Source organism: Polaromonas sp. P3_A5 (assembly GCF_056403055.1).
The window spans coordinates 556422-612268 of the sequence record NZ_JBFUGF010000001.1; the positions used below are offsets into that span (position 1 = coordinate 556422).

Sequence of the window (55847 nt, forward strand, 5' to 3'; positions counted from 1 at the left end):
ACACGAGCGTTTCTTCCTCGGTAGCCAGTGGCTCTACCAGGTGTCGACCGCCGCCGGCCAGCTTGCGGTGGTCTGCCCCAACGACGGCACGGCGCCTGCCGAAGAGGGCTCCAACGTCGGCCTGGACTGGACCGCCCAGCAGGTGCGCTTGCTGCCCGGCACGCAAGGGGTGCCGGCATGAGCAGCACGGCCGTGGCCGCACCGATGACGTCAGTTCGGGCGAGTGTATCGCGCACGCCCTGGCTGCTGTCGGCGCCGGCCTTCACGCTGTTTGCCTGTCTGTTGCTGGTGCCGCTGGCACTCACGGCGGTGCTGTCTTTCCAGGTGTTTGACCACGCCACCGGCGTGAAGAACAGCTTCACGCTGGCGCACTACGCCGCCGTGCTGACGGACGACTACTACCATGGCATCTTCTGGCGCACCCTGTGGATATCAGCGCTCACCACGCTGATCTGCATCGTTGTCGGTGCACCTGAAGCCTATGTGCTCAGCCGCATGCGCAGCCCCTGGCGTTCTATTTTGTTGCTGGTGGTGCTGGCGCCGCTGCTGGTGTCGGTGGTGGTGCGGGCGTTTGGGTGGAGCATGCTGCTCGGCCCCGAGGGTGTGGTCAACCAAGCCATGCGCGCTGTGGGGTTGCCGTCCATGCGCATCCTCTACACCGAAGCGGCCGTGGTCATTGCGCTGGTGCACGTCATGCTGCCCTTCATGGTGATCCCGGTCTGGACCTCGCTGCAAAAGCTGGACCCGGGCGTGGAAGACGCAGCGCTGTCGCTGCAGGCTTCGCACTTCACCACCTTGCGCCGCATCATCTTTCCGCAGGTGCTGCCGGGCATTCTCTCGGGCAGCCTGATCGTGTTCGGCCTCTCCGCCAGCGCCTTCGCCATCCCGGGCCTGCTGGGCGGGCGGCGTTTGAAGATGGTGGCGACGGTGGTGTATGACGAGTACCTGCACGAGCTCAACTGGCCGCTGGGTGCGGCCATCGCGCTCACGCTGCTGCTGGCCAACCTGGCCATCATGCTGAGCTACAACCGCGTCCTTGAGCGCTCTTATAAAAAGTCTTTGGGGTAATTTCATGCCTACTTCAGCCCGATACGTCGTTGCCCCGCCTTGCCGTGCTACAGCACTGTCTGCGGCGGTGCGCCTAGTCTCGAACTGAATTAGACATGGAATAGAAAGTCAAGCATGTCCAAAAACGGTCCCCTCGCGCTGCTCTTCAACGCGCTCGTCATCACCTTCATGCTGGCGCCGCTGGTCATTGTGTGCGTGGTGGCCTTCACGCCCGGCAACACGCTGGCCATTCCGACCACGGAGTTTTCATTGCGCTGGTTCCGCGCGGTGTTTGCGCACTCCGATTTTGTGCAGTCCTTCAAGAACAGCCTCTGGCTGGCGTCGATATCTGCGACGCTGGCTACGCTGCTGGCTGTACCGGCCGGGCTGGCGATTGCCCGCCATACCTTCCCAGGCCGTGATTTTCTCAATGGCCTGTTTCTTTCGCCGCTGATCATTCCACATCTGGTGTTGGGTGTGGCCTTGCTGCGCACCTTCTCGCTGATCGGCGCGACCGGCAGCTTTTTCTGGCTGGCGCTGGCGCACGTGGTCATCATCACGCCCTATGTGCTGCGGCTGGTGCTGGCTTCGGTTGAAGGCAGCGACCGCAGCGCTGAGCAGGCGGCCCTCTCGCTGGGTGCGAGCCAGGCGACGGTGTTTGTTCGCGTGACGCTGCCGATGATCCTGCCTGGCGTTACCGGCGGCTGGCTGCTCGCTTTTATCAACAGCTTTGATGAGGTGACCATGTCGATCTTTGTCACTGCGCCCTCCACCGTGACCTTGCCGGTGCGGATGTACATGTATGCGACCGAGTCGATAGACCCCTTGATGGCGGCCGTCTCGGCCCTCATGGTGGCGCTCACGGCTGTGGCCATGCTGGTGCTGGACCGCATCTACGGCCTCGACAAGATCCTGGTCGGACACAAATGAAATCAACCATTGAAATTGCCGGGGTGAGCCACAAGCCTGCAGCCCTGCTTCACCGCCTGGCCGAAGGCAACCGCAAACCGGTGAACTTTGTGCTCAATGGGCAAGCCCTGAAGGCCCTGGCCGGCGACACCGTGCTGACGGCGGTGCTGACGCACAGCGCGCAGTTGCGCTTCAGCGAATTCAGCGGCGAGCCGCGCGCCGGCTTTTGCCTGATGGGCGCCTGCCAGGACTGCTGGGTCGCGACCGAATCGGGCCGGCGCCTGCGTGCCTGCAGCACCTTCATCGAAGAAGGCATGCGGCTGGTGACTGGCGCGGAGGGACCGGTATGAGCACGCAGGCGGTGATTGTGGGCGCCGGCCCGGCAGGCGTGCGCGCTGCCGAGGCGCTGGTGGCGCACGGCCTGCGTCCCGTGGTGGTGGACGAAGCGCCGCGCTGGGGCGGGCAGATCTACCGCCAGCCGCCCGCGGGTTTCTCGCGGCCCAAAGAGGCTCTTTATGGTTTTGAAGCCGGGCGCGCCGACGCGGTACATGAGGCCATGGCCGGCATCCTGGACAAGGTCGATTACCGCCCCGACACCCTGGTCTGGAGCGCTGAAGGCGGCAAGCTCGACTTGCTTCATCACGGGCTGATGAGCACGCTGCGCTACAGCCACCTCATTGTTGCCACCGGCGCGGCGGACCGTGTCCTGCCTTTTCCCGGCTGGACTTTGCCCGGCGTCTACACGCTGGGCGCCGCGCAGGTGGCCCTGAAATTCCAGGGTTGCGCGATCGGTTCGCGCGTGGTGTTTGCAGGCACGGGGCCGCTGCTGTATTTGATTGCTTACCAGTACGCCAGGGCCGGCGCCAAAGTTGCGGCGGTACTTGATACGGCCAGTTTTGCAGGCAAGGCTGCCGCCGTGCCCGCCATGCTGCGCCAGCCGGCGCTGTTGGCCAAGGGCCTTTATTACCTGGGCTGGTTGCGCATGCATGGTATCGCGGTGCACCAGGGCGTGGAACTGGTGCGCGCCACAGGCGACGAACGCGTGCAGGCGATGCACTGGCGCAAGGGCGGCCGCGCGCACGAGATCGCCTGCGACGGCGTGGGTTTTGGCTACGCGCTGCGGCCCGAAACGCAACTGGCCGATTTGCTGGGCTGCCGTTTTCGCTATGACCGCCTGCAGCGCGGCGCATTGCCCGAGCGCGACGCCATGGGCCGCTCCGGCGTGGCAGGTGTTTACCTGGCCGGCGATGGTGCCGGCATCATGGGCGCTGATGCCGCGGAATGGGCTGGCGAGCGTGCCGCGCTGGCGCTACTGGCGGACACCGGGCACAGGATCGATGTGGCGCGCGCGGCCTCGCTCGAAAACCAGCTTTCGCGTACGGCGGCCTTCCGGGAAGGACTGGAGCGGGCCTTTCCATTTCCCGCTGGTTGGGCTGCAGCCGCCCCTGATGAACTGGTGGTCTGCCGCTGTGAAGAAATCACCGCGGGCGAGTTGCGCCAGTGCGTGGCCGACACCGGCGCACGCGAGATGAACCGCCTCAAGGCGCTGACGCGGGTGGGCATGGGGCGCTGCCAGGGGCGTACCTGCGGCGTGGCCGCGGCGGAAATCCTCGCGCAGGCCTGCGCTGCGCAGCCTGATGCCGTGGGCCGGCTGCGCGGACAGGCGCCCATCAAGCCGCTGCCGTTTTCAGCCATGGCCGCCCAGGCGATGAAGCAGGAGGGCGTGTAATGGAACGCGTCACGGCCGACGTTGCCATTGTGGGCGGCGGCATCATGGGCTCGTCGGCGGCGCTGTTTCTGCGTCGCATGGGCATTTCGGTCGTGCTGCTGGAGCGCGACCTCTGCGGCTCCCGTTCCAGCGGCGTGAACTACGGCGGCGTGCGCCGCCAGGGTCGGCCGATCAGTCAGCTGCCGCTTTCGCAGCGCGCGCAGGGCTTGTGGGCGCAATTGCCGGAACTGATCGGCATCGACGGCGAATACCTCCCTTCGGGTCACCTCAAGATCGCGCGCAGCGAAGCCGACATGGTCTCGCTCGAAAGCTACCGCGAGCGCACGTTGGGCTTCGGCATGGATTTGCAGATGCTCTCCATGCGTGCCCTGCGCGAACGCTGCCCGTGGCTGGGAAGAGCTGCCATAGGTGCGTCGCTGTGCCCTGGTGACGGGCAGGCCAACCCGCGCCTCGTGTCGCCGGCTTTTGCAATGGCCGCGCGCAAGCTCGGCGCCGACGTACGCGAACAGACCCGCGTGGACGAAGTGGCGCGCGACGGAGCGATGTTTGTACTGCGCTCGGGCGATGCGCTGGAGGTTCGCGCCAGACACCTGCTCAATTGCGCAGGCGCCTGGGCAGGCGCCCTCGCGGCGCAGTTCGGTGAGCCCGTGCCCATGGAGGCAGGCCATCCCGAGATGTCGGTGACCGAACCGCTGCCCGCATTCATGAACCTCAGCCTTGGCGTGGAGGGCGGCGGTGTCTATGCCCGCCAGGTGGCGCGCGGCAACTGCGTCATCGGCGGCGGCCGGGGCTACGCGCTGGACGACCAGCGTGCCCGCGCACAGCGCAGCGGCCTGGCCGGCCTGATGCAGCAAACCGTCGAGCTGCTGCCGGCGCTGAAACACGCGCACATCATTCGCACCTGGAGCGGCACCGAAGGCTACCTGCCCGACCGCCAGCCGGTAATAGGCCCAAGTGCGACCACACCAGGCCTGATTCATGCATTCGGATTCGCCGGCGGCGGCTTCCAGCTGGGCCCGGGCGTGGGTGCGGTGCTGGCCGACCTGGTGCAAAGCGGCGAGAGTGCCACGCCTATCGACGCTTTTTCGATTGAACGCTTTTCCGCAAACCCGCGTGCGACAACCGCCGGGCCCGTTTCTTCCTCCGTTGTCTAGTCCTCTTTCACAGTCCTCCTCGATTTCACTGCCTTCACTTCACCAACGCCACCAGGAGCTTTCCATGAACATCTCCCTACGATTCCTGACCGCCCGCGCTACAGCGGTGTCGCTTGCTGTTGCTGCCGCCGGCCTGGCCGGCGGAAACGCCATGGCCCAGACCAAGACGCTGTACATCGGCATGAACGGCGGCACCATGGAAAAAACCTACACCGAGAACGTCTTCGGCGCGTTCGAGAAGGCCAACAACGTCAAGGTCGTGGTCGTGCCCGGCACCTCGTCAGATATCCTGGCCAAGGCGCAGGCCAACAAGGACAACCCGCAGATGCACGTGATGTTCCTGGACGACGGCATCATGTACCGCGCTATCGGCATGGGCCTGTGCGAGAAGATGCAGGCCACCCCTGCGTTGAATGACCTGTTTCCCACGGCGCGCTTCAAGGGCGACATGGCCGCCGGCGTCAACATCGGCATGACCGGCATTGCCTACAACAAGAAGATGTTCGCCGAAAAAGGCTGGACACCGCCCACCTCGTGGATGGACATGGCCAACCCGAAGTACAAGGGCAAGGTGGTGTTCCAGTCGCTGTCGTCGTCGACCTTCGGCCTGCACGGCTTCCTGCTGTTCAACCGTATCCAGGGCGGCAATGACAAGAACGTGGAGCCCGGCTTCAAGGCCTGGCCCACCACCATAGGACCCAATGTGCTCGAGTACATCCCGAGCTCGGCCAAGCTGGCTGAAATGGTGCAGACCGGCGAGGCCGCGATGTTCCCCCTCACGCCCACCGCCGTCGGCGTGCTCAAGGAAAAAGGCCTGCCGGTGGAATATGTGCAGCCCAAGGAAGGCTCGGCCGTGCTGACGGTCGGTGAATGCGTGATTGCGAAGAACAGTGAACCCGCGCTGGCCCACAAGCTTGCCCAGTACCTGCTGTCGCCTGAGGCGCAGGCTGCGGCGCTGGAGTTTGGCGACCAGATCCCGTCCAACCCCAAAACCAAGGCCAGTGGCAAGGCTGCCGCGCTTGTGACCCAGATGAACACCTACATGAAGACGGCGACTACGGTGGATTGGGATGCCATCAACGAGAACCGCCCAGCCTGGAATGCGCGCTGGAACAAGACAGTCGAGCGCTGATCATCCATTGCCAGCGCCTTTCGCAGGCGCATGCAAAAACCCGAAGCAGGCTTCCTGAGTCACTTCGGGTTTTGTACTTTTAGGTCCTCGGGTCAATAGGGATGTGCGCGAGAAGCTACTAAATCTATAGCAATTTAATTGTGCCGGCCGCGCAGCAAACGCAAGCCATTGCCCACCACCAGCAGGCTGGCGCCCATGTCGGCAAACACCGCCATCCACATCGTCGCCGTGCCGAAAACGGCCAGGAGCAGGAAGATGCCTTTGATGCCCAGTGCCAGGCTGATGTTCTGCCACAGGATGGCGTGCGTGCGTTTTGACAGCCGCACCGTTTCGGCCACCCGCTCCAGGTTGTCGTTCATGATCACCACGTCGGCCGCTTCCATGGCTGTGTCGGCGCCGGCGCCGCCCATGGCGAAGCCGATGTCGGCCTGCGCCAGCGCCGGTGCGTCGTTGATGCCATCGCCCGTCATGCCGGTGGCGCCGTAGTGCCGCTGCATTTCGCGAATGGCGTCGAGCTTGGCCTCGGGCAGCAGGTCGCCGCGGGCGTCGTCGATGCCGGCCTGGCTTGCGATGGCGCGCGCCGTGGCGGCGTTGTCACCGGTCAGCATCACGGGCGTGACGCCCAGCGCCTTCAGGTCGGCAATCGCCTGCCGGGACGTTGGCTTGATGGTGTCGGCCACTGCGAACAGGGCCAGCACGCGCGTGCCGTCGGCCAGCAGTGTCACCGTGCGGCCTTGCTGTTCATGCCGGGCGAGTTCAGTTTCCAGCTCCACGCCGCACAAGCCCAGCTCATGGATAAGGCGGTGATTGCCCAACACGAGGCGCTGGCCCTGGGCCGTTCCCTCAACGCCCCGGCCCGGCAGGGCCTTGAAGGCTTGCACGTCGGCGGCTTCGGTGTTCAGGCCCGCTGCAATCGCTTTGGAAACCGGATGATCAGATCGTGAGGCCATGCCGGCGGCCAGCTGTGCGGCCACCGCTGCGTCTGCATTGCCCCAGGTACGCCAATCCACCAACTGGGGCTTGCCCTCCGTGATGGTGCCGGTCTTGTCGAGCGCAATGGCTTTGAGCAGGCGCGCCTGCTCGAGGTAGGTGCCGCCCTTGATCAGGATGCCCCGGCGCGCGGCGGCCGAGAGCCCGCTCACCACCGTGACGGGCGTGGAAATCACCAGGGCGCAGGGGCAGGCGATTACCAGCAGCACCAGCGCCTTGTAGATCGACTCCTGCCAGCTCAGGCCCGCCAGCAGCGGCATCAACACGGCGACCGCAACGGCGATGGCGAACACGGCCGGCGTGTAGACGGCGGCAAAGCGGTCGACAAAACGTTGCGTGGGCGCACGGCTGCCCTGGGCTTGCTCGACAGCGTGGATGATGCGTGCCAGCGTGGTGTTGCCGGCCGCCGCCGTGACGCGGATCTCGATCTCACCGGTTTCGTTGACGGTGCCCGCAAAGACGCTGTCGCCGGGCTCCTTGTCGACCGGAATGCTTTCGCCGGTGATGGGCGCCTGGTTGACCGCGCTGCTGCCCTGGGTCACCAGGCCGTCCAGCGGTATGCGCTCGCCGGGGCGTATGCGCACCAGGGCCTGCAGCGGCACGGCGGCCACCGGCGTGTTGGCCCACGCGCCGTCTTCGCCCTGCATCAAGGCCTGTTCTGGCGCCATGTCCAGCAGGCCCTTGATGGCATTGCGCGCGCGGTCCACGGCTTTGGCTTCGATCAGCTCGGCAATGGCATAGAGCGCCATCACCATCGCGGCTTCCGGCCACTGCCCGATCAGGAAAGCGCCGGTGACGGCGACCGACATCAGCGCGTTGATGTTGAGCCTGCCGCGCAGCAGGGCGGCCATGCCCTTTTTATAGGTGTCCAGGCCGGCCAGGCCAATAGCCAGCGCCGCCACCGCCATGCCGGCGATTTTCCAGGCCAGCAGCTCGGGCGCGAAAAATGACACAGCCTCGGCGCCCACGGCCAGCAGCAGCGCCGCGGCCAGGCGGGTGGCGCCGCTGCCAAAGCCGCCGTCATGGCTGTGGTCGTGCGCATGCCCCTCATGGTCATGGCCGCCTGTATGCGTGCTGGCACCCTGGGCAGGCTGAGGGTCAAACCCGGCCTTGCGGATCGCGTCCAGGGCAGTCGCACAGGCTTCTTCGCTGGCGTCTATTCGCAGCGTGCGTGCGCCCAGCTGGAAGCCCAGCGACCGGATACCGGCGATCGGCTCCAGCGCGCGCCGGATGTCAGACTCTTCGGCGCTGCAGTCCATGGTGGCGATGCGGAAAATCCGCCCCGCGGCACCCGTGGCATTGGATACAGGTGCGTGTGTGGCGTGGGCGCCGCCACAGCAGTCGCCGGTAGGGGCATCGAGGCCGGAAACAAGGTTTTTTTCAGATTTCATGGCCTAATTGGAAACCCTGTAGCGGCCTTAGAGTCAAGCTGGCTGCTGAAGTGACCCTACAGCGATGTTGGGACGATGTTCAAGGAGTCGCCATGAAAATCGGAGAACTGGCCAAAACCGCGCAGACCCAGACGGAAACCATTCGTTACTACGAACGTGAGGGTCTGTTGCCCGAAGCGGCGCGCACCGACGCCAATTACCGCATCTATGACGAAAGCCATGTGCAGCGCCTGGCCTTCATACGCCACTGCCGGTCGCTGGACATGACGCTGGCGGAAATTCGCGCGCTGCTGAACTTCAAGGACGCGCCGGCCGGCAGCTGCGACGACGTCAACAGCCTGCTGGACGAGCACATCAGCCACGTCGCCACACGCATCCGCGAACTCAAGGCGCTGGAAAAAGACCTCAAGATTTTGCGTGAGCAGTGCGCCAGCGGCCAGGCCGCGGGCGACTGCGGCATCCTCAGCGGCCTGGAAAAAGCTGCACTGCGGCAAAGCCAGAACCGTACCCCCGCCGGGCGCGGCCATGCGCATATCCACGGCGCGCACCCGCAGGTCGGTGTGCCCGCCAAAGAAGAGGGCCGCCAAAAGCCCGCTACCGGCAAGGCGGCTGCCGAGCGCAAGTGACGAAACGCGGCCCGGTATTTTTACAAAGCACTTGCTTGCTAAAAATACAGGGTTTTGCTAAGGTCCGTCCTTATGGACAAACCTGCCGCGCGTTCGCGACCTGCCGCACGCGCTCATACCTCTTCGAAAACCGCAACCGACAGTGCTGAAAAGCGTCCGCGCGGCCGGCCGCGCAAAACCCTGGACGAACGCGACGACGGCAACCGGCGGGTCGAACTCGTCAATGCGGCCGCCAGGTTGTTCCGGAAAAAAGGCTTTGACGCCACCAGCACGCGCGACATCGCGGCGGCCGTCGGCATGCACAGCGGCTCGCCCTTCTATCACTTCAAAAGCAAGGGCGCGCTGCTCCATGCCGTGATGGAAGAGGGCATGCGCTCGGCGATTCAACGCCAGGCTGCGGCCCTGCAGGCGGCGGGGCTCTCTACCGCTGAGGCGCCAGCGCTGCTGCGCGTGCTGATCCGCAACCACTTTGACGTGCTGCTGGGCCCCGGCAGCGACTTCATCCCTGTGATGCTTTACGAGTCGCGTTCCATCACAGCCCGGCAGCGCAACCTGCTGGCAAAGCTGCAGGGCGACTACGAAGCCGTGTGGGAGCCGGTGCTGGAGGCGCTAGCCACCGCAGGGCAACTCAAGGGGCCGGTGAAGCTGTCGCGCCTTTTGATTTTTGGCGCACTCAACTGGTCGGTGCAGTGGTTTGACGCCAAGAAAGATGCATCGCTGGATGATCTGGCGGATGCGGCCATGGCGCTGTTCATTGGCGAAAAGACTCCGAAATCCCCGGCAAGAAAGGTCCGCGCATGAGCTACCAATCCGTGTTCCAGCCCGGCCTTTTTTCCGGCCAGGTCATTGTTGTCACCGGCGGCGGCTCCGGCATTGGCCGCTGTATCGCGCATGAACTCGCCGCGCTGGGCGCGCATGTGGTGCTGATAGGCAGGAATATCGAGAAACTCCACAGCGTGGCCGGCGAAATCGTGGCGCAGGGCGGTCGCGTGAGTTTTCACCCCTGCGACATCCGCCAGGAAGAGGCCGTCAAGACCACCATCACCGCCATCGTGGTGGCGCAGGGCCGTATCGATGGGCTCGTCAACAACGCGGGTGGCCAGTACATCACGCCGCTGGAATCCATCAGCGCCAAGGGCTGGGAGGCTGTGATCAACACCAACCTGACAGGCGGATTTTTGATGGCGCGGGAATGCTATTTGCAGGCAATGCAAGGCAAAGGGGGCAGCATCGTCAACATCGTGGCCGACATGTGGGGTTCCATGCCCAGCATGGGCCACAGCGGCGCGGCGCGCGCCGGCATGGTGAGCTTCACCGAAACCGCGGCGGCCGAATGGGCCCATAGCGGCGTGCGGGTGAACGCGGTGGCACCCGGCTACATCGCCTCCAGCGGCATGGACCACTACCCGCCCGAGGCCGGCCCCATGCTGCGCGAGATGCGCCACACGGTGCCACTGGGCCGCTTCGGCACCGAAAGCGAAACCTCGGCGGCCGTCGTCTTCCTGCTCAGCAAGGCCGCCAACTTCGTCAGTGGCAGCACCTTGCGCGTCGACGGCGCCAGGCCCCAGATGCGCATGGGCTGGCCCATGCGGCGGCCCGATGCTGAAGCGCTGCAGCGTGAGGCGATCACGCCCTTCGACGGCTTTCACCTGGCAGAAACCCCCAAGGTCTTCCAGTCATGACGCTGTTCCAGTCTGCGTGGAATGCGCAATCGCCACAAGCCTCGCAGTGGCGTGAGGCGATGCTGTCGCGCATCGCCGCACTGCGCGCACTGGAAGAGCGCAGCGCCGCCGCCTCCGCCAAATCACGGCCCGCCTTTGAAAAGCGCGGCCAGTTGCTGCCGCGTGAGCGTGTGGCTTTGCTGCTGGATGCGGGGGCGCCCTGGCTGGGCCTGTGTTCCCTCGCGGGTTACCTGCAGGACAACAAGGACGCGGCCCAGTCGGTGCCGGGCGGCGGCGTGGTGGCCGGCATCGGCTTTGTGAGCGGTGTGCGCTGCATGGTGGTGGCCAGTGACTCGGGCATAGAAGCCGGCGCCGTCCAGGCCATGGGGCTGGAAAAGATCCTGCGCGTGCAGGAGATCGCGCTGCAAAACAAGCTGCCCTTTATCCACCTGGTGGAAAGCGCGGGCGCCAACCTCATGCGCTACCGGGTCGAAGGCTTTGTGCACGGCGGTAGCCTCTTTCGCAACCTGGCGCGCCTGTCGGCGGCGGGCATTCCCGTGATCACCGTGCAGCACGGTTCGGGCACGGCGGGGGGCGCCTACATGCCGGGCCTGAGCGACGTGGTCATCATGGTGCGCAAGCGTTCCCGCGCTTTCCTTGCCGGCCCGCCGCTGCTGATGGCCGCCACCGGCGAGGTGGCGACCGAAGAAGAACTGGGTGGCGCTGAAATGCACACCGGCGTGTCAGGCCTGGGCGAACAACTGGCCGACGACGATCGCCACGCGCTGGGACTGGCCAGAGAAGTTGTGGCCCGGACTTCATGGTCAAATCGGGCTGAAACCAAAGCAGAACGAGCGCAAGCAGCTACCAATTTAATAGCAAACAAGGATTCCCCTTGCGAACCTGTTTACCCGCCTGACGAGCTGCTGGGCCTGCTCCCCAGCGACCTGCGCCAGCCGCTGGACATGCACGAGGTAATCGCCCGGCTGGTGGACGGTTCCGATTTTCTGCCTTTCAAAGCGCTCTACGGTGCGGCCACGGTGTGCGTGCAGGCATCGATTGACGGCCGTGCCGTCGGCATCATCAGCAACAACGGCCCGATTGATGTGGCCGGCGCCAACAAGGCCACGCACTTCATCCAGCTGATGTGCCAGCTGGGCCACCCCATCGTCTATTTGCAAAACACCACCGGCTATATGGTGGGCAAGGAGAGCGAGCAGGCCGGCATGATCAAGCACGGCTCCAAGATGATCCAGGCGGTGACCAATGCCACGGTGCCGCAAATCACCATCCAGTGCGGCGCTTCATTTGGCGCGGGCAACTACGGCATGTGCGGCCGCGGCTACGCGCCGCGCTTTCTCTTCACCTGGCCCGGTGCCAAAACGGCGGTGATGGGCGGCGAACAGGCCGCGCGCACCATGCAGATCGTGGGTGAGGCGGCCCTGGCACGCAAGGGCCTTGTACCGGACCCGGCCCAGTCGCAAGCCCAGTACGACAAGATCGTCGCCATGTTCGAGGCGCAGGCCGATGTGTTCTGCACCTCGGGCCTGATGCTGGACGACGGTGTCATCGACCCGCGCGACACACGCGCGGTGCTGGCGCAGTGCCTGGCAATGTGCGCCGAGGCCGATGCGCGGCAGCTCAGGCCCATGCAGTTTGGCGTGGCGCGCATGTAGCACTTCAGTCAAAAAAGAACCGGAGACAAAAATGCAGTACACCCACGAACACCTCGAAATCCAGAAAACTCTCAAGCGTTTCATTGATGCCGAGATCAACCCGCACGTCGATGAATGGGAAGCCGCCGAAATATTCCCGGCGCATGAAGTGTTCAAGAAGCTCGGCAACCTGGGCATGCTGGGCCTGACCAAATCTGAGGAATACGGCGGCTCGGGCCTGGACTACTCCTACGCCATGGCCATGGCCGAAGCGTTGGGCCATATCGATTGCGGCGGCGTCCCCATGTCCATCGGCGTGCAGACCGACATGTGCACGCCGGCCCTGGCGCGCTTCGGCAGCGACGAGCTCAAGCGTGAATTCCTCGCTCCAGCGATTGCCGGCGATGCCGTGGGCTGCGTCGGTGTGAGCGAGCCAGGTGCCGGCAGCGACGTTGCCTCCATCAAAAGCCAAGCCCGCAAGGACGGCGGCGACTACATCATCAGCGGCCAGAAGATGTGGATCACCAACAGCCTGCAGGCCGACTGGATGTGCATGCTGGTCAACACCGGTGAGGGCCCTGTGCACAAAAACAAGAGCCTGGTCATGGTGCCCATGCGCGACAAGGGCAAGCTGCGTAAAGGCATTGAAGCGGCCAAGAAGATCAAAAAAATCGGCATGAACTCATCCGACACCGGCCTGATCTACTTTGACGAAGTGCGTGTGCCGCAGCGTTACCTGATCGGCAGCGAAGGCTCGGGCTTTGTCTACCAGATGATGCAGTTCCAGGAAGAGCGCCTGTGGTGTGCGGCCAGTTGCATCCAGTCGCTGTCCAACTGCATTGAATGGACGGTCGAGTGGGCGCACGAGCGCAAGCTTTTCGGCGCCACGCTGGCTGACCAGCAATGGGTGCAGTTCAAGCTCGCCGAGATGAAGACCGAAGTCGAGAGCCTGCGCGCCATGACGTATCGCGCCTGCGAGCTCTATGTGCAGGGCCAGGATGTGACCGAGCTGGCCTCCATGGCCAAGCTCAAGGCCGGGCGGCTCAACCGCCTGGTGCCCGACACCTGCCTGCAGTTCTGGGGCGGCATGGGCTACACCTGGGAGAACAAGGTAGCGCGCATGTTCCGCGACGGTCGCCTGGCCTCCATAGGCGGCGGGGCCGACGAAGTCATGATGGGGATCATCGCCAAAATGATGGGCGTGGCCAAGCCCGGCAAGAAGGGTGGCTGAGTTCATGGCCATGCCTGGCGTACGGAGCGGGGCGCCTGCATGAAGAGCATCCGCCGCCTGCTGGTGGCCAATCGTGGGGAGATTGCCCGCCGCATCATGCGCACCGCGAGAACCATGGGCATGCAGACGGTGGCGGTGTATTCAGACGCCGATACCGGTGCGCTGCATGTGCAGGAGGCGGATATCGCCCATGCGCTGGGAGGTGTCAGTTCCGCCGACTCCTATCTGCGCATCGACAAACTGGTTGCTGCGGCCGAGGCCAGCGGCGCCGATGCGGTGCATCCGGGTTACGGCTTCCTCAGCGAGAACGCCGCCTTTGCCGACGCGGTGATTGCGGCGGGGCTGACCTGGGTGGGGCCGCCGCCGGCTGCGATCCGGCAGCTTGGCAGCAAGTCGGCTGCCAAGCAACTCGCCGCGGCGCAAGGCGTACCCTGCCTGCCGGGCTACCAGGGTCATGACCAGTCCGACGCGCGCTTTGAAGCCGAAGCCGCGCGCATCGGTTACCCGCTGATGGTCAAGGCCGTGGCGGGCGGCGGCGGGCGCGGCATGCGGCTGGTGCGGGATGCCGCACACCTTTCGGCCGCGCTGCAAAGCGCCCGCTCTGAAGCGCTCTCGGCCTTTGGCAGCGGGGAGCTGCTGATGGAGCGGGCTTTGTTGAATCCGCGCCATGTCGAGGTGCAGGTGTTTGCCGACGCCCACGGCCATTGCATTCATCTGGGCGAGCGCGACTGCTCGGTGCAACGCCGTCACCAGAAGATCATTGAAGAAACGCCCAGCCCCGCGTTGGATGCGGCGCTGCGTGCGCGGATGTGTGGCGCGGCCGTCAAGCTGGCGCAAGCGGCGGGTTATGTAGGTGCGGGGACGGTGGAGTTTCTGGTTGATGGGCCTGACTTGAGCGCCGCCGGGCCACGGCCTGCAAGGTCTCGTGCAGCACACGAAGTGGCAAGCGTGGGGGCTAGTTTCTTTCTGATGGAAATGAATACGCGCCTGCAAGTGGAGCACCCAGTCACCGAAGCCGTCACAGGCCTTGATCTCGTCGAATGGCAGCTGCGCGTAGCGCAAGGCGAGCCGCTGCCTCTTGCACAGGATCAGGTGGTGTTTAGCGGTCATGCGATTGAGGTGCGCCTGTGTACCGAAGACGAGAATTTCACGCCGCACACAGGCACGGTCCGGCGCTTTCGCGAACCCGGCGAAGCTCGCTTTGACCACGCGCTGTTTGAAGGCCAGGTGGTGTCACCGCACTACGACTCCATGCTGGGCAAGCTGGTGGTGCATGCCGCGACACGTGAGCAAGCCATAGACCGGCTGGTGGCGGTGCTGGGCCGTACAGAAGTGCTGGGCCTGCCCACCAACCGGCAGTTTTTGTCGGCTTGTCTTGCTCATCCGGTGTTCCGCGCCGGGCATGCGCTGATTCCTTTTCTGGCGGAGCAGGGCGATACGATACGCGGAGCGCTACAAAAAGAGGAGCTGCTTGCGCTTGTGCCGTATGGTCTGGCGGCCATTTTCTATCAAAGTATTGATTCAAACAGTGCCGCAAACAGCCTGCCGTGCCCGTTTCCCAGGCCGGTCCGGCTGCGCCACCGTGGGCAGCTGCTGGATCTGCGCATACGTGAGCTGGGCGGGGGCGCGCTGGAAATTGAAACGGGCGGCGAGGTGTTGCAGGCGGTGATCACACAGGGACCCGATGGCGCTCTGACGGTAGGCACAGGCCAGACCGGGCAGCGCATATCGGCGGTTCGCCTGAAGGAGTCTGCCGGGCAACCCGGCGCACGCTGGCATGTGCAGACGGGCTCTGTGGACCTGTTTCTGGAAGATGCCACGTTGGAACCGGCGGCATCCGGCGGTGTTGCAGCCGCGCGGGAGTTGCGGGCGCCCTTCAACGGCAAGGTGATTGCTGTCCATGCGGCGCCCGGCCAAGCCGTGAAGCGCGGTGACACGCTGCTGGTGATTGAGTCCATGAAGCTGGAGCACGCGGTCAATGCCCCGCACGATGCCGTGCTGGCGGCTGTGATGGCAGAGGTGGGTCAGCAAACAAGTACCGGGCAGGTGTTGCTGAGATTCGATGAGGCCAAGGCATGAGAACCCGGAAAATCAGGAAAGATTTCGCTGCACGACAATTGACGCCATGACCAAAACACAGCCCACCCCCACCGGCGCGATTGAGTTCGAGCCGGAATTTGTCGCCAGCCTCAAAGAGCTGTTCGAGGAAAAAATCGTTTTCAACAAACTGCTGGGGCTGAAGATCACCTCGGTGACGGCGGAGCGGGTCACCGCCCGCATCGACATGCGCAACGAGCTGATCGGCCACTACGCCCACAACCGCATCCACGGCGGCGTGATCAGCGCCGGTCTGGACGCCATGGGCGGACTCGCCGTGATGGCGGCCATAGGCGCGCGCCACATGGACGAATCGCCGATGCAGCGGCTGCACCGCTTTGCCAAGCTGGGCACCATCGATCTGCGGGTGGATTATTTGCGGCCTGGCATCAGTGAGTTTTTTGAGTTGCGGGCTGAGGTGATGCGGCTGGGGTCTCGGGTGGCGAGTACGCGGATGGAGTTTCTGGGGGCTGACGGGAAGTTGTTTTCTACTGGGGCTGGGGCTTATATCGTTTCTTAAGTTTTCTTGGCCGGCTCTTGCTCCGGCCTTAGCGCTCTTTGCTGAGGGTTGCTGGCCGGGGGTTGCCCGGCATGCAACTCACTTTTCTTTGCTTCGCCAAAGAAAAGTAAGCAAAAGAAAGGTGACCCTGGTTCCTGCGTCCCTCCGCTTCGCTACGGGCAACCTGCGGTGCTCGATCCAGCCGGGGTCAAAAACAACTCGCCTTCGGCTCAAACAAGTTTTTGCCCTGATCCGTCTGGCCCTGCGCTCCTCGGCGCATCCACAAGGGGTGGGGGAAGGAATACCAACAGCCAAAAACAAGAACCCGAATACGGAAGAAACAAGGACACGCCATGGCGTGTCCTTGTTGGTATTGGAGTTGGTATTTGTCTTTGGCATTTTGTCCCCGTTCCCGATTTGCCCTTCTGGATGCGCCGAGGAGCGCAGGTTCAGGCGGATCAGGGATCGCGATTGTTTGAGCCGAAGGCGAGTTCGAGCGAGACCCCGGCTGGACCGAGCACCGCAGGTTGCCCGCAGCGAAGCGTAGGGACGCAGGAACCAGGGTCGCCTTTTCTTTGGTGACTTTCTTTTGGCGAAGCAAAAGAAAGTTACTTGCATGCCGGGCAACCCCCGGCCAGCAACCCTCAGCAAAGAGCGCTAAGGCCAGAGCAAGAACCGGCAACTAAGCCGGTCCCTCGTAGCCGAGGGCGTTAAGAAACTCCCTGCGCCACCAATGCACATCGCGTTCCCGGATGGTCTTGAGCAGCTTCTGATGCCGCGCCTGCCGCTCCTCCAGCGGCATTTGAAGCGCACGCTGTACGGTGTCCGCAGTACCGTCGATGTCGTAGGGATTGACCAGCAACGCGTCTTCCAGTTGCTCCGCAGCCCCCGCAAAGCGGGACAGCACCAGCACCCCGGGGTCGGCCGGGTCCTGCGCGGCGATGAATTCCTTGGCCACCAGGTTCATGCCGTCGCGCAGCGGTGTGACCAGCGCCACCCGCGCCACGCGGTACAAACCCGGCAGGCGCTTGCGCGCCACGTTGCGGTGGATGTAGCGAACGGGCATCCAGTCGAGCTCACCGAAATTGCCGTTGATGGCGCCGCACAGGCTTTCCAGTTCCTGCAGCAGATCGGTGTAGGTTCCCATGTCCTCACGGCTGGGCGAGGCGATCTGGATCAGTGTGGCGCTGCGGAGATTTTCCGGGTACTTTTTCAGCAAGATTTCAAACGTCCGCAGCCGCTGCGGCAAGCCCTTGGAATAGTCGAGCCGCTCCACACCCAGCAGCAGCTTGCGGCGTGAATACTCTTCCTTCATGCGTTCGTACATGTCGCGCGCATCCTGCGCGTGCGTGAGCGCCGCGAACTCGTCCACGTCTATGCCGATGGGAAAAGCGCCCGCGCGCACAGTGCGGTGAAAGGCCCTGAAGCGGTTGTCGCCCAGCGCCACCGCGCCGGCTTCGGCCTGTACGTAGCGCGAGAAGTGCAGCAAATCGTTTTCACTCTGGAAACCGACCAGGTCGTAGGCGAACAGCGCACGCATCAGCCATTCGTGCTGGGGAATGGCGGCCAGCACCTGCTGCGGCGGCAACGGAATGTGCAGGAAAAAACCGATGCGGTTGTTGCAGCCCATGGCGCGCAATTCGGCCGCCATGGGGATCAGGTGGTAGTCGTGGATCCAGATGATGTCGTCGGGCTGCAGCAGACCCATGAGCTTGTGCGCAAACAGCCGGTTCACGCGGCGGTAGGCCTCGATAAAGCCCGTGTCAAAACGCGCCAGGTCCAGCCGGTAATGAAATACCGGCCAGAGCACGCCATTGCTGTAGCCCAGGTAGTAGCCGGCATGGTCTTCGGCCGACAGGTCCACCGTGGCCAGCTTGATGTTGCCCGCCTGCTGCACATGCAGCTCGCCTTCACCGGCGGCACCGCCCTCAACGACCGTGCCGCTCCATCCGAACCATAGCCCACCGGTAGCGTTCAGCGCGTCCCCGAGTGCCACAGCAAGCCCACCGGCCGCCGCCTTGCGCGGATCCGCCACGCGATTCGAAACAACAACCAGGCGACTCATAGGCTGCGACCTTCCAGCCCAGCAGGGGCCGCGGAACCGGCTTCGCCGGGCCGCAGGCGCCGTCCCCTGGAAGGGGGGAAGGGGCTACACGCAGTGAGCCACCGACGGGGGTGAGCCACATTCATAGTCATACTTGAGATTCCCAAGACGCAGACAAGCGCACTGCCGCATTGATGATCCCCACCATCGAATACGTCTGCGGAAAATTCCCCCACATCTCGCCGGTCACGGGATGCGTGTCTTCCGAGAGCAGGCCCACATGGTTGCGCGCGGCCAGCATGGTGTTGAAAATTTCGCGGGCCTGCTCCTTGCGGCCTATGCGTGCCAGCGCGTCAATGCGCCAGAAGGTGCAGATGTTGAAGGCCGTTTCGGGCTTGCCGAAATCGTCCGGTGCCTCATAGCGGCGCATGTAGGGGCCGTCGCACAAATGGGTTTCCAGCGCGTCTACCGTGGCGACAAAGCGCGGGTCTTTGGGGTCGATAAAACCCACTTCAATCATCAAGAGCACACTGGCGTCGAGGTCGCGCCCGCCAAAGCTTTCGGCAAAGGCCTGGCGTTCTTCGCTCCAGGATTCGCGCAGGATACGTTCCTGCATCACTGCCGCATGGCGGCGCCAGTAGTCGGCCCTATCCTGCAGCTTGAGCACCAGCGCGATCTTGGCCAGCCGGTCGCAGGCGGCCCAGCACATCAGGGCCGATGAGGTGTGGATACGCGCGCGCGTGCGCAGCTCCCACATGCCGGCGTCTGGCTTGTCATAGCTGTGCACGGCCTGCTCGCCAACTTCCTCGAGCCGCTTGAATTCGGCAATGCCGGCGCGGTGCAGCAGGCGATGGTCGTGAAAGGCCTGGGCCGCGCCCAGCACCACATTGCCGTAGACGTCGTGCTGGAAATGCTCCTGCGCCTGGTTTCCCACGCGCACCGGTCCCATGCCGCGGTATCCGCCCAGGTGCAGCATGGTGGATTCGGGCAGCTCGCGCTCCAGGCCTATGCCGTAGAGCGGCTGGATGTGCCCGCCCTTGGACTGCACCACCACGTTGCTGAGCCAGCGCAGGTAGTCTTCCATGGTGCCGACTTCCGAGAGGCTGTTGAGTGCGCGCACCACAAAAAAGGCGTCGCGCAGCCAGCAATAACGGTAGTCCCAGTTGCGCTGGCTGCCGGGGGCCTCGGGAATGCTGGTGGTCATGGCGGCGACGATGGCGCCGGTGTCTTCAAAGAGCGAAAGCTTGAGCGTGATGGCTGCGCGTATCACGGCCTCCTGCCATTCCAGCGGAATGTGCAGGCGCTGGCTCCATTTTTTCCAGTAGGAAATGGTTTCCTGCTCAAACAGGCGCGCCGTGTCGGCAATGCCGTCGGGCAGCGACTCGTCGGCGCCGAGCAGAAAATTGTGCTCACGTGTCAGCACAAAAGGCTGCTTTGACAGCAGGTGTGAAATCGACACGTCGGTGTTCAGCCGCAGCGTCAGCTCGTCGCCCACATAGCGCAGGTGGTTGCTGCCCTGGGTGATCAGCGGCTTGCGCCGGCCCCAGTCGAAGCGGATGTCCAGCGATACGCGGATGCGCGGCGCGCCGTGGATGGGTTTGACGCGGCGCACGATCGTCATGGGCCTGAAAAAGCGCGAGCGGCTGAAAAAACGCGGCGCGAAATCAGTGATCTCGATGCCCTGGCCATGCTTGTCGAACAGCTGGGTGCGCAGCACGGCGGTATTGGGTTCATACCATTGCTTTGCTTCGGCGAAGTCCTCGATCTCGATGGCGAAGGCGCTGGACTGGGAGTCAGGCGTGCCGGGGAACGTCGCGTCGTCTTGCGCAGGCTGAGGCTCCAGCAAGGCATTGAACACCGGGTCACCGTCATACCGCGGCAGGCAGCACCAGACGATGCGGCCGCGTGCGTCGATCAGCGCACTGAAGGCGCAGTTGCCGATCACGCCCATGGCCAGAGATGGCTGGGCGGGCGGCGCAAAGTGAAGGGAGTCGGCGGCGACGCTCATGAGTGGGCTCCCTGGGTGGCTGCGTTTGCGAGTGATGCGTGCGCGTCGGATGTAAGGGCATCACCGAGCCACAGCCGCAGTGCGGCCGGCGAGGCGCAACGCCAGCGCGCCAGTGTGGCGCCTTCGCCCACCTTGATGCCCTCGCCGCCCATGAACTGGACCGCCGAGAAGCCGGCCTCGTCGGTGGTGTCGTCGCCGACAAAAAGAGGGATGCGCCCGGCAAACGGCGGCTCGGCCATGAAGGCCTCAATGGCCGTGCCTTTGCTGACGCCAGCAGGCTTCACCTCGAATACGAATTTGCCGCGCAGCAGTTCCACGCCTGGCGTGCTGGAAGCGGCCTCCTGCATGACCTGCAGGCAAAGCGCCTCGAGCTCGGGTGCATGGCGGTAGTGCAAGGCGACCGCGGCGGATTTCACCTCTACGCGCAGACCTGGATGGTGCACCATCAGTTCCGCGGCGCGGCGCGCCACCTCTTGCAGGTCAGGCGCGGCCAGGCTGATGGCAACGCCGCCCGCAACGCGGCGCTGCGCACCATGTTCAGCCGCCGATGGAAGCCGTAGCGGCGCCAGAAAGCCGTCCAGGTCGCCCAGTGTGCGACCCGACACGATCGCCAGCGCACCGTCCAGCAGTGTTGAAAGCCGCGCCAGCGCCGGCACCAGGCCGGCCACCAGTTGCACGGCTTCGGGTTGGGGCGCCAGGTCGACCAGGGTGCCGTCAAAGTCCAGGAAGAGGGCGGTTTGCGCTCCGATGGCCGGCAAATCCAGAAGCGGCGAGGAGGCCGGTGTGTTTGCTGAAGCGGCTGCGGGCGAGGGCGGTGCCAAGGGTTGTGATGAGGATGAATGCATCACTTCTCACCTTAGCAGGGCCTCCGTCAAATGGCTGTAGGCCGGTTTCGCTTTTTCACGGCCCAGCCGGCGGCGGCTGCCCTGTATCGGTGCTCCAGGCCTGCACCGCGTTGACGCGCGCCCTGTGAATGGCCTCGCCGATCTGCTGGCCGCCCCGTCCCGCAGCCTGGGCTTGAAGCGCCAGCTGATGGGTGTCTACCGCTTGTGCCGTGGATAAAGCCTCCAGCAGGCGTGCCCGCTGGGGATAAGGCGAATTCTGCAGGCCCAACCGTCCGCGAGCATCGCATTCGCAGGCCAGCAGAACATCGGAAAAACGCTGCGGCTTGCGAAAGGCGTCGCAGCGCTCCATCAACCGCACCAGGGACGCGGCGTTCAGGCTTTCACTGCGGTGGATGTTGCCGTGCTCACGCGCCACCACGTCGGCCATTTCGCGGCATTCCACCGGCACACGCAGGCGTTCGCACACGTCTCTTAGCAGCTGGGCACTGCGATCTTCGTGGCCGATATGCCGCGGCAGCACATCGGCCGGTGTCGTGCCCTTGCCCAGGTCGTGGCACAGGCAGGCAAAGCGCACGGCCAGCGAGCCCTCAAGCTGCGCCGACATGTCCAGCACCATCATCAGGTGAACGCCGGTGTCGACCTCGGGGTGGTGAGCGGCGGGCTGGGGCACGCCCCACAGGCGCGCTACTTCGGGCAGCAGTTTTTGCAGCGCGCCGCTTTCGCGCAGCACTTCGAACATGCGGGACGGTGTTTTTTCCATCAGCCCGCGTGCGATCTCCTGCCACACGCGTTCGGGCACCAGCGCGTCGGCTTCGCCTTCGGTCACCATCGCCTGCATCAGCGCCATGGTTTCGGGCGCCACGGAAAAATCCGGAAAGCGCGCGGCGAAGCGGGCCAGGCGCAGGATGCGGACAGGGTCTTCGCGAAAGGCATCCGTCACGTGGCGCAACACCTTGTCCCGGATGTCCCGCTGCCCGTCAAACGGGTCGATTAATGCCGAAAAGTCGGGGTCAAAACTGGTGGAGGCTGTTTCTGGACGAGCGGGAGCCGCTATCGAATTGATAGTAAGGTCGCGCCGTGCCAGGTCCTGCTCCAGCGTGACGTCGGGCTCGGCGTGCACCAAAAAACCGCGATAGCCGCGTGCCGTCTTGCGCTCGGTGCGGGCCAGTGCGTACTCTTCCCGGGTATCGGGATGCAGGAAGACGGGGAAGTCCTTGCCCACGGGCAGGTAGCCCCGGGCGACCAGCGCCTCGGGTGTGGCGCCCACGACCACCCAGTCGTGATCCTGCACGGGCAAGCCCAGCAAGGCATCGCGCACCGCGCCACCGACCATGTAAATCTGCATCCAGCCAGTTTAGCGGCTTGGGCTTTGCCTGGGGATAGGCCCCAGGCCTGGACTCAGGAGAACACCGGCCGGAAGAAGCTTCGTTCGTAGCTGATGATGCAGCCTGTGGTCTCCGCGTATTTGAAAGCCGCCAGGCATTCCTGGTCCGCAAAAGAGCTCTGGCGGTAAATCTCGTAGGCCGCCAGGCTCTCAAAGGTGAACAAGGCCAATGCAATGTTGTTGGCGCCTTCGCTGGGCATGAAGTAGCCGTGGTGCGTGCCGCCGAATTTCTCGACCAGCGGAATCCACAGCTTGCCGTAGTGCTCGAACTCCTTGAGTTTGGCGGTGTTGAGCACGTAGCGCAGATAGATGGTGACCATGAAAGGGCTCCTTATCAGCGTTTGGTGCGGTACGGCTCTTCGAACTCGCGAAAGTCGTTTTCGGCCAGTGCGTCGTCGATCCAGGCTTTGACACCAGGCAGCGCACTGACGCGCTGAATGTAGGCGCTTATTTCCGCCGGCACTGGCAGGGCGTACCGGCTCAGGCGCATGCATACAGGCGCGAAGAACGCATCGGCAATGGTGAACTCTCCGAACAAGAAATTGGCCCCCACGGTCGACTGCGTCTCCCTGCCCCCCGAGGGGGCGCTCGCACCTTGGGGCGGCCCGGCGGTGCGAGGGTCCTTGTATTGCTGCAGCAGCTCAGTCCACATCTCGACGATGCGCTGCACGTCGGCACGCACGGCCGATTTGTCGCGCCAGATCAGCTGGCCCATGTCCGACAGGTCTGCTTCGATGTTCATGGGGCAGGCCGAACGCAGCGCGCCAAAGCCGCTGTGCATTTCAGCGCATACGCTGCGCGCCCGGGCGCGCGCTTTCACATCCTGCGGCCAGAGCTTTTTCTCGGGAAAGCGTTCCGCGAGGTATTCAGCAATCGCCAGCGTGTCCCAGACGACAAAACCGTCATCGTCCAGCGCCGGCACCCGGCCGGTCGGGTTCACGCCGCCGATTTTTTCCTTGAAACTCGAGTTGGCATCGAACGAGTCAAAGCGCAGCTTGATTTCTTCAAAGGGAATGCCGGCCTGCTTGAGCAGCACCCAGGGGCGCATGGACCAGGAGGAGTAGTTTTTATTGCCGATGTAGAGCTTGAGCATGGTGTCCCTGTTCTGCTGACGATGAAGGAAAGAGTCAAAGTGAAACGACTTGCGATGCTACCGCCGCACCAACGCGCTATTGATGCAAAAAATCCCCTGAATTAATGCCAACCCCCGTCCAGGCTCACTGCGTGTAGCCCGTTCCCCCCTCAAGGGGGCGGCGCCTGCGGTCTGGCGAAGCCAGTCCCACGGCCGCCGCTGGCGAAATAGCCTAGCACTCATCACGCCCATTGCACTCTTCAAGCCAGCGTGAGCCGTGGAACCGGCTTTGCCGGGCCACAGGCACAGTCCCCTGCAAGGGGAAAAGGGCTACACACAGTGAGCCCGATAGGGGTGTGCCTGTTTTCGGCTTTGCCAGGCCGCAGGCGGGCGGCCCCCTCGGGGGGCAGGGAGCTACACGAAGTGAGCGACCGTGGGGGCCCTATTCCACCGTGGGGGCCTAAAAACGGCCGGCGGTTTTGCGTTTAGCCGTCAGCCCGCTGCGCAAGCCCTGTGCTCCCAGATAAGTAGGCCCCACAGCATCCAGCGCGGCAGGGTGGACACCCAGTGCCTGCAGGCCGGGCAGCTTGCCGGTGGCCACGTTGTCGGTGGCCATGGCGTCGAGGTTGTCGCGGCTCAGCAGCGGCTCTCCGGGCGCGAGCTCCATGAGGCGCGCCTGCAGGCGCCCCAGGGAATCCGGCAGGCTGATCACCGGACGGCCTTTGCCACCGTTGATACCGGCGTAGCGGCCGGCCAGCCCGACCAGCTGGCGCAGCGTGAACACGTCGGGCCCGCAAACTTCATAGATCTGGCCGGCGGTGTCGGGGTCTTGCAGGCAGTGCACGATGGCGTCGGCGACGTCTTCCACCCAGACGGGTTGAAAGCGCGCATCGGCGGCTGCAAGCGGAACCACCGGAAAGATCTGCTGGAGCCGGGCAAAGGTGTTGAGGAATTTGTCTTCAGCGCCAAAGATCACGCTGGGCCGCAGCACGGTCACATCCAGCCCGGTGCTGAGCAGCACGGCTTCACCGCGCGCCTTGCTGCGCTGGTACATCGATGCCGAACCGGGCGAAGCGCCCAGGGCGCTGATGTGAACGATGCGCCTGAGGCCGCTGGCTTCACAGGCCCGGGCCAGCTCCAGCGGCAGTTGCACATGCGCCTTGTCGAACGCGGCCTCTGTGCCGTGAAGGATGGCAATCAGGTTGACCACGGCGTCGTGGCCGGCCAGCAGCGGTGCCAGCGAGGAGGCATCGTGGGCGTCGGCCTCAATCACATCGACCAGCGGCAGCATTTGCAGGTGGCGGGCGCTGGCCTGCCGGCGTGTGACCACGGTGACGCGGCATTGCAGGCGTGCCAGCTTTTCGCAGACGTGCGCACCGACAAAGCCGGTGCCGCCAAGAAGAAGGATTTTTTTCATAACCCCTAATTTAGCGCTTTTACCGTGCCTTGCGTCCGGTTGGCTCATTCTTTGGCCATTCAGGCCTCCAGGCCAGGCTGGATGAGCGCAAGCAGCTATCAAATTAATAGCGATTTTTGGCCTTGCAGGATCCGCCCTTGGCCTACACGCCGGGGCCTGCACCGTCCCCATAATGATTGAATGAACATTTTTGAAGCACTGCGAACAAGCCACGTCACCCAGCGCGCCCTGGCGGACAACCTCATCAAAACGCAGGGCGACAGCAAGGAAAGAGCCACGCTGTTCAAGGAGCTCAAGCTTGAACTCGCGGCACATGCCGCGGCGGAAGAGCGTTTTTTTTATGTGCCGCTGATCGCGCACGACATGACGCAGGAACCCTCACGCCACGGCATTGCCGAACACCACCAGATGGACAAACTGGTGGAAACGCTGGAAGAAACCGATTTCAGCTCGCCCGCCTGGCTGGCCACGGCCAAAGAGCTGCACCACAAGATCTATCACCACCTTGAAGACGAGGAGCAGGGTGTGTTCCAGCTGGCAGGCAAAGTGTTGACCGAAGCCGAAAAGCTGTCGCTGGCCAAGGGCTATGAAGGCGAGTTCGTCTCGCAGCGCACGAAAAATTAAACCACCGCGGCGCCCCTGGACGAGCTTATGAACCGTCCCCGCGCTTGTCGTTGTCAGGCTTGAGCAGCGGTTCGGGCTTTTCCAGAAAACGCACCAGGCGCGGCACCAGCGCCAGGATGCCGAGCGCCAGCAGGGTGCTGAGGACCGCAGTGCTTTCACGCCCCATGCCGGCCGCCACGCCAATGGCCGCCGTCAGCCAGATGCCGGCGGCGGTGGTCAGGCCCTTGACCTGCTCTTCGTCGGGGTTGCCCTTGATGTGGCCCTTGAGTATGGTGCCCGCGCCCAGAAAGCCGATGCCGGCAATCACGCCCTGAATCACCCGGCTCAAGTCGGCGGTGATCATGCCGGACTGCTGCGACACCAGCACGAACATCGCGGAACCCATGGCCACCAGCATGTGCGTGCGCACCCCGGCGGCCTTGCCTTTTTGCTCGCGCTCTATGCCCAGCAGGCCGCCCAGCAACGCCGCCAGCGTGAGGCGAACCATGACGCGCGTGGCCTGCTCGGCATCGGGCAAATCTGAAAACTCCGAGGCAATGGTTTCACCGACTTGCTGCCACCAGGTGGACGCCATGCGGACTCCTTTAGATCGTAAACAGGTTCTTGCGTGTTCGGTTGAGGGATGGGCTCGCCCGATTGACTGTAGCGCGTCTGCCGTACGGCGTCACCGAAAAAGCCCTGTCCACCGTCAGGGATGGATTTTTTCGCCCCGCTTGAGCATGTCGGCGAACTTCACCAGCCGGCGCTCGCGTGTCTCGGCTTTCTTGGCGGTTTGCAGCCTGAACAAAATGGCGAAGCGATTGCGCGAGTCCAGCGACTCGAAGAAGGCTTTGGCCTTGGCGCTTTTCGCAAGCAGCGCCGCCAGGTCGTCAGGCACTGCCATCTTGCTCTGCGCGTCGTAGGCCGCATCCCAGCGGCCGTCGGCCTTGGCGCGTTCAACCTCGGCCAGTCCCGCCGGCTGCATGTCGCCGGATTCAATCAGTGCCAGGGCCTTGGCGCAGTTGACTTTGGACCAGGTGCTGCGGGCACGCCGCGGGGTGAATTTTTGCAAAAAATATTGCGCGTCCATGGAGTTCCTCTGGCCGTCTATCCAGCCGTGGCAGAGCGCGGCTTCCAGGGCTTGGGCGTGGGTGATGGAGGCTATGCCTGAATCCTTCTTCGCGATCTGCAGCCAGACACCGGCGCTGCTTGCGTGGTGTTTGGCCAACCACTTGGTGAAGGCCTGGGTGTCTTTGCAGCGCACGGTGGCAAGCGGGGCGGCGGGAGTCCTGGCAGGCGTTTTGGAAGCGGGTTTGGCGGAGGTGGGCATGACGCATTTTGCGTGACGCGCGGGATTCAGGGCAAGCCATGGGGGCGATAGGTGGAGGTGAGTGCTATTAATTCAGGAGCTGCTAGCGCTCGTATTTAAAGGGTTTCAGCCACTTTTCGCATAAAAAAACCACCCGGAGGTGGTTTTCGGAGTCACGGCTGGCGGTCGCGTCTGGCTTTACTGCGTGATGTAGTCAGACACCACTTTCCAGCGCGCGTCCTGCAACATCGACAGGCGCGACTGGTTGTTGCCCAGGCGCTTTTGCGGGCCAAACTTGCCTTCAGAGCTGCCGAAGATGTCGGCCGGGATCACCATGGTGTCCATGGCCTTGATGAAGCTCTCGGTCGAGAGGTTGGCACCGGCCTTTTGCGAAGCGCGTATAAAGCTGTCGACCACTGTATAGCCGTAGACCGAGAACACCGTGGGGTCTTCATTGAAGGCTGTCTTGTACTTGTTGGCCCAGAAGCGGATGGGCTGCGAGGCTTCGTCCAGGTAGGGGTTTTGCACCGTCATGGTGGCGTAGAGGCCGTCCATGGCCTTGCCGCCCAGCTTGTGGATCAGGTCGGTGTAGGCGGCGCTGGAGCCCAGGAAGACGGGGTTGTAGCCCAGCTTGCGCGCGGTGCCGATGCCGCCAATGGTTTCTCGGATGATGGTGCCCAACACAACCAGGTCGCATTCAGAGGCCTTGAGCTTGGCGATCTGCGACGAGAAATCAGTGGCGCCGCGCTTGAAGGAAGTTTTCTCGACCATGGTCATGCCGAGGGTCTTCAGGCCATCATCGGCGCCGCGCTGCACTTCGAGGCCGAACTCATCGTCCTGGTACATCGAGCAGACCTTTTTGGCGTTCTTTTCCTTCACCAGCTTGGGCACGGCCGACTTCATCTGGTCGTAGTAAGTGGCAGCGAAGGAGTACTTGAGCTTGTGGAAGGGCTCGTACATTTCGCGTGCGGCCGTCACCGGGAAGAAGTTGATGACGTTTTTTTCGAACTGCACCGGCATGGCGGCCAGGTTTTGCGCCGTGCCCAGGTGGCCGACCATGGCGAAAATCTTGTCCTGGTTCACCAGCTTTTGCGCCGCCAGCACCGCCTTCTTCGGGTCGTAGCCCGAATCCTCGACGATCAGCTTGACCTTGCGGCCGTTGATGCCGCCTTGTTCGTTAAGTTCGTCCACCCGCAGCGTCATGCCGTTGCGGATCTGTTTGCCGAAGCCCGCGAGCGGTCCCGACAGGTCCTGGATGGAGCCGAGCGTGATCTCGGTTTTGCTGACGCCCTGGCTTTGCGCCTGTGCTGTGGCTGCCGACAAGGCGGCTGCACAGGCCAGCGCGGAAAGAACGGCGGTTGACTTCAGTTTCATGGTTTTGTCTCCTTAATGGTTCTTGTTTCTGGTTCACTCGATACACGGTGCTGGCGAAGGGCTCAGTACATGGCCTCAATTTGCGGGGCGTATTTTTTTTCTACGAGTTTGCGCTTGAGCTTCATGGTCGGCGTGAGCTCTTCGTCTTCCGCCGTGAGCTGCGTGTCGAGCAGGAAGAATTTCTTGATCTGCTCGACCCGCGCAAACTTCTTGTTGACCCGGTCGATCTCCGACTGGATCAATTCTTGCACTTCAGTGGCCCGCGTCAAGCTGGCGTAATTACTGAAGGGTATGTCCGCATCCTGGGCGAATTTCTCGACGTTTTCCTGGTCGATCATGATGATGACGGTGAGGTAGGCGCGCTTGTCACCGATGACCACCGCGTCGGTGATGTAGGGCGAGAACTTGAGTTCGTTTTCCAGCTCGCTGGGCGTCACGTTCTTGCCGCCGGCGGTGATGATGATGTCCTTCATCCGGTCGGTGATCCGGAAAAACCCTTGCGCGTCCATCACGCCAACGTCGCCGGTGTGCAGCCAGCCCTCGGCATCCAGCGTCTCGGCGGTTTTTTCAGGCTGGTTCAGGTAACCCAAAAAAACATTGGTGCCGCGCACCAGGATCTCGCCAGTGGCCGGGTCCAGCCGCATCTCGTTGTAGCCGGCGGCCGGGCCTATGGAGCCGGGCTTCATGCAACTGGCCGGCACGCCGCTGGCGGCGCCGCAGGTTTCCGTCATGCCCCAGACCTCCAGCATGGGAACCCCCAACGCCATGTACCACTTCACCAGGTCGGGCGAAATGGGCGCCGCACCCGTGACGCAAAACCGCGCCTTGTGAATGCCGATCAGCTTTCGCGTGTTGTTGAGTGCCAGCCAGCGCGCCAGCGTGAAGCGGGCCTTGAGCGATGTGCTGACCGGTTGGCCGGCCAGCACGGTGTCGGCGATGCGCATGCCCACGCCAATGCTCCAGGTATAGGCGGCCTGCTGCAGCCAGCTGGCTTCCTTCAGTGCGATCATCACGCCGGAATAAAACTTCTCCCACACACGCGGCACGGCGGTGAACACCGTGGGTGCGATCTCACGCACGTTTTCAGGAATGGTCTCGGGATTCTCGACAAAGTTGAGTTTGGCGCCCGCGTACATCGCAAAGTATTCACCGCCCATGCGCTCGGCGATATGGCACAGCGGCAAAAAGCACATGCGCTCGTCGTCTTCGTTTTGCGCGACGAGTGTGTTGTAGCCACGTGCGGTAAACACCAGTCCGCGCTGGCTGTGCATCGCGCCCTTGGGTTTGCCGGTGGTGCCAGAGGTGTAGACCAGGATGGCCAGGTCTTCAGGTTTGCAGGCAGCGGCGCTGTCTTTCACCGTGTTGGGATGGTCGGCCAGGTAGCTGCGGCCCAGCGCGCGCAGCTCGTCCAGTCCCATCACGCCGGGGTCATTCAGGTCGCGCAGGCCCTCGGTGTCGAACACGATGATCTTGCGGAGCAGGGGCAATTGCGGCCGCACTTCCAGCGCCTTGTCGAGCTGCTCGTCGTCTTCGACAAATAGCGTGGTGGTGCGCGAATCTTCACAGAGGTAGTGCACCTGCGAGGCGGCGTCGGTGGGGTAGATGCCGCTGCAAACCCCGCCGCAGCTGAGCACCGCCAGATCGGCCAGCACCCATTCGATGACGGTGTTGGAAAGGATGGAGGCGCATTCGCCGCGCGGAAAGCCCAGGGCGAGCAGCCCGGCGGCGATTTCGCGCACCGCATCGCCGGTTTGCGTCCAGGTCCAGCTGCGCCAGATGCCGAGCTTTTTCTGCCGCATCCAGGTTTTGTGGCTGCGCTGCTCCACCGCGTTCCAGAACACCGCAGGGATGGTTTCGCCTGGCATGACGATGGCATGCTCGGGCTGGATGTGTGAAAGATCCCAAAGATTGCTCATTCAGTCACCGCCACGTCTTCTTTTTCTTCCAACGCCGCTCGCCGCGCACGCCGTCTTCTTTCATGCCGAGGTAGAACTCCTTGATGTCCTCTTTCTCGCGCAGGCGGGCGCAGGTGTCTTCCATCACGATGCGGCCGTTTTCCAGCACATAGCCGTAGTCCGACGCGTTGAGCGCCATGTTGGCGTTCTGCTCGACCAGCAGGATAGTGGTGCCGCGCTCGCGGTTGATGCGCACCACGATCTCGAAAATTTCCTTGGTGAGCTTGGGTGACAAGCCCAGGCTGGGTTCGTCGAGAAGGATCAGGTCGGGCGAAGCCATGAGCGCGCGCGAGATTGCCAGCATCTGCTGCTGCCCGCCCGACAGCAGCCCGGCGTCTTGCAGGGCGCGCTCTTTCAGGATCGGGAAGTAGCCGTACACCGCTTCCATGTCGAGCGCCACGCCGTCGCGGTCCTTGCGGGTGTAGGCACCCATCAGCAGATTGTCGCGTACGCTGAGCAAAGGGAATACCTCGCGTCCCTCAGGCACATGCGACAAGCCCTGCTGCACGATATGAGCCGGGTCCTGCGCCGTGATGTCCTCGCCCTTGAAGTCGATGGAGCCCTTGCGCGGATCGAGGATGCCCGAGATGGTCTTGAGGATGGTGGATTTGCCCGCGCCGTTGGAGCCCAGCACCGTGGCAATTTCGCTGCGGCGCACCTGCAGGCTGATGCCGCGTATGGCCTTTATGGGGCCGTAGGAGCTCTCGACGTTGAGGAGTTTCAGGACGGGTTGGTCGCTGACGGGTGGAGGGACCGCACTCATGCTGTCCTCCGTAGTGATGTGACCTCATCCACCGAGCCCAGATAGGCTTCGATGACGCCAGGATCGTTCTGTACCTCGCGCGGCGTGCCCATGGCCAGCACCTCGCCCTGGTTCATGGCCAGCACGCGGTCTGACACGCGGGAGACCAGTGACATATCGTGCTCGACCATCAGCACCGTGATGCCCAGCTCATGCTGGATGTCCTGGATCCAGAAGGCCATGTCGCCGGTTTCTTCCACATTGAGGCCGGAAGAGGGCTCGTCGAGCAGCAGCAACTGCGGCTCGGTGCACAGCGCCCGCGCCAGCTCGACCACCTTGCGCACGCCGTAGGGAAGACCTGCGACCATCGAATCGCGGTGATGTTGCAGGTCGAGGAAGTCAATGACCTGCTCGGCTTTTTCGCGTGCCAGCAGTTCGGCATCTCGCGCCCTGGCGGTAAAAAACAGGTCGTGCAGCAAACCTGTCTGCCGGTGCGTGTGCCGGCCAATCAGCAGGTTGTGCAGCACGGTGGCGTGCTCAAACAGCTCGATGTTCTGGAAGGTGCGCGCAATACCCAGCGAAGCAATCTTGTGGGGCGGCTGGTAGGTGAGCTTTTCGCCGCGGTATTCAATCTCGCCGGTGGTGGGTGTGTAGATGCGGCTGATCAGGTTGAACACCGTGGTCTTGCCCGCGCCGTTGGGGCCGATGAGCGTGAAGACTTCGCCCTGCTTGACGTCAAAGCTCACGTTGTTGACCGCCAGCACGCCGCCGAAGCGAACGCTGAGGTTTTTGGCGGAAAGGAGGGTCGTGCTCATTTCAGGCGATCTGACTTCTGGAATGATTTCTGCCGTTTAAAGAGTCCTTTTCTGTAGAAAGGAAAGAGCTGCAAATAGGTGCGAATCTTCAGCCAGCGGCCATACAGCCCCATCGGCTCAAACAGCACAAAGGCGATCAGCACAATGCCGTAGACCGCCGCCTGCAGGCCGGGGGCCTGGCCTATGGTGGCGGGCAAATAGTCTTTGGTGAGGCCAATCACCTGCGGCATGGAGATCAGGAAGATGGCGCCCAGAAAAGCACCGTGTACCGAGCCCACGCCGCCGATCACGATCATCAAGAGCAGGTCGATGGACTGCAGGATGTTGAACTGGTCGGGCGAGATGAACTGCAGCTTGTGCGCATAGAGTGCGCCGGCCACGCCGGCCAGCGCCGCAGACAGCGCAAAAGACAGCGTCTTGTAGCGCGCCAGGTGGATACCCATGCTCTGCGCCGAAATCTCGGAATCGCGGATCGCGACAAAGGCCCGGCCCGTGGGCGAGCGCAGCAGGTTGAGGATGGCCAGCGTGGCCGCCACGGTGATGAGGAGGCAGAGGAAATAGAAGGACTCGCCGCTGGCCAGCTTCCAGCCGAACATGTCGGGTGCCTTGATGTGGATGCCCGCATTGCCGCCGGTAACACTTTCCCAGCGTGCAAACACTTCTTCAACAATGAAGCCAAAAGACAGCGTCGCCATGCCGAGGTAAATGCCCTTCACGCGCAGGGCGGGCAGGCCCACGACCAGGCCCACGGCGGCTGATAGCCCGGCGGCGCACAACAAGGCGATGGGAAAGGGCAGGCCGGCGTTGGTCATCACCGCCTGCGTGTAAGCGCCGACGCCCAGAAAGGCCGCGTGCCCCAAAGAGAAGAGGCCGGTGAAACCCGCCAGCAACATCAGGCCCAGCCCGGCGATGGCGTAGATCATCACGAAGGTGAGTTGTGCGAGCCAGTATTCGGGGAACAACCACGGTGCCGCTAGCAACAGCAACATCAGTGCGCCGTACCAGAACACATGGCCTGCGTGCTTGGCCAGTTTGATGTCCTGGCCGTAATCGGTTTTAAAGATGAACCTCATGAGAAGGCTCCCCCCCGAAGCGCCTTCGGCGCCTCCCCCTCGGGGGGCGCCACTAGCGGCCCGGCAAAGCCGGTTCCACGGTGGCCTGGCTTTAAGGGATGGCACGCGTTGACCTGCTTGTTCTTCATACTTTTTTTCGGAGCTTCTCGCCGAACAGGCCGCTGGGCTTGACCATCAGCATGATGAGCACTACCACATAGGCGGCGATGTCCTTGAAGCCGTCGGGCAAATAAAAGCCCGAGAACGATTCAACCAGGCCGATCACCAGCCCGCCCACAATCGCGCCGGGCAGACTGCCGAAACCGCCTACCACCGCGGCCGGGAAAGCCTTGAGCCCGATAAAACCCATGTTGGCATGCACAAAGGTGATGGGCGCGAGCAGGAGCCCGGCAATCGCCGCGACGGCCGAGGCCAGTGCCCACACCAGGCCGTTAAGCCGCTTGACGGGAATGCCCATGTAGTACGCAGCCAGCTGGTTTTGCGACGACGCCTGCATGGCGATGCCCAGCTTGCTGTACTTGAACATCGCAAACAGGATGAGGCACAGCGCTGCGGTGGTGACGATGATGGCAACCTGCTCGACATTGATGACCAGCGCGCCCAGGCTCCAGATCTGGTCTTTGTAGGGCACGGGCAGCACATAGGTTTCGGTGCCTATGCCGGGGATCATGGTGATAAGGCCGCGCGCCGTGTAGCCGACGCCGATGGTGAGCATGACGATGGAAAACGCGGGCTGGCCGAGGATGGGGCGTATTACGAGGCGCTCCAGCACCATGCCGAACAACGCCATACCTGCAATCGCGCTGATCACCGCCAGCCAGAAGGGAAACCCCAGCAAGGTCATGCAGGCCAGGCCGCCGAACGCGCCCAGCATCATCAGTTCGCCCTGCGCGAAGCTGACCGTCTCGGTGGCCTTGTAGATGAGCACAAAGCCCAGCGCGATCAGCCCGTAGATGCAGCCTTGGGCAATACCGCTGATGAGCAGTTGCAAGAATTGCACGTCGCGGTCTCCCCTGTAATGAGCTTTGGTTATAGCTGTCGCCTAAAGGTCTGTCGCTAGGGGTTGTTCCGAATACGTGTCGCCTTGGTGATCAAGCGTAATCCCTAGATGGAACGAAATGTTCGAATCGGCGCCGGCCTGGGTTTCTACGGCGACGCATGGGAGCCTGTGGCCGCGAGCATTGAGCGTGGTGGTGTTCACTACATCGCAAGCGACCATCTGGCCGAGCTGACGCTGGCCATCCTGCAAAAGGACCGGCAGCGCGACCCTGCACTGGGCTATGCACGCGATGTGGTCCCCATGCTGATGAAGCTGTGGCCGTTGATGCAGGCGCGCGGCGTCAAGTTCATCTGCAACGCGGGCGGGCTCAATCCTGCGGGCGCCGGCGCTGCCTTGCGCGCGGCGTTTGCGGCCAAGGGATGGAAGGCGCGCATCGCGGTGGTCACCGGTGACGAAGTGTTGCCGCAGCTCGCAGAGCTCGCGCCGCCGCATATGTTCAACGGCCAGGCGTTTGAGTCCGTGCGCGAGCGCATGGTGTTTGCCAATGCCTATGTGGGCGCGCGGCCTATTGTGTCGGCGCTGCAGCAGGGCGCCGATATTGTGGTGACAGGGCGCGTCGCCGATGCGGCGCTGTTCCTGGCGCCGCTGGTGCATGAATTCAACTGGAAGCTGGAGGACGCAAAAACGCCGGCCGAGCTGGATCGGCTGGCGCAAGGGCTGGCGGTGGGGCACTTGCTCGAATGTTCGGGCCAGGGCAGCGGCGGCAACTTTGGCAGCCAGCAGGCGTGGAAGGCCATTCCCGATCTCGCCCACATCGGCTATCCCATCGCCGAGGTCAGCGTAGACGGCACGGCGCTGATCACCAAGGCACCGGGCACGGGTGGCCGCATCAATTTCGATACGGTGCGCCAGCAACTGCTGTATGAAGTGCACGACCCGGGGCACTATGCCTCGCCCGATGTGGTGATGGATTTATCGGCGGTGCGGCTCGAAGACCTGGGCGACGATGCCGTGCGCATGACGGGCGTGCGCGGCCACGCGCGGCCCGCGCAACTCAAGGTGGTGGGCGGGTTTCGCGACGGCTACAAGGCCGAGGTCACCTGGGGCTTTAGCTGGCCTGATGCGCATGACAAGGCACTGGCAGCTGTGGAGATGGTGAAAGCCCGGCTGAGGGAAAAGCGCCAGGCGCACGACGAACTCTTTGTCGAATTCCCGGGGCTCAACTCGGCACATGGCCCACTGGCGCCACTGCCTGCACCTGCAGTGCTGGCGGAGCTCAACGAAGTCTGGGTCCGTATGGCGATCAGGACGCAGGACAAAGCGGTGGCCGAAGGTTTTGGCCGGCTCTTTCCGTGGATGGCCTTGAGCGGGCCGGCCTATACCTGCGGCTTTCACGGCCTGAACAACAGCAGTGAGTTGCTGGGCATCTGGCCTGCGCTGATTGACCGGCAAGCGGTTGAGGCGGCGGTGCGTGTGGAGGTGTTGCAGTCATGAGGGTGCAATTGGTGAAGCTCGCGCATGCGCGCAGCGGCGACAAGGCCGACTGGGTGGACTTTGGCCTCTTTGCCTGGAACGAGGCGGGCTACCGGATCATGGAGCGCGAGGTGACGGCCGAACGCGTGCAGGCGCACTTTGCGCCCTGGCTGCCGGGCGCGGTGCAATGCTGGCGCTTGCCCAATATCCTGGCCCTCAAGCTGGTATTGCAGGGCGCGCTGCAAGGCGGTGGTGCGCGCAACCTGCGCATGGACAACCTGGGCAAGGCCATGGCAGCAGCGCTGCTGCGCATGGAGATCGAAGTCAGCGAGGCAGAGCTGGAAGAAGCTCAGGCTGCCCCTCGTGCGGGCTGGTGGGGTGCCTGACGGGGATTGCGTAAAAATTTAAGCAAAAAAAGCCTGTACGCCTTTTGTATTGGGCGCAAGCAGCTATCAAATAAATAGCATCCAGGTGGCCGGCGAAGGTACCTGGCACCCGGGCGTCAGGCCTTGGGAATCTTGCGGGGCTTGCCGAAATCGTCAATGGCCACGTAAGTCAGGCTGGCTTCCGTGACCTTGATGTAGCGGCCCTGGGCGCGAAAGCGCTCGGCGTAGACCTCAACCTGGACCGTGATGGACGTGGTGCCGATACGCGTGACGCAGGAGAAAAACGACAGGATGTCGCCGACCCGCACCGGCTGCTTGAAGATGAACTGGTTGACGGCCACGGTTGCCATGCGCCCGTCCACGTGGCGGGCCGGTACCACCGAGCCGGCCAGGTCGACCTGCGCCATGACCCAGCCGCCGAAGATGTCGCCGTTGGCATTGCAGTCGGCCGGCATGGGAATGACCTTGAGCACCAGTTCCTTGTCGGTGGGCAACTGGACGTTCAGGGCGTCCTCGGCGTGAATGTCCGTATGGGTGCTTGATTCGGTAGACATAGGCACAATCTGAAAAAGTTATTACAACAACCTACACGATTGTCCCTCATGCGCTCCCGAGCTTCCGCTGTTGATTCTTCCCTGGCTGTGCCTGCCGCCGCGTCAGCGCCGGGCGCCGGCAAGGCGATCGCGTTCCAGCGCTCGGACCTTGGCACCCTCAAACGCCTTTTCCCCTACCTGTGGGATTACAAATGGCGCGTGCTGGCGGCCCTGAGCTTCATGGTGGGCGCCAAGATGGCCAACGTTGGTGTGCCGCTCTTGCTGAAGAACCTGGTCGACGCCATGAACTTCAAACCGGGCGACGCACAGGCGGTGCTGGTGGTGCCGGTGGCGCTGCTGCTGGCCTACGGCCTGCTGCGCCTGTCGACCACGCTTTTTACCGAACTGCGCGAACTGGTGTTTGCCAAAGCCACCGAAGGCGCGGCGCGGCGGATTTCGCTGGAAGTGTTCCGGCACCTGCATGCGCTCAGCCTGCGCTTTCACCTGGAGCGGCAAACCGGCGGCATGACGCGCGACATCGAGCGCGGCACGCGCGGCGTGCATTCGCTGATTTCGTACTCGCTCTACAGCATCATCCCCACGCTGATTGAAGTGACGTTGGTGCTGACGCTGCTGGCCGTCAAGTTCGACGTCTGGTTTGCCGGCATCACGGGCATCGCGCTCGTGTTCTACATTTTCTTCACCGTCACGGTGACCGAATGGCGCACACAGTTCCGCAAGGCCATGAATGAGCTCGATTCGTCGGCCCACAGCCGCGCCATCGACTCGCTGCTGAACTACGAAACCGTCAAGTATTTCAACAACGAAGAGTTTGAAGCCGCACGCTACGACGAAAACCTGCAGCGTTACCGGCGCGCCGCCATCAAGAGCCAGAACACGCTGAGCCTGCTCAATACCGGGCAGCAGCTCATCATCGCCATCGGGCTGGTGGCCATGCTCTGGCGCGCAACCCAGGGCGTGGTGGACGGTCGCATGACGCTGGGCGACCTGGTGATGGTCAATGCCTTCATGATCCAGCTCTACATTCCGCTCGGTTTCCTGGGTGTGATCTACCGCGAGATCAAGCAAAGCCTGACCGACCTGGACAAGATGTTTGTGTTGATGGAGCGGGAGCGTGAAATCGCCGACGTGCCGGGTGCCCAGCCTATCGTCATCGAAGGTACGCCGGCGGTACGTTTTGAGAATGTAAATTTTGCCTACGACCCGGCACGGCCCATCCTGCACAACGTGAGCTTTGAAATTCCGCCGGGCAAGACCGTCGCGGTGGTGGGCTCTTCGGGCGCCGGCAAGTCCACGCTGGCGCGCCTGCTCTACCGCTTTTACGATGTCCAGCAGGGCTGCATCACCATTGCCGGCCAGGACATCAAGCAGGTCACACAGTCCAGCGTGCGCCAGTCCATCGGCATCGTGCCGCAGGACACGGTGCTGTTCAACGACACGGTGGAATACAACATCGCCTACGGCAAGCCGGGCGCCAGCCATGCCGAGGTCGAGGAAGCGGCGCGTGCGGCCCGCATCCACGGGTTTATTGCCTCTACGCCGCTGGGTTACCAGACCATGGTGGGCGAGCGGGGCCTGAAGCTGTCGGGCGGCGAAAAGCAGCGGGTGGCCATTGCCCGCACCTTGCTGAAAAACCCGCCGGTAGTGATTTTTGACGAAGCCACTTCGGCGCTGGATTCGGCCAATGAGCGCGCCATCCAGGCCGAGCTGCGCACTGCCGCGCAAAACAAGACCACGCTGGTGATTGCGCACCGGTTGTCTACCGTGGTGGACGCGCATGAGATCCTGGTGATGGACGCCGGGCGCATTGTGGAGCGCGGCACGCACGCACAGTTGCTGGCCATGGAGGGCGCTTATGCACGCATGTGGGCGCTGCAGCAGAGTTCGGCAGAGGCTTGAGATTTAAGTGAAATCCAGGTTTTAACCATAACTGACGGGCGCAAGCAGCTATAAAATTAATAGCAAGCTGATGCCGGCACGGTTGGCCGGAATTTGCGGTTTCCAGGTAGCCATGGGATTCCCCGTAGGTAGAAAGACTGCCTGAGCTCGCATAATTGGTTCATGGAAACCAAATGGCTGGAAGATTTTGTGAGCCTGGCTGAAACCCGCAGTTTCAGCCGCTCCGCCCAATTGCGTCATGTCACCCAGCCCGCGTTTTCACGGCGTATCCAGGCGCTGGAAGCCTGGGCCGGTACCGACCTGGTGGACCGCAGCTCATATCCCACGCGGCTCACCCCTGCCGGAGAAACCCTGTACAGCCAGTCGCTGGAGATGCTGCAGGGCCTGCAGTCGACCCGCGCCATGCTGCGCGGCCACACCTCGGCCGGGCAGGACGTCATCGAGTTCGCGGTGCCGCACACCCTGGCATTTACCTTCTTTCCGGCCTGGGTCAGCAGCTTGCGCGAGAAGTTCGGCCCCATTAAGAGCCGCTTGATCGCGCTGAACGTGCACGATGCCGTATTGCGACTGGTTGAAGGCAGCTGCGACCTGTTGATCGCCTACCACCACGATTCCCAGCCTTTCCAGCTGGACCCGGACCGCTATGAAATGGTGTCGTTGGGCCAGGAAGTGCTGGCACCTTTTGTCAGGGCCAATTCCGCGGGTGAGCCCGAGTTCAGCCTGCCGGGCCGCGCCGGCCAGCCCTTGCCTTATCTGGGCTATGCGCCGGGCGCCTACCTGGGCCGCATGGTCGACATGATCCTCAAGCAGTCGAGCACGGCCATCCACCTGGACCGGGTGTACGAAACCGATATGGCCGAAGGCCTGAAGGCGATGGCGCTGGAAGGCCACGGCATCGCATTTTTGCCGCTCAGCGCCGTCAAGAAGGAATTGAGGGCCAAAAAACTGGTCAGCGCCGGCGGTAATCTGGAAATGACCATGGACGTGCGCGTGTACCGTGAGCGGCCCACCTCCAAGGAGTCTGCCAAAACCCATGCCCAGGCCTTGTGGACTTACCTGCAGGCACAAACCGGCGGCAAGGAAAAGGCTGGCGGCCGCGGCGCGGGGGCACCGGCATCGCGCTAGCCGACCGCTAGTTGCCTAAGCGGGCTGGCCTTGCGGTCAAATGCTGGCATCAGACTGACGACTAGTAGTAACCCTAAGTGGTTATAAGAAAAATGCATGGAAGATCGTCGAAACAGCATTGGTGTTTTGACATCTCCAAATTTACAGTTCGTGACGTTCAAATTTTGGTGCTTGCCCGTGCTTGTTGATTCATTTGCTGTCTGCGTTGCCTTCCTTACGGCCCTTTGTGCGGCATCGGTCTGCGCAAGGCACGGCGCCATTCGGGTGATCGCCCAGCCTGTGCGGCCACGAGTGCAGGCGGCCTGACGGTCCGCTGGCACAAAGACTGCTTACATCTGCCGTATAGTTCCGGACTTTTAATGCGTGCACCATTTTGGAAAACCCCAGAAATTGCTGTCAATGCTGCGGGTTTGCAAAACCATCAACCCTTTCACGCCGTCCGCTTTCCCCCATTTTTAGAGGCCGGGTAAACCTAGGCGTAGCCCGGGAACCAACTCTCTAGAATAGTTCGCTAATCGTTTCATTCATTACAGGAGATTCCATGAAACTCAAGCTAGTCGCTCTGTCTGTTGCATTGCTCGCCACCGGCGGTGCGTTTGCCGACACCCTTTCCAAAGTCAAGGCTTCAGGCGTTGTGACCATGGGCGTGCGTGACTCCTCCGGTGCACTGTCCTATACCCTCGGTGACGGCAAATACACCGGCTACCACGTCGAAATCTGCCAGCGCATCCTGGCCGGCCTCGAAAAAGCCGCCGAGCGCAAGCTGGAAGTCAAATACCAGCCCGTGACCTCGCAAAACCGCATTCCCCTCGTGCAAAACGGCACAGTCGACATCGAGTGCGGCTCCACCACCAACAACGCGACCCGTCAAAAAGACGTGGCCTTCGTCGTGACCACCTTCGTCGAAGAAGTCCGCATCGCGGTGAAAGCCACCTCCGGCATCACCTCCGTTGCCCAGCTCAGCGGCAAGACCGTGGCCACCACCACGGGTACCACTTCCGTGCAGACGCTGCGCAAGAACAAGCGCGCCACCGGCGTCGAGTTCAAGGAAATCTTCGGCAAGGACCACTCCGACAGCTTCCTGCTGCTCGAATCGGGCCGCGCCGATGCGTTCGTCATGGACGGTTCCATCCTGGCCGGCAACATCGCCACCGCCAAGAAGCCTTCGGACTTCAAGATCGTTGGTGAAGTGTTGAGCGTCGAGCCCATCGCCATCATGATCCGCAAGGATGACCCGCTGCTCAAGCGCCTGGCCGACGACACGGTCAAGGGCATGATCAAGTCGGGCGAGATGAACAAGCTGTGGACCAAATGGTTCCTGTCGCCGATTCCTCCGAAGAACACCAAGGTGGGCCTGGCACTGAGCGCCAGCACCAAGGCTGCCTGGGACAATCCGAACGACAAGCCCATGGAAGAGTACGCCCAGAAGTAATTCGGGTCAGGTAAATTGAGAACCCCGCCGGACATCATGCTCTGGCGGGGTTTCTCGTTTACCGTGGCATGGAAAAACAACACAACAACCCTTTGCTGGAGCCGTGATGACTTGGGATTGGCAGGTATTTCTAAATGACGACGGTAGTGGCCGAACCTACTTGCAATGGATGTTTGACGCATGGGGCTGGACGCTGTCCGTCGCCGGTGCATCCTGGGTGATCGCCATGCTGTTTGGCGCGCTGGTCGGCACACTGCGCACCTTGCCCAACAGCCCGTGGCTTGTCCGCTTTGCCAATGCCTGGGTCGAGCTGTTTCGCAACGTTCCCTTGCTGGTCCAGATTTTCATCTGGTACTTTGTGGTTCCCAAAATTTTCCCCGCCATGAAGGAGCTGCCCAGCTTCATCCTGGTGGTGTTCGCTCTCGGATTTTTCACCTCGGCGCGTATTGCCGAGCAGGTCAGGGCCGGCGTGCAGGCCTTGCCGCGCGGCCAGCGCTATGCCGGCATGGCCATGGGCTTTACCACCGTGCAGACGTACCGCTACGTGATCCTGCCCATGGCCTTTCGCATCATCATTCCGCCGCTCACCAGCGAGTCGATGAACCTCTTGAAAAATTCCTCCGTGGCTTTCGCGGTGTCGATCGCCGAGCTCACCATGTTCGCCATGCAGGCGCAGGAAGAAACTTCGCGCGGCATTGAGATCTACCTGGCGGTGACGGCCCTTTATGCAATCTCTGCCTTCGCGGTCAACCGGGTCATGGCCTTTGTTGAAAAGAAGGTCCAGATCCCCGGCTTCGTTGTAGCCGGCTCAACGGGCGGAGGGCACTGACATGCTTGGACTCGACATGAGCTTCCTGAACTGGGAGATGATTTCCCAGTTCGTCGTCAAGGGTTTTATTTTCAGCATCGAGCTGACCGTCATCGCCACCATAGGCGGCATTATTTTCGGCACCGTGCTTGCGCTGATGCGTCTGTCGGGCAAAAAATTCCTGACGGTTCCCGCGACCATCTACGTCAACGGCATGCGTTCCGTTCCGCTGGTCATGGTGATCCTGTGGTTCTTCCTGCTGGTACCTGCGTCGTTCTACACGACCTTCGGCGCCTGGGGGGCCAACTACCGCGCCGAGATTTCGGCCATCATCACCTTCGTGGCCTTTGAGGCTGCGTACTTCAGCGAAATCATGCGTGCGGGCATCCAGTCCATCTCGCGTGGGCAGGTCAATGCGGGCCGTGCCCTGGGCATGACCTATTCGCAGAACATGAAGCTGATCATCCTGCCGCAGGCTTTCCGCAACATGGTGCCCATCCTGCTGACCCAGACCATCATCCTGTTCCAGGATACTTCGCTGGTTTACGCCATCGGCGCCTACGACCTGCTCAAGGGCTTCAGCACCGCCGGCAAGATCTTCGGCCGTCCTGAAGAGGCCTACCTGCTGGCCGCCGTGGTTTATTTCGTGATCTGCTTCGGGCTGTCCTTCATGGTCAAACGCCTGAACAGCAGAATCGCCATCATTCGCTGAGATCGCTGTTTCTTAAAACACCCCCTATCTCTCAAAGAGCACACTGGAGAAGAAGATGATTGAGTTGAAAGAAGTTTCCAAATGGTACGGTGAAGTGCAGGTTCTCAATAACTGCACCACCAGCATCAAGAAGGGTGAAGTTGTTGTGGTCTGCGGCCCATCGGGCTCGGGCAAATCCACCCTCATCAAGACCATCAACGCGCTGGAGCCTTTCCAGAAGGGCCAGATCTTTGTCGACGGCAAGGCTGTGCATGACCCCAAGACCGACCTGCCCAAGCTGCGCAGCCGCGTCGGCATGGTGTTCCAGAATTTCGAGCTGTTCCCGCACCTGAGCGTGACCGAGAACCTGACGCTGGCGCAGGTCAAGGTACTGGGCCGCAAGCCCGACGAGGCCAAAAAGCACGGCCTCAAATACCTGGATCGCGTGGGCCTGATGGCGCACAAGGATAAATTCCCCGGCCAGCTCTCCGGCGGCCAGCAGCAGCGTGTGGCGATTGCCCGCGCGCTCAGCATGGACCCGATCGCCATGCTGTTTGACGAACCCACCTCCGCGCTGGACCCGGAAATGGTGGGCGAGGTGCTGGACTGCATGATGGGCCTGGCTGTCGAAGGCATGACCATGATGGTGGTGACCCACGAAATGGGCTTTGCCAAAAAAGTGGGCAGTCGCGTGATTTTCATGGATGTCGGCGGCAAGATTCTGGAAGACTGCTCGAAGGACGAGTTTTTCAGTCACCCGGAAAACCGCCAGGCGCGCACCAAGGATTTCCTCAACAAGATCCTGGCGCACTGAAAGCCATGCGCCCCGGAAAAAAAGCCCCGAACCCCGGGGCTTTTTTCATGGCGGCTCATGATGGTCGGGTGGTGTGACCAGTGCGACAATTCAGGCCATGACTTCAGCCACCCGCACACCCGCCTCCACCCTGACCATCACCCGGCCCGACGATTGGCACCTGCATGTGCGCGACGGCGAGGCCCTGCACACCGTGGTGCCGCACACGGCCGCACAGTTTGGCCGCGCCATCATCATGCCCAACCTGCGCCCGCCGGTGACCACGGCCGCCCAGGCGGCGGCGTATCGGGAGCGCATCCAGGCCGCTGTGCCGGCCGGCGTGCAGTTCGAGCCATTGATGACGCTCTACCTCACCGACAACCTGCCACCCGATGAGATCAAGCGCGCGAAAGACGCCGGTGTTGTGGCGCTCAAGCTATACCCGGCCGGCGCCACCACCAACAGCGATGCCGGTGTGACCGACCTGCGCAAGACTTACAAGGCACTCGAGGCCATGCAAAAGGAAGGGTTGCTGCTGCTGGTGCATGGCGAGGTGACGTCCTCCGACATCGACCTGTTCGACCGGGAAGCGGTATTCATTGACACCCAGTTGATTCCGCTGCGCCGCGATTTCCCTGAGCTCAAGATCGTGTTTGAGCACATCACCACCCGCGAAGCCGCCCATTACGTGCGCGATGCCGGCCAGTTCACGGGTGCGACCGTCACCGCGCACCACCTGCTCTACAACCGCAATGCCATTTTCACGGGCGGCATTCGCCCGCATTACTACTGCTTGCCGGTGCTCAAGCGCGAAACGCATCGTCTGGCATTGGTAGAAGCCGCCACCAGCGGCAACAACCGGTTTTTCCTGGGTACTGACAGCGCACCGCATCCCGCGCACCTCAAGGAGCACGCAACGGGCTGCGCAGGTTGTTACACCGCCCACGCCGCCATGGAGCTCTACGCCGAAGCTTTTGATACCGCCGGCGCACTGGACAAGCTGGAGGCCTTTGCCAGCTTCAACGGTGCGGATTTTTACGGCCTGCCGCGCAATACCGGCCGCATCACGCTCAAGAAGGAAAGCTGGCACCCGCCCGAGAGCTTTGCATTCGGCGAGGCCGAGCTCAAGCCTTTGCGCTCGGGTGAAAACCTGCCCTGGAAACTGCACACTTCAGAAAGCACCTGATGGACCACAAGCCGCGTGTTGCCCTGCTCATTGATGCCGACAACTCGCCGGCGTCCAAGATCGACCTGATCCTCAACGAGCTGTCGACCTTCGGCGAAACGAACATCCGCCGCGCCTACGGCAACTGGAAGAAGAATGAACTCAAGGGCTGGGAAGAGGTGTTGCACGAGCATGCCATCCGACCCATGCAGCAGTTCGACTACACCAAAGGCAAGAACGCCAGCGACATGGCCATGGTGATCGACGCGCTGGAGCTGCTCTATACCGACCGGCCCGACGCCTTTGGCATCGTCTCGTCGGACGCCGACTTCACGCCGCTGGTCATGCACCTGCGCGCCAAGGGCGCAGCGGTCTACGGCTTTGGAGCGCAGAAAACGCCGGAGCCTTTTGTCAATGCGTGTTCGAGATTCCTGTTCCTCGACAAGCTGCGCCCCATCGCCGTCAGTGATGCGGCGGGCGGTGCCCACGGAGACAGCCGTGACGATGGCGAGGCGGTTGCCGCCGCGCCCCTCAGGGCAACACCCGCCCAGCTCAAGCAGGACGCCAAGCTGGTCATGCTGCTGCGCAATGCCGTCCAGGCCGCAGCCGACGACGAGGGTTGGGCGCGCGTGGGTGCTGTGGGCACGCAAATCGCCAACCAGGCCTCGTTTGACCATCGCAACTACGGCTATGCCACGCTGACCAAGCTGCTGGTGGCCACCCAGCTGTTTGACATCGCCGACGAAGGCAAGTCGACCGTCGCAGTGCGCGACAAGCGACTGAACAAGTCGGCCCGGGCCTAGGGGGCCTGCAGGTGCGAGTCGCTGCAGCCCTGCAGCCAGCGCCGGCCATGCCGATGCCGGCATGGAACCAGCCCTGGCTGCAACCCTGGCAGGAGCCTGGCGAACGCGTCGCCCAGGCCATTGCGGCGGGCACTGCGCTGCACCAGGCCCTGAATGCCGAGCAGCGTGCCCCGGTGCGCTTTGTTCCCCAAAGTGCATTGCCCGCCGGTGAGGCTTACGAGAGCTTTATTTTCAGGACAGGTGAATGCCCCACCCGCGAAGGTGCCCATGATTTTTTCAATGGCCTGTGCTGGATGCAGTTCCCCGAAACCAAAAAGAAGCTCAACCAATTGCAGGCTGCAGAGATTGCGCAGGCCGGTGTGCAAAAGGTGCGCGGCCCGGTCCGTGACGCGCTGACGCTTTTTGACGAGAACGCTGCTTTCCTGTCGGCGCCGCAACCCTTGTGGGACGCGTTGGCGGCCCGGGACTGGCAGCAACTCTTTGTAGGTTTGCGCCCACTCTGGCCGCAGGCCCGGCTGGTGCTGTTTGGCCATGCGCTGCTGGAAAAACTGATTTATCCACGAAAACCGATCACAGCCCATGTCTACCGGGCGCAACCAGCTATCAATTCAATAGCAGATCTGGACCGCTGGATTGCTGCCGACCTGAGCGCGGACAAGCTGGCCGGCAAGCCGTTTCTTCCTTTGCCGGTGCTGGGCGTGCCCGGCTGGTGGCCCGGGAACGAGAACTTTTCCTTTTATGATGACTCCCTTGTATTCCGACCGCCACGGCTGAACAACAACAGATAGAAATCAGCCACGGGCTTGCGGCGCAGCTTGAACTGGGCTGGCAAGCCCTCATATCCTGCGCAAGGCGGGCTTTTTTCACCGACCCCCACGGAGAACCCATGAAACGTATTTTTCTGTTTGTCCTGACCAACCTTGCTGTCGTGGTGGTGCTGGGCATTGTCGCCAGCCTGCTTGGCGTCAACCGCTTTCTCACGGCCAACGGGCTGAATCTGACTGCGCTGCTCGGCTTTGCACTGATCATGGGCTTCGGCGGCGCCTTTATCTCGCTGCTGATCAGCAAGCCCGTCGCCAAATGGAGCGCCGGGGTGCGGGTGATTGAGTCGCCCCAAAATGCCGACGAGGCCTGGATCGTCGAAACTGTGCGCAAGCTGGCCGACAAGGCCCAGATCGGCATGCCCGAAGTCGGCATCTTTGAAGGCGCGCCCAATGCCTTTGCCACCGGCGCGTTCAAGAATTCGTCGCTGGTGGCCGTGTCCACCGGCCTGCTGCAAGGCATGACCAAGGAAGAAATCGAAGCCGTGCTGGGCCATGAGATCGCCCACGTGGCCAACGGCGACATGGTCACCATGACGCTGATCCAGGGCGTGATGAACACCTTTGTGGTTTTCCTCTCGCGTGTGATCGGCTACGCCGTCGACAGCTTCTTGCGCCGCGGCAGCGACAACAACTCCGGCCCCGGTATCGGCTACTACGTCAGCACCATCGTGCTGGACATCGTGCTCGGTTTTGCCGCCGCCATCGTCGTGGCCTGGTTCTCGCGCCAGCGTGAGTTCCGCGCCGACGCCGGCGCCGCGCAGCTGATGGGCCGTCGCCAGCCCATGATGAACGCGCTGGCCCGCCTGGGCGGCATGCAGCCGGGCGAATTGCCCAAAGCGGTGGAAGCCATGGGTATCACCGGCAGCATCGGCAAGCTGTTTGCCACGCACCCGCCGATTGAAGAGCGCATCGCAGCATTGCAGAACAGCCAGGCTTGAACCATCAAAGGGCGCCCCGCACAGGGCGCCCTTTTTTTCTTCCCGTTTTCTTCACAGGAGTGCAGGCATGAAAAGCTGGATCAGGCAGAACCGCAGTTTTCTGGTGTTGCTGTTGTTGTTCGGGCTGTTCCGTACCGCAATCGCGGACTGGAACCCCATTCCCTCAGGCTCCATGCGGCCCAACCTGCTCGAAGGTGACGTGGTCTTCGTCAACCGGCTGGCCTACAACGTCAAGATTCCGCTGACCGATACCGTGCTGGCGCGCACCACCGATCCGCAGCGCGGCGACGTCGTCACTTTTTCCTCGCCGGTGGACGGCGTCCGCCTGATCAAGCGGCTGGTGGCTGTGCCGGGCGACGTCGTGGAAATGCGCGACAAGGTGCTCATCATCAACGGGCAGTCAGCCCGCTATGAGGCGCTGGACACGGTGCTGGAGCCGGCCGGGCCGGTTGGCGTGCTGGTGGCCACGCACGTGAAAGAAGCCACAGCCCAGGAGCAACATGAAATCCAGTGGCTGGCCGGTGTGAAGGCCAAGGACAGCTGGGGGCCGATCACGATTCCCGCTGACCAGTACCTGATGCTGGGTGACAACCGCGACAACAGCGCAGATTCGCGCTACATAGGCCTGGTGCCGCGCAACCTGCTGATTGGGCGTGCGGAACGGATCCTGGTGTCGGCGGACATCCTGGAGAAGTGGCAACCCCGCCTTGAGCGTTTTGGCCGCTCGCTCTATTGATCAGCCGATCTGCTGATTGACTGAGGCTACAGTGGAAGCCTCAGGCCTGGCGGCTTCTCTGTACCAGCTCTATGGCGTGTGTCACTTGCGCGGGGTCCAGTCCATACATCTCGGCAAATTCCGTAGCCGTTTTCCCGCTGGCCTCAAAGGCACGCATCAGTGCTTCGCGTTTGGCAGTTTGCACTGCCATCTCCGCAAAAGCCTCGTCCAGCAAGGTGTTCGACACCTCATCCTGCGTGCGGGTGCGTTCTGCGTACTCTTCGCGGCTCAAGCCGGACGCTTCAATGGCCTCGATGAGGCGCATACGCACTTTGGGGCGCAGGTCTTCCTTTGAACGTGCCTGGCGCCGGCGGAACACTTCCATGATCGCGTGATGCACATGCTCGGGCGCTACCGGCTCGACGGGCTCGCCCTGCAGGTTGTGGCGCGGGTGGCCAGCCGCCACGCATTCGAGGTAACGCGTGGAACGGGCATGCAGGCCCAGCGCCACTTTCAGTTCGTCGCGCTTGAATGCTTCGGGGTTTTCCGCCAGCAGGTCCTGGAAAGCGCCCAGCTTGAGCGGCAGGAACTGTGCGCCGAACATTTTCGGATAGAGCTCAAACAGCTTTTCCAGCACGGGGTGGACTTCGCGAGTGCGCTGCTGCTGCGGATTGGCCGGCCGGGGGCGCTGCGGGGGGCGGGGGCGTTTGGCACGCGGGGAAGGTGTGGTGGTTTCGGTCATGTGTGTGGGTGAAAAAGATGGTGTGGCGGGGTGTTCAGAAAGCTCAGCGGGGCCTGAACATGCGAAAGAGGTTGTCGGGGGTGACGGCGAAATAATCAGCCGGGCCGCCGCCGCGAAGAATGGGCTCGGCAGCCGCCGTGTCGTAAATGCCGTCTTTGAGCAGATGCCTTGCAATGTACACGCCGACGACCTCGCCCAGGACCAGCCAGGTGGGCACCGGCACGCCGTCGGCGCCCTGCAGCTGCAGGATTTGCGTCAGCCGGCATTCAAACGATACCGGGCTTTCCTGCACGCGCGGCACGGCAATGCGTTGCGAGGCCACGGGCGTGAGGCCCGCGAGTTCGAACTCGTTGACCTCGGGCGGCACCATCGCGCAGGAACGGTTCATGGCCTCGGCCAGCGGCCGCGTCGCCAGGTTCCAGCCGAACTCGCCGGTTTCGCGGATGTTGTGCAGGCTGTCCTTGGCGCCAATGCTGGCGAAGCCGATGATGGGAGGCGTGTAGTTGAAGGCGTTGAAAAAGCTGTAGGGTGCCAGGTTGAGCTGCCCCCTGGCGTCCTGCGACGAAATCCAGCCAATGGGGCGTGGCCCCACCATGGCGTTGAAGGGATCGTGCGGCAGGCCGTGGCCTTTCGAGGGCTCGTAGTAGTGAAAGTCCTGGCCCATCACGCGGCCATCCGCTGTTGTTCGGCGTCCTGCAGCACGCTGCGCGCCAGGGCTTCCGCAACCTTGATGCCATCCACGCCGGCCGACAAGATGCCGCCGGCGTAGCTGGCGCCTTCGCCGGCCGGGTAGAGGCCGCGCACGTTGACGCTTTGCAGGTCTTCTCCGCGGCTGATGCGGATCGGCGAGGAAGTGCGCGTTTCCACCCCGGTCAGCACCGCGTCATGGGTGTCAAAGCCCTTGATCTTTTTGCCGAACACGGGAAAGGCCTCGCGCATGGCCTCGATCGCGTACGCAGGCAGGGCAGACGACAGGTCGCCGATGGTCACGCCCGGCTTGTAGGATGGGGTGATGCTGCCCAGCGCGGTCGAGGGGCGGCCCGCCACGAAGTCACCCACCAGCTGCGCCGGCGCCTGGTAATTGCTGCCGCCCAATACAAACGCGTGCGATTCGAGCTGGCGCTGCAGCGCGATGCCGGCCAGCGCGTCGCCCGCCTCGAAGCCGGGGTAGTCGCGCGGGTCTATGCCCACCACGATGCCGGCATTGGCATTGCGCTCATTGCGCGAATACTGGCTCATGCCGTTGGTCACCACGCGGCCGGGCTCGGAGGTGGCGGCCACCACCGTGCCGCCCGGGCACATGCAAAAACTGTAGACCGAGCGGCCGTTGCTGGCGTGGTGCACCAGCTTGTATTCGGCCGCGCCCAGCGACGGATGGCCGGCATGGCGGCCCCAGCGCGCGCGGTCGATGATGCCCTGCGGGTGCTCGACCCGAAAGCCGATGGAAAAGGGTTTTGCCTCGATGTACACACCGCGCGCATACAGCATGGCGAAGGTGTCGCGCGAGCTGTGGCCCAGCGCCATCACCACCTGGTCGGCACGCATCTCGTGGCTTTGGCCCGTGGCCTGGTCCAGTACCGTGAGGCCGCGCAGCTGTTTGCCTTGCGGGCCGTCCTCGATCAGCACGTCGGTCACGCGCTGCTCGAAGCGGATCTCGCCGCCCAGGGCGACGATCTGCGCGCGCATGTTTTCGACCACCTTCACCAGCTTGAAGGTGCCGATGTGCGGGTGCGCCTCGAACAGGATGTCGGCGGGCGCGCCGGCCTTCACGAACTCGTTCATCACCTTGCGGCCCAGGTGACGCGGGTCCTTGATCTGGCTGTAGAGCTTGCCGTCGGAAAAGGTGCCGGCGCCGCCTTCGCCGAACTGCACGTTCGATTCCGGGTTGAGCACGTTCTTGCGCCACAGGCCCCAGGTGTCCCGGGTGCGCTGGCGCACCGTCTTGCCGCGTTCCAGCACGATGGGCTTGAAGCCCATCTGCGCCAGCAGCAGGGCTGCGAACATACCGCAGGGGCCGAAGCCGACGACGACCGGTCGCAACGGCAAGCCGGCGGGCGCCTGGCCCACCGTGCGGTAGGCCATGTCCGGTGTGGGAAAGATGTGCGGGTTGCCGGAAAATTTCGCCAGCAGTGCGCCTTCCTGGGCCGCATCGGCGAGCGTGACGTCGACGATGTAGACCTTGAGCAGGTCTGCCTTGCGGGCATCAAAGCTGCGTTTGTGGATGTGGACGTTCTGCAGGGCGGCTGCGGCGACGCCCAGTGTCTGGGCCACCAGGGAGGGCAGGGCATCCTCCGCGTGGTCCAGCGGAAGTTTGAGTTCGGTCAGGCGAATCATGAGAGGGGCTCGTGTTGATCAAGCAACCTGCATTTTAAAGGACTGGCGGATAATGGGCCCCGTGAAGCACGCCAGACCGCCGCTGGTGCAATCTGGGAAACCAGGCACTGGAGGAACGTCCGGACTGCACAGGACAGCGTAGGAGGTAATACCTCTCCACCGTGAGGTGAGGATCAGAGCAACAGAGACGAGTCGGCCTTGGGGCAACCCCGGGCCGGGTGAAACGGGCAATCTCTACGCGCAGCAATACCAAGTAGGCCAACGTTGATGTGGTTCCGCAGAGTTGGCGGGTAGGTAGCATTGAGCCGTGGGGGCGACCCCCGGCCCAGATTAATGGCGGTCACGCCGGACTTTCTCCAAGGGGGTCCGGTGCACAGAATCCGGCTTATCGGCGGGCTTCACACTAATAAAAAAGCCCCGTTCAGCAATGAACGGGGCTTTGTCTTTGGGCCTTGCCGGCCCTGCCTGCAGCGTCTTATTTGGCGGGAGAGGCGGCGGCAGCTGGTGCCGGTGCGGTGGCGGCTGGCGCTTTACCGAAGTACTGCGCGAAAATCTTGTCGTAGGTGCCGTCGGCCTTGATGTCGGCCAGGCCCTTGTTCAGTTTTGCGAGCAGCTCGGCGTTGCCCTTTTTCACGGCCAGGCCGTATTGCTCGGGTGCAAAGCTGGCGTCGGCGATGGTCTTGAACTTCGAGCCGGTGTTGTTGTTGACGTAGTGCTCCACCACGCCGTTGTCGGCGACCACGGCGTCCACGCCGCCGGCTTCCAGCTCTTTCAGTGCCAGTGGCGTCGCTTCAAAGCGCTTGATGTTGGCGCTGTCCTTGCCCTGCAGCTTGGTGATGACTTCGTCACCCGTGGTGCCGTTCTGCACGCCGACCTTGAGTTTCTTGAGGTCGTTGAACTTGGCGATCTTCGAATCCTTCTTCACGGCGATCAGTTGCTGCGCGTCAAAGTAAGGCGACGAAAAATCCATGGTCTGCTTGCGCTCGGCCGTGATCGTGATGGCCGAGACCAGCAGGTCGCGGTCGCCCTGGTTCAGGGAGTTAAAGATGCCTTCCCATGGCGTATTCAGGAACTTGACTTCGATGCCGGCCTTCTGTGCCACGGCCTTGACGACTTCGATGTCGAAACCGACGATCTCGCCTTTGTCGTTCTGGGACTCAAAAGGTACATACGCGGCATCCGTGCCGACGACGTACACCTTGGCCGCAGGTGCGGGTGCCGAGGCGGCGGGAGCGGGTGTGCTGGCTGCGGGTGCCGGCGGCTCGGTCTTGCTGCAAGCGGCCAGAACGATACCGGCGACCAGGGTGCCGGCGGTTTGCAGGAAACGTCGCGTTGAGATGGAGTAGGAAGACATGAAGTCCCTCAAAAAAGGTTGAAATGATGGTGATGCCCGTCAAGCCATGCGGTCAGGCACGGCTTCCGGCATACGAACAAAAAGTATAAACCGCAGCCCTGGGGTCAAACAGCCCCTTTCAGTAGCCTTGGTGACTGTTCAAGGCCTTAACGCCGGTATATACCCTTACGTACGGTCCAAGGTTTAGCAACTTTCACGCCACAGTAGTGCGGGTACTCGGTGGTGGCTTGCAAATCAATAGCGATGCCTGGCGCGTGTGCAGAAATCGTTAATGGACAAGGCCCAGCTCACGCACGCGGTCCACGTGCGCCAGCAGCGAGCGTTTGGCCACCGGCCAGATACGCGGGTCCACGTCGTCGTAGGCGCCCGCGACCCAGTCGTCGATCGTGCCTTCCGGGTGGGCCTGCATCACGCGCATGATCTTGGCTTCGCGCTGCAGGCGATGCGCCTTGAGCCGGGCGATCGCATTCTTTGCGTCCGCCAGCACGTAGCCATGCGCCGGGGCGATGAAGCCGATCTGGTGTTCGTCGCAGGCCGCGCTCAGCGCGTCCAGGGAATCCAGGTAGGCACTCATGTCGCCATCGGGCGGGTCAATGACCGTGGTGCTGCCGTTGAGGATGTGGTCGCCGCTGAACAGCAGGCCGTCTTCCACCAGCACCAGGCACACATGGTTGGCGGCATGGCCGGGTGTGTGCAGCACCTTCAGGGTATGGGTAATTTCGCCTTCCGGCCCTTTGCTGGTGAGCGCAAGCAGCTCCTGATTTGATAGCGATCGATCCGGCGAGAAGGCGCTGGCGGCGCGCGCCGTGGGTGCCGAAGGCAGGCCCAGAATCGGCGGCGCAACGCTGCACATGGCCTGCAGCGGTTTGGCGCCGGGTGAATGGTCGGGATGCGAGTGGGTGCACACAATCATGCGGATGTCGCCGCCGGCCGCCCGCCAGAGGCGCTGCAGGTGGTCGTGATCGGCCGGGCCGGGGTCGATGGCGATGTAGCCGCTGCCCGGGTCGCCGACCAGGTAGCTGTTGGTGCCCGGCCCGGTCATCACGCCGGGGTTGGGCGCCGTCAGGCGCATCACGTTGTTGAGCAGCGCCACGGGCTGTGATGTCTGCCAGTCGAGCGCGTGCACGATCTGCCCGTCCGGGCAGGTCAGCGCCAGCTCGCCGTAGGGCGCTTCGTGTTCCATATAGCGCGCTTCCTTGCCGGCCAGCAGCCCGGCGCGCGGGCAGGAGGTCCAGAGCGGGACTTCGGACGCGCAGGCCGCCAGCACCGAGGCCACGTCGGGGTAGTGCTGCAGTCTTTCCAGTGTGCGTATCGTGGGGAAGATGATGAAGAAACCCCCTGCCGCGTGCCGCGCCAGCGCCTCGGCCGGCCGCACCCAGACCGGCTCAAACTGCTCGGCCTCGTCGGCCACCGGGTTTTGCCCTTCGGGCATGCGGGCAACAAGAAAAGGCACGTCAAAGCGGCGCGGCAGGTCGCGGTCGGTGATCCAGTGCGCCAGCACAAACACCTGGTCACCGGCCAGCGTCAAGCCGCGCTCCCGGCATTGCACGGCGAAGGACGCCTTGCGGTCCAGTGCTGCGATGTCGGCGGTCGTGGCATAACTGCCGTCGACGTGGCGCGCCAGCAGCACGCCGAGTTCCTCAAAACTTTCGCGGATAGCCGCGATGGCCTGTGTCAGGTGCAGGTCGCTTTGCGTGGCCCGCCGCGTAGACTGTGCATGCGCCGCGGCATCCGCCGCGTCGATGCCGCCGCCGGGAAAGACATAAGCCCCCGGGGCGAAGCTGGCGCTCGTGGAGCGCCGTGTCATCAGGACTTCGACGCCGTGCGGGGTGTCGCGCAGCAACAGCACGGTGGCCGCCGGGCGTACAGGCGCGGGTTCGCGCGAAGGATGGAGCAATTGGGAAGGACGTGGCATCCGCAAATTATGGCTTCGGGGCTGCGCGGGCGTTGCCGGCGGGTTTGGGCGTATTTTTCTGCCCTGCAAAACCGTGGCAAACCATGCGTATCGCCCTGAATTCCTTCAAAACCACGGCCGGTGGGTGCGAAATGGCCGATTCACCTCTTTAAGTGCCGCCTTCGCACCGCAGATAATTCCCCCATGCGAATCCGATTCACCAAAATGCAGGGCGCGGGCAATGACTTTGTCATGCTCGACGAAACCCGCGCCCCGCTGGGCCTCTCCACCGCGCAATACCGCTTCCTGGCCGATCGCCACTTCGGCGTGGGCGCCGACCAGATTCTCTCGGTGCGGCCGCCGCCTGCGGATGCGGGGGAGGGCATCGACTTCGAGTACGTGATCCACAACGCCGACGGCGGCGAGGTTGAGCAGTGCGGCAACGGCGCGCGCTGCTTTGTGCGCTTTGTACGCGAGCAGGGGCTGACGACAAAGGACGTTGTGAGGGTCAAGACCCTCGGCGGGATCATCGAGCCGCGCCTGCAGGCTGACGGGCGTGTCACGGTCGACATGGGCGCCCCGGTGTTTGACCCGGTACGGATTCCTTTTGATGCTTCGGGCCTTACGCCTGTGACCCAAGGCTCATGGCAAAAATGGCCGCTAGCCCTTGATGGGTCAGCGCAAGCAGCTCCTCTTTTGATAGCGGCCTTGTCGATGGGCAACCCGCACGCGGTGCAACTGGTGGATGACGTCGACGCTGCGCCGGTGCTGCAAACCGGCCCGCTGATTGAAAACCACGTGCGTTTTCCGCGCCGTGTGAACGCCGGCTTCATGCAGGTGGTTTCGCGCAGCCAGATTCGCCTGCGGGTCTACGAACGCGGCGCGGGCGAGACGCTGGCCTGCGGCACAGGCGCCTGCGCGGCGGTGGTGGCGGGCATACGCTGGGGCCTGCTGGATGCGCGGGTGGACGTGATGACGCGGGGCGGCCAGCTCACCATTGAGTGGCCCGGCGGACTCGACGCGCCTGTCATGATGACCGGGCCGGCTACTACGGTGTTTGAGTCCGAGATCAATATCCCCGATGGGATCTGAAAACTGCCTTTCGACGAAAGCGGATGTAACGCGGGCGCAGTATGCCTTTGCGCCTGCTGCAAAACTGAGGACAATGCCCGGATGAATCCAACTGAACACCCCATCACCGAAGACGACATCGCCAACTTCCTGGCCAACACGCCCGACTTCTTCGAGCGCCACGCCGAACTGCTGGCTTCGGTGCAACTGTCCAGCGGACACGGCAACCGTGCCGTCAGCCTGCAGGAACGCCAGGCCTTGATGCTGCGCGAAAAGATCAAGGGCCTGGAAACGCGGATGGTCGACATGATCCGTCACGGGCAGGACAACGTGGCGATTGCCGACAAGATGCAGCGCTGGACACGCAAGCTGCTGCAGGCGACGCAGGCGCGCGACTTGCCGGGCGCCATTGTCGAAGGCATCACCGGCGAATTCCTGATCCCGCAGGCTGCCATCAAGGTCTGGGACGTGAACGGGATTTTTTCGGATGAAAGCTTTGCGACCGATGTGAGCGAGGACGCCAAAACCTTTGCATCGTCATTGAGCGCACCCTACTGCGGCGTCAATTCGGGCTTCGAAGCGGTCAACTGGCTGCCCGAGCCCGCGGTGGCATTGTCGATCGCGTTGATACCGCTGCGCGCTGCGGCGGGGGCGGAAGTCTCGGGCCTGCTCGTGCTGGCCTCACCCGACCCGGAACGTTTTCACAGCGGCATGGGCACGGATTTCCTGGAGCGCCTGGGCGAACTGGCCGGCGCGGCGCTGACGCGGCTGCGGCCCCAGCCGGTCACTGCCGAATAGGCACCGGGGCCATCCACCACGGCCATGATGCAAACGCCGCCTTCAGCCTCTGAATCCGGCGGCGGGCAGCTGGCGTTGCCGCCTTCCGATCCGCTGGTCGAGCGTTACCTGGAGCATGTGCGGGTGGAAAAGCGCCTGGCCCAGCGCACCGTGGAGCTCTACGCGCTCGACCTGCAAAAGCTCGAAGTCAATGCACACCAGGCCAGGGTGGCGCTGGTGGCAGTGCAAAACGTTCACATGCGGCGCTGGGTGGCGCAAATGCATGGCGCGGGGCGCAGCGGCCGCG

General features: G+C 63.0%; 53 protein-coding genes and 1 other RNA gene (2 of these 54 cut by a window edge). 32 read left to right on the forward strand and 22 right to left on the reverse strand.

All coding sequences use genetic code 11. The annotated features are described in order from the left end of the window. The 7 genes from AC1DU8_RS02685 to AC1DU8_RS02715 form a co-directional block, all read left to right on the forward strand. Positions 1-181, forward strand: partial view of an ABC transporter ATP-binding protein gene (locus tag AC1DU8_RS02685; RefSeq protein WP_477726419.1) — the 3' end only. The gene continues 890 nt to the left of window position 1, outside the view; 181 of the gene's 1071 nt are visible here — the last part of the coding sequence; its start codon lies beyond the left edge, outside the window; it ends in the stop codon at positions 179-181. Continuing rightward, a complete protein-coding gene (locus AC1DU8_RS02690; RefSeq protein ID WP_477726420.1) occupies positions 178-1068 on the forward strand; it encodes an ABC transporter permease in 891 nt (296 codons plus the stop codon). The genes AC1DU8_RS02685 and AC1DU8_RS02690 overlap by 4 nt, the downstream gene beginning before the upstream one ends. Positions 1069-1182: 114 nt before the next feature. Beyond that, entirely contained in the window at positions 1183-1977 is a 795-nt protein-coding gene (locus AC1DU8_RS02695) for an ABC transporter permease (RefSeq protein WP_477695862.1), read from the forward strand. Beyond that, positions 1974-2306 carry a (2Fe-2S)-binding protein gene (locus AC1DU8_RS02700; protein ID WP_477726421.1) on the forward strand — a complete coding sequence of 111 codons (333 nt, stop codon included), beginning with the start codon at positions 1974-1976 and terminating at the stop codon, positions 2304-2306. Before AC1DU8_RS02695 ends, AC1DU8_RS02700 begins: the two co-directional genes overlap by 4 nt. After that, entirely contained in the window at positions 2303-3685 is a 1383-nt protein-coding gene (locus tag AC1DU8_RS02705) for an FAD/NAD(P)-dependent oxidoreductase (protein ID WP_477726422.1), read from the forward strand. Before AC1DU8_RS02700 ends, AC1DU8_RS02705 begins: the two co-directional genes overlap by 4 nt. Continuing rightward, a complete protein-coding gene (locus AC1DU8_RS02710) occupies positions 3685-4839 on the forward strand; it encodes an NAD(P)/FAD-dependent oxidoreductase (RefSeq protein WP_477726423.1) in 1155 nt (384 codons plus the stop codon). Before AC1DU8_RS02705 ends, AC1DU8_RS02710 begins: the two co-directional genes overlap by 1 nt. A 64-nt stretch (positions 4840-4903) precedes the next feature. Continuing rightward, the gene (locus tag AC1DU8_RS02715) at positions 4904-5971 is read left to right on the forward strand and encodes an ABC transporter substrate-binding protein (RefSeq protein ID WP_477726424.1); all 1068 of its coding nucleotides are present in this window, start codon (positions 4904-4906) and stop codon (positions 5969-5971) included. Positions 5972-6105: 134 nt separating this feature from the next. Here AC1DU8_RS02715 and AC1DU8_RS02720 read toward each other — a convergent pair whose 3' ends face one another. Then, positions 6106-8352, reverse strand: a complete 2247-nt coding sequence (locus AC1DU8_RS02720) for a heavy metal translocating P-type ATPase (protein ID WP_477702134.1) — start codon at positions 8350-8352, stop codon at positions 6106-6108. Between the two features lie 92 nt (positions 8353-8444). Here AC1DU8_RS02720 and cadR point away from each other — a divergent pair, with 92 nt between their 5' ends. The 7 genes from cadR to AC1DU8_RS02755 all read left to right on the forward strand — a co-directional run bounded on the left by cadR (position 8445) and on the right by AC1DU8_RS02755 (position 16142). Then, positions 8445-8978, forward strand: coding sequence for a Cd(II)/Pb(II)-responsive transcriptional regulator (gene cadR, locus AC1DU8_RS02725; protein ID WP_477689647.1), 534 nt, complete (start codon positions 8445-8447; stop codon positions 8976-8978). A 72-nt stretch (positions 8979-9050) separates the two neighbouring features. Continuing rightward, on the forward strand, positions 9051-9779 hold the full coding sequence (locus tag AC1DU8_RS02730) for a TetR/AcrR family transcriptional regulator (RefSeq protein WP_477689648.1): 729 nt from the start codon (positions 9051-9053) through the stop codon (positions 9777-9779). Continuing rightward, a complete protein-coding gene (locus tag AC1DU8_RS02735) occupies positions 9776-10660 on the forward strand; it encodes an SDR family oxidoreductase (protein WP_477689649.1) in 885 nt (294 codons plus the stop codon). Before AC1DU8_RS02730 ends, AC1DU8_RS02735 begins: the two co-directional genes overlap by 4 nt. Then, on the forward strand, positions 10657-12315 hold the full coding sequence (locus AC1DU8_RS02740) for an acyl-CoA carboxylase subunit beta (protein WP_477689650.1): 1659 nt from the start codon (positions 10657-10659) through the stop codon (positions 12313-12315). Before AC1DU8_RS02735 ends, AC1DU8_RS02740 begins: the two co-directional genes overlap by 4 nt. A gap of 31 nt (positions 12316-12346) precedes the next feature. Then, the gene (locus AC1DU8_RS02745) at positions 12347-13525 is read left to right on the forward strand and encodes an acyl-CoA dehydrogenase family protein (RefSeq protein ID WP_477726425.1); all 1179 of its coding nucleotides are present in this window, start codon (positions 12347-12349) and stop codon (positions 13523-13525) included. A 48-nt stretch (positions 13526-13573) separates the two neighbouring features. Further along, complete coding sequence (locus AC1DU8_RS02750; protein ID WP_477727026.1) at positions 13574-15604, forward strand: acetyl/propionyl/methylcrotonyl-CoA carboxylase subunit alpha; 2031 nt, start codon at positions 13574-13576, stop codon at positions 15602-15604. Positions 15605-15650: 46 nt separating this feature from the next. Next, positions 15651-16142, forward strand: a complete 492-nt coding sequence (locus tag AC1DU8_RS02755) for a thioesterase family protein (protein WP_477689652.1) — start codon at positions 15651-15653, stop codon at positions 16140-16142. Positions 16143-16803: 661 nt separating this feature from the next. On the opposite strand, the gene otsA is transcribed toward AC1DU8_RS02755, so the two are convergent. From otsA to AC1DU8_RS02790, 7 genes are all read right to left on the reverse strand, one after another. Next, positions 16804-18186, reverse strand: a complete 1383-nt coding sequence (gene otsA, locus AC1DU8_RS02760; protein ID WP_457281149.1) for an alpha,alpha-trehalose-phosphate synthase (UDP-forming) — start codon at positions 18184-18186, stop codon at positions 16804-16806. Positions 18187-18313: 127 nt separating this feature from the next. Continuing rightward, a complete protein-coding gene (locus tag AC1DU8_RS02765; RefSeq protein ID WP_457281148.1) occupies positions 18314-20173 on the reverse strand; it encodes a glycoside hydrolase family 15 protein in 1860 nt (619 codons plus the stop codon). Continuing rightward, positions 20170-21018, reverse strand: coding sequence for a trehalose-phosphatase (otsB, locus tag AC1DU8_RS02770; protein ID WP_477726426.1), 849 nt, complete (start codon positions 21016-21018; stop codon positions 20170-20172). Before otsB ends, AC1DU8_RS02765 begins: the two co-directional genes overlap by 4 nt. Before the next feature lie 55 nt (positions 21019-21073). Continuing rightward, positions 21074-22363 carry a multifunctional CCA addition/repair protein gene (locus AC1DU8_RS02775; protein ID WP_457281146.1) on the reverse strand — a complete coding sequence of 430 codons (1290 nt, stop codon included), beginning with the start codon at positions 22361-22363 and terminating at the stop codon, positions 21074-21076. A gap of 53 nt (positions 22364-22416) precedes the next feature. Next, a complete protein-coding gene (locus tag AC1DU8_RS02780; protein WP_457281145.1) occupies positions 22417-22722 on the reverse strand; it encodes an NIPSNAP family protein in 306 nt (101 codons plus the stop codon). Positions 22723-22736: 14 nt separating this feature from the next. After that, complete coding sequence (locus AC1DU8_RS02785) at positions 22737-23495, reverse strand: glutathione S-transferase family protein (RefSeq protein WP_477690294.1); 759 nt, start codon at positions 23493-23495, stop codon at positions 22737-22739. Between the two features lie 439 nt (positions 23496-23934). Beyond that, positions 23935-24891: a complex I NDUFA9 subunit family protein gene (locus AC1DU8_RS02790; RefSeq protein ID WP_457281143.1), complete on the reverse strand. Its 957-nt coding sequence runs from the start codon at positions 24889-24891 to the stop codon at positions 23935-23937. 180 nt (positions 24892-25071) lie between these two features. On the opposite strand from AC1DU8_RS02790, the gene AC1DU8_RS02795 reads away from it, so the two are divergent. Continuing rightward, a complete protein-coding gene (locus tag AC1DU8_RS02795; RefSeq protein WP_457281142.1) occupies positions 25072-25515 on the forward strand; it encodes a hemerythrin domain-containing protein in 444 nt (147 codons plus the stop codon). Positions 25516-25540: 25 nt separating this feature from the next. Here the strand turns inward: AC1DU8_RS02795 and AC1DU8_RS02800 are convergent, their stop codons facing one another. From AC1DU8_RS02800 to AC1DU8_RS02835, 8 genes are all read right to left on the reverse strand, one after another. Next, on the reverse strand, positions 25541-26089 hold the full coding sequence (locus AC1DU8_RS02800; RefSeq protein ID WP_457281141.1) for an MgtC/SapB family protein: 549 nt from the start codon (positions 26087-26089) through the stop codon (positions 25541-25543). A gap of 114 nt (positions 26090-26203) precedes the next feature. Next, complete coding sequence (locus AC1DU8_RS02805) at positions 26204-26824, reverse strand: YdeI/OmpD-associated family protein (RefSeq protein ID WP_477702027.1); 621 nt, start codon at positions 26822-26824, stop codon at positions 26204-26206. 177 nt (positions 26825-27001) lie between these two features. Next, positions 27002-28177, reverse strand: a complete 1176-nt coding sequence (locus tag AC1DU8_RS02810) for an ABC transporter substrate-binding protein (protein ID WP_457281139.1) — start codon at positions 28175-28177, stop codon at positions 27002-27004. Between the two features lie 62 nt (positions 28178-28239). Then, positions 28240-30093: an AMP-dependent synthetase/ligase gene (locus AC1DU8_RS02815; protein WP_457281138.1), complete on the reverse strand. Its 1854-nt coding sequence runs from the start codon at positions 30091-30093 to the stop codon at positions 28240-28242. A gap of 4 nt (positions 30094-30097) precedes the next feature. After that, entirely contained in the window at positions 30098-30895 is a 798-nt protein-coding gene (locus tag AC1DU8_RS02820) for an ABC transporter ATP-binding protein (protein ID WP_457281137.1), read from the reverse strand. Beyond that, positions 30892-31689, reverse strand: a complete 798-nt coding sequence (locus AC1DU8_RS02825; protein WP_477666611.1) for an ABC transporter ATP-binding protein — start codon at positions 31687-31689, stop codon at positions 30892-30894. Before AC1DU8_RS02825 ends, AC1DU8_RS02820 begins: the two co-directional genes overlap by 4 nt. Further along, positions 31686-32762: a branched-chain amino acid ABC transporter permease gene (locus tag AC1DU8_RS02830; protein WP_457281135.1), complete on the reverse strand. Its 1077-nt coding sequence runs from the start codon at positions 32760-32762 to the stop codon at positions 31686-31688. Before AC1DU8_RS02830 ends, AC1DU8_RS02825 begins: the two co-directional genes overlap by 4 nt. A gap of 124 nt (positions 32763-32886) precedes the next feature. After that, a complete protein-coding gene (locus AC1DU8_RS02835; RefSeq protein ID WP_477666612.1) occupies positions 32887-33762 on the reverse strand; it encodes a branched-chain amino acid ABC transporter permease in 876 nt (291 codons plus the stop codon). A 108-nt stretch (positions 33763-33870) separates the two neighbouring features. Between AC1DU8_RS02835 and AC1DU8_RS02840 the strand changes: the two genes are divergently transcribed. Both AC1DU8_RS02840 and AC1DU8_RS02845 read left to right on the forward strand, forming a co-directional pair. Beyond that, entirely contained in the window at positions 33871-35256 is a 1386-nt protein-coding gene (locus AC1DU8_RS02840) for an acyclic terpene utilization AtuA family protein (RefSeq protein WP_477666613.1), read from the forward strand. Beyond that, a complete protein-coding gene (locus AC1DU8_RS02845; RefSeq protein ID WP_477666614.1) occupies positions 35253-35621 on the forward strand; it encodes an AtuA-related protein in 369 nt (122 codons plus the stop codon). The genes AC1DU8_RS02840 and AC1DU8_RS02845 overlap by 4 nt, the downstream gene beginning before the upstream one ends. Positions 35622-35737: 116 nt before the next feature. Here the strand turns inward: AC1DU8_RS02845 and AC1DU8_RS02850 are convergent, their stop codons facing one another. Further along, positions 35738-36175 (reverse strand): acyl-CoA thioesterase, encoded by a 438-nt coding sequence (locus AC1DU8_RS02850; protein WP_457281131.1) that lies wholly within the window; start codon positions 36173-36175, stop codon positions 35738-35740. 48 nt (positions 36176-36223) lie between these two features. Here AC1DU8_RS02850 and AC1DU8_RS02855 point away from each other — a divergent pair, with 48 nt between their 5' ends. The 11 genes from AC1DU8_RS02855 to lepB all read left to right on the forward strand — a co-directional run bounded on the left by AC1DU8_RS02855 (position 36224) and on the right by lepB (position 47389). After that, positions 36224-38074 (forward strand): ABCB family ABC transporter ATP-binding protein/permease, encoded by a 1851-nt coding sequence (locus AC1DU8_RS02855; protein WP_477666615.1) that lies wholly within the window; start codon positions 36224-36226, stop codon positions 38072-38074. 162 nt (positions 38075-38236) lie between these two features. After that, positions 38237-39199 (forward strand): LysR substrate-binding domain-containing protein, encoded by a 963-nt coding sequence (locus tag AC1DU8_RS02860; protein WP_457281129.1) that lies wholly within the window; start codon positions 38237-38239, stop codon positions 39197-39199. A 541-nt stretch (positions 39200-39740) separates the two neighbouring features. Beyond that, positions 39741-40631 (forward strand): transporter substrate-binding domain-containing protein, encoded by an 891-nt coding sequence (locus AC1DU8_RS02865; protein ID WP_457281128.1) that lies wholly within the window; start codon positions 39741-39743, stop codon positions 40629-40631. Positions 40632-40737: 106 nt separating this feature from the next. Continuing rightward, complete coding sequence (locus tag AC1DU8_RS02870; RefSeq protein ID WP_457281127.1) at positions 40738-41460, forward strand: amino acid ABC transporter permease; 723 nt, start codon at positions 40738-40740, stop codon at positions 41458-41460. 1 nt (position 41461) lies between these two features. After that, positions 41462-42151 carry an amino acid ABC transporter permease gene (locus AC1DU8_RS02875; protein WP_457281126.1) on the forward strand — a complete coding sequence of 230 codons (690 nt, stop codon included), beginning with the start codon at positions 41462-41464 and terminating at the stop codon, positions 42149-42151. 55 nt (positions 42152-42206) lie between these two features. After that, the gene (locus AC1DU8_RS02880; RefSeq protein ID WP_457281125.1) at positions 42207-42944 is read left to right on the forward strand and encodes an amino acid ABC transporter ATP-binding protein; all 738 of its coding nucleotides are present in this window, start codon (positions 42207-42209) and stop codon (positions 42942-42944) included. Positions 42945-43041: 97 nt separating this feature from the next. Then, a complete protein-coding gene (pyrC, locus tag AC1DU8_RS02885) occupies positions 43042-44109 on the forward strand; it encodes a dihydroorotase (RefSeq protein WP_457281124.1) in 1068 nt (355 codons plus the stop codon). Continuing rightward, positions 44109-44891: an NYN domain-containing protein gene (locus tag AC1DU8_RS02890; RefSeq protein ID WP_457281123.1), complete on the forward strand. Its 783-nt coding sequence runs from the start codon at positions 44109-44111 to the stop codon at positions 44889-44891. Before pyrC ends, AC1DU8_RS02890 begins: the two co-directional genes overlap by 1 nt. 47 nt (positions 44892-44938) lie before the next feature. Beyond that, entirely contained in the window at positions 44939-45679 is a 741-nt protein-coding gene (locus AC1DU8_RS02895) for a DUF3025 domain-containing protein (protein ID WP_477727027.1), read from the forward strand. Positions 45680-45777: 98 nt separating this feature from the next. Next, a complete protein-coding gene (gene htpX, locus AC1DU8_RS02900; protein WP_477656648.1) occupies positions 45778-46653 on the forward strand; it encodes a protease HtpX in 876 nt (291 codons plus the stop codon). A gap of 67 nt (positions 46654-46720) precedes the next feature. Further along, positions 46721-47389: a signal peptidase I gene (lepB, locus tag AC1DU8_RS02905; RefSeq protein ID WP_457281121.1), complete on the forward strand. Its 669-nt coding sequence runs from the start codon at positions 46721-46723 to the stop codon at positions 47387-47389. A gap of 40 nt (positions 47390-47429) precedes the next feature. On the opposite strand, the gene AC1DU8_RS02910 is transcribed toward lepB, so the two are convergent. From AC1DU8_RS02910 to AC1DU8_RS02920, 3 genes are read right to left on the reverse strand one after another with little or no spacing between them, the layout of a single operon-like run. Beyond that, positions 47430-48110 (reverse strand): ProQ/FINO family protein, encoded by a 681-nt coding sequence (locus AC1DU8_RS02910; protein WP_457281120.1) that lies wholly within the window; start codon positions 48108-48110, stop codon positions 47430-47432. A gap of 43 nt (positions 48111-48153) precedes the next feature. After that, positions 48154-48774: a flavin reductase family protein gene (locus tag AC1DU8_RS02915; RefSeq protein ID WP_457281119.1), complete on the reverse strand. Its 621-nt coding sequence runs from the start codon at positions 48772-48774 to the stop codon at positions 48154-48156. Beyond that, positions 48774-50444, reverse strand: a complete 1671-nt coding sequence (locus AC1DU8_RS02920; RefSeq protein WP_457281118.1) for an NAD(P)/FAD-dependent oxidoreductase — start codon at positions 50442-50444, stop codon at positions 48774-48776. Before AC1DU8_RS02920 ends, AC1DU8_RS02915 begins: the two co-directional genes overlap by 1 nt. Positions 50445-50507: 63 nt before the next feature. Between AC1DU8_RS02920 and rnpB the strand changes: the two genes are divergently transcribed. Then, positions 50508-50848, forward strand: an RNA gene (rnpB, locus tag AC1DU8_RS02925) — RNase P RNA component class A. A gap of 71 nt (positions 50849-50919) precedes the next feature. Here rnpB and AC1DU8_RS02930 read toward each other — a convergent pair. Next, on the reverse strand, positions 50920-51798 hold the full coding sequence (locus AC1DU8_RS02930; protein WP_477666617.1) for a basic amino acid ABC transporter substrate-binding protein: 879 nt from the start codon (positions 51796-51798) through the stop codon (positions 50920-50922). Between the two features lie 268 nt (positions 51799-52066). Next, positions 52067-53713 carry an MBL fold metallo-hydrolase gene (locus AC1DU8_RS02935; RefSeq protein WP_477666618.1) on the reverse strand — a complete coding sequence of 549 codons (1647 nt, stop codon included), beginning with the start codon at positions 53711-53713 and terminating at the stop codon, positions 52067-52069. Positions 53714-53896: 183 nt separating this feature from the next. On the opposite strand from AC1DU8_RS02935, the gene dapF reads away from it, so the two are divergent. The 3 genes from dapF to AC1DU8_RS02950 all read left to right on the forward strand — a co-directional run. Next, positions 53897-54784 carry a diaminopimelate epimerase gene (gene dapF, locus AC1DU8_RS02940; protein ID WP_477666619.1) on the forward strand — a complete coding sequence of 296 codons (888 nt, stop codon included), beginning with the start codon at positions 53897-53899 and terminating at the stop codon, positions 54782-54784. Positions 54785-54865: 81 nt separating this feature from the next. Next, positions 54866-55561 (forward strand): DUF484 family protein, encoded by a 696-nt coding sequence (locus tag AC1DU8_RS02945; RefSeq protein WP_457281114.1) that lies wholly within the window; start codon positions 54866-54868, stop codon positions 55559-55561. Between the two features lie 24 nt (positions 55562-55585). After that, on the forward strand, positions 55586-55847 hold the beginning of the coding sequence (locus AC1DU8_RS02950) for a tyrosine recombinase XerC (protein ID WP_477726427.1). Its footprint extends 794 nt past the window's final position; 262 of the gene's 1056 nt are visible here — the first part of the coding sequence; the start codon lies at positions 55586-55588; the stop codon falls past the right edge of the window.

Coding starts and splice junctions, on each gene's coding strand:
- AC1DU8_RS02690 (WP_477726420.1), top strand. CDS start 178: ATGAGCAGCACGGCCGTGGCCGCACCGATGACGTCAGTTCGGGCGAGT.
- AC1DU8_RS02695 (WP_477695862.1), top strand. CDS start 1,183: ATGTCCAAAAACGGTCCCCTCGCGCTGCTCTTCAACGCGCTCGTCATC.
- AC1DU8_RS02700 (WP_477726421.1), top strand. CDS start 1,974: ATGAAATCAACCATTGAAATTGCCGGGGTGAGCCACAAGCCTGCAGCC.
- AC1DU8_RS02705 (WP_477726422.1), top strand. CDS start 2,303: ATGAGCACGCAGGCGGTGATTGTGGGCGCCGGCCCGGCAGGCGTGCGC.
- AC1DU8_RS02710 (WP_477726423.1), top strand. CDS start 3,685: ATGGAACGCGTCACGGCCGACGTTGCCATTGTGGGCGGCGGCATCATG.
- AC1DU8_RS02715 (WP_477726424.1), top strand. CDS start 4,904: ATGAACATCTCCCTACGATTCCTGACCGCCCGCGCTACAGCGGTGTCG.
- AC1DU8_RS02720 (WP_477702134.1), bottom strand. CDS start 8,352: ATGAAATCTGAAAAAAACCTTGTTTCCGGCCTCGATGCCCCTACCGGC.
- cadR (WP_477689647.1), top strand. CDS start 8,445: ATGAAAATCGGAGAACTGGCCAAAACCGCGCAGACCCAGACGGAAACC.
- AC1DU8_RS02730 (WP_477689648.1), top strand. CDS start 9,051: ATGGACAAACCTGCCGCGCGTTCGCGACCTGCCGCACGCGCTCATACC.
- AC1DU8_RS02735 (WP_477689649.1), top strand. CDS start 9,776: ATGAGCTACCAATCCGTGTTCCAGCCCGGCCTTTTTTCCGGCCAGGTC.
- AC1DU8_RS02740 (WP_477689650.1), top strand. CDS start 10,657: ATGACGCTGTTCCAGTCTGCGTGGAATGCGCAATCGCCACAAGCCTCG.
- AC1DU8_RS02745 (WP_477726425.1), top strand. CDS start 12,347: ATGCAGTACACCCACGAACACCTCGAAATCCAGAAAACTCTCAAGCGT.
- AC1DU8_RS02755 (WP_477689652.1), top strand. CDS start 15,651: ATGACCAAAACACAGCCCACCCCCACCGGCGCGATTGAGTTCGAGCCG.
- otsA (WP_457281149.1), bottom strand. CDS start 18,186: ATGAGTCGCCTGGTTGTTGTTTCGAATCGCGTGGCGGATCCGCGCAAG.
- AC1DU8_RS02765 (WP_457281148.1), bottom strand. CDS start 20,173: ATGAGCGTCGCCGCCGACTCCCTTCACTTTGCGCCGCCCGCCCAGCCA.
- otsB (WP_477726426.1), bottom strand. CDS start 21,018: ATGCATTCATCCTCATCACAACCCTTGGCACCGCCCTCGCCCGCAGCC.
- AC1DU8_RS02775 (WP_457281146.1), bottom strand. CDS start 22,363: ATGCAGATTTACATGGTCGGTGGCGCGGTGCGCGATGCCTTGCTGGGC.
- AC1DU8_RS02780 (WP_457281145.1), bottom strand. CDS start 22,722: ATGGTCACCATCTATCTGCGCTACGTGCTCAACACCGCCAAACTCAAG.
- AC1DU8_RS02785 (WP_477690294.1), bottom strand. CDS start 23,495: ATGCTCAAGCTCTACATCGGCAATAAAAACTACTCCTCCTGGTCCATG.
- AC1DU8_RS02790 (WP_457281143.1), bottom strand. CDS start 24,891: ATGAAAAAAATCCTTCTTCTTGGCGGCACCGGCTTTGTCGGTGCGCAC.
- AC1DU8_RS02795 (WP_457281142.1), top strand. CDS start 25,072: ATGAACATTTTTGAAGCACTGCGAACAAGCCACGTCACCCAGCGCGCC.
- AC1DU8_RS02800 (WP_457281141.1), bottom strand. CDS start 26,089: ATGGCGTCCACCTGGTGGCAGCAAGTCGGTGAAACCATTGCCTCGGAG.
- AC1DU8_RS02805 (WP_477702027.1), bottom strand. CDS start 26,824: ATGCCCACCTCCGCCAAACCCGCTTCCAAAACGCCTGCCAGGACTCCC.
- AC1DU8_RS02810 (WP_457281139.1), bottom strand. CDS start 28,177: ATGAAACTGAAGTCAACCGCCGTTCTTTCCGCGCTGGCCTGTGCAGCC.
- AC1DU8_RS02815 (WP_457281138.1), bottom strand. CDS start 30,093: ATGAGCAATCTTTGGGATCTTTCACACATCCAGCCCGAGCATGCCATC.
- AC1DU8_RS02820 (WP_457281137.1), bottom strand. CDS start 30,895: ATGAGTGCGGTCCCTCCACCCGTCAGCGACCAACCCGTCCTGAAACTC.
- AC1DU8_RS02825 (WP_477666611.1), bottom strand. CDS start 31,689: ATGAGCACGACCCTCCTTTCCGCCAAAAACCTCAGCGTTCGCTTCGGC.
- AC1DU8_RS02830 (WP_457281135.1), bottom strand. CDS start 32,762: ATGAGGTTCATCTTTAAAACCGATTACGGCCAGGACATCAAACTGGCC.
- AC1DU8_RS02840 (WP_477666613.1), top strand. CDS start 33,871: ATGGAACGAAATGTTCGAATCGGCGCCGGCCTGGGTTTCTACGGCGAC.
- AC1DU8_RS02845 (WP_477666614.1), top strand. CDS start 35,253: ATGAGGGTGCAATTGGTGAAGCTCGCGCATGCGCGCAGCGGCGACAAG.
- AC1DU8_RS02850 (WP_457281131.1), bottom strand. CDS start 36,175: ATGTCTACCGAATCAAGCACCCATACGGACATTCACGCCGAGGACGCC.
- AC1DU8_RS02855 (WP_477666615.1), top strand. CDS start 36,224: ATGCGCTCCCGAGCTTCCGCTGTTGATTCTTCCCTGGCTGTGCCTGCC.
- AC1DU8_RS02860 (WP_457281129.1), top strand. CDS start 38,237: ATGGAAACCAAATGGCTGGAAGATTTTGTGAGCCTGGCTGAAACCCGC.
- AC1DU8_RS02865 (WP_457281128.1), top strand. CDS start 39,741: ATGAAACTCAAGCTAGTCGCTCTGTCTGTTGCATTGCTCGCCACCGGC.
- AC1DU8_RS02870 (WP_457281127.1), top strand. CDS start 40,738: ATGACTTGGGATTGGCAGGTATTTCTAAATGACGACGGTAGTGGCCGA.
- AC1DU8_RS02875 (WP_457281126.1), top strand. CDS start 41,462: ATGCTTGGACTCGACATGAGCTTCCTGAACTGGGAGATGATTTCCCAG.
- AC1DU8_RS02880 (WP_457281125.1), top strand. CDS start 42,207: ATGATTGAGTTGAAAGAAGTTTCCAAATGGTACGGTGAAGTGCAGGTT.
- pyrC (WP_457281124.1), top strand. CDS start 43,042: ATGACTTCAGCCACCCGCACACCCGCCTCCACCCTGACCATCACCCGG.
- AC1DU8_RS02890 (WP_457281123.1), top strand. CDS start 44,109: ATGGACCACAAGCCGCGTGTTGCCCTGCTCATTGATGCCGACAACTCG.
- AC1DU8_RS02895 (WP_477727027.1), top strand. CDS start 44,939: ATGCCGATGCCGGCATGGAACCAGCCCTGGCTGCAACCCTGGCAGGAG.
- htpX (WP_477656648.1), top strand. CDS start 45,778: ATGAAACGTATTTTTCTGTTTGTCCTGACCAACCTTGCTGTCGTGGTG.
- lepB (WP_457281121.1), top strand. CDS start 46,721: ATGAAAAGCTGGATCAGGCAGAACCGCAGTTTTCTGGTGTTGCTGTTG.
- AC1DU8_RS02910 (WP_457281120.1), bottom strand. CDS start 48,110: ATGACCGAAACCACCACACCTTCCCCGCGTGCCAAACGCCCCCGCCCC.
- AC1DU8_RS02915 (WP_457281119.1), bottom strand. CDS start 48,774: ATGGGCCAGGACTTTCACTACTACGAGCCCTCGAAAGGCCACGGCCTG.
- AC1DU8_RS02920 (WP_457281118.1), bottom strand. CDS start 50,444: ATGATTCGCCTGACCGAACTCAAACTTCCGCTGGACCACGCGGAGGAT.
- AC1DU8_RS02930 (WP_477666617.1), bottom strand. CDS start 51,798: ATGTCTTCCTACTCCATCTCAACGCGACGTTTCCTGCAAACCGCCGGC.
- AC1DU8_RS02935 (WP_477666618.1), bottom strand. CDS start 53,713: ATGCCACGTCCTTCCCAATTGCTCCATCCTTCGCGCGAACCCGCGCCT.
- dapF (WP_477666619.1), top strand. CDS start 53,897: ATGCGAATCCGATTCACCAAAATGCAGGGCGCGGGCAATGACTTTGTC.
- AC1DU8_RS02945 (WP_457281114.1), top strand. CDS start 54,866: ATGAATCCAACTGAACACCCCATCACCGAAGACGACATCGCCAACTTC.